Here is a 47,071-nt window from a genome sequence, read left to right on the forward strand (position 1 = left end):
CGGCTCTCGTCGGCCGAGCGGTACGCCGTCAGCCAGGAGACGGGCCTCTCCGTGGCGGACGTGCTCGCCGAGCCTGCCGGTTCGGACGGACTGGATCGTTCCTTCCAGCGATGAACTGCTGGTAGGCATGCACTTCTGCCTCCCCGCGTGGAATGCGCACGTGAGCGCCGGCTCTACGCGGAGTAGGTCCACGACGGTCGTCTCGTCACCTGGAAAGCCCATCACCGACCACGTCCGCTGTGCTTGAATGCTCGCGAGGCCGCCTTGGTGGGGATCATGAGGCCTCGTTGTTCGCAGGGGTGGAACGCAGGTGCTCACGTCGGCGGCGTTCTTCGGGGGCCGCCGATGGGTGGAGCGTGCCTGCGCACGGCGCGGGGGGAAACGCGTGAACAAGGGGAAAGCACGTCTGTTCTGGTCTGCCGCTTCGCTGCTCGCGCTGGTGGCGGCCGGGTTGTCACCGGTGCCGGCACCGGCCGCGAGGGCCGCCGAAGCCACACCCAGGGTGGCCGCGCCACCGTCACCGAGGTGCACCCAGGTGGCCGTGGCGGCGGAGGCGCCCGAATCGTCCGCCCAGGCGCCGGAGAGCAGGCCGATCCAGGCGGATCAGCCGTCCGCTGCCTACGCGGCACCGGACACGCCGCGGCGGATGATCCCGGGCGACGAACACCCGGTGCGGGTGACCGTCCGCAACACCACGCAGTCACCGCTGGTGGCGGGCAGGCACGTGCTGTCCTACCACTGGACCCTGCCCAACGGCGGCGACGCCACGGCGGGGAACCGGCTGGACACGGCGTTGCCGGCGAACGTGGCGCCGGGCGCGGAGGTCACCCTCGACGCACGCGTGAAGTCCCCGGAGCTGGCCGACATCGGCAACGACCGCGAGCAGTTCACGCTGCGGTGGGACGTCTACGACAACACCACCCGCAGGTGGCTGTCCGAGACGGCGGGCGTGCCCACGCTCGACCTCGACGTGCGCGTGGAGGAGCCGACTTCCGACCAGCTCGGGCTGGAGCACTTCTACTCCTACGCCAGCCTGCCCACCGGCGCGGGCGGAGACCTGTCGGTCAACCAGTTCTCCGGCAACGCCGTGTGGAACTACGACGTGCTGACCAACCCCAGCCGCGGCCTGGCGAGCTTCAGCCGGCTGTCCTACAACTCCTCGGACACCTCGAACTCCTACGCCGGCCCCGGGTGGTCGGTCACCGCGTCGACCCTGAACAGGCTGGGCACACCGCTGGAGTTCGGCGGCCTCCTGCCGGGGCTGCTCGGTTGGCCGACCACGGTGAGCCTGGTCGACGGCGACGGCACCGGGCACGTGTTCGAGCTGAACAAGCACGACAGCGCCGACAGCCGGAACTGGACCTACGACGCGCCGGCCGGCGTGCACCTGTACCTGCGGTACCTCCCGGGTGGCGGTGACGAGCGGCGCTGGGTGTTCACCACGCCGGAGCGCACGGAGTTCTTCTTCGACGCGCAGGGCTACCACACGGCGACGGTGGACAAGAGCGGCAACACCATGTCGTTCACCTACGAGCGGGCGTTGCTGGGCAACCGCAACACCGGTGTGCTCAAGCACGTCACCGACGCCACCGGGCGCCGCACGCTGACGCTGGACTACTACCAGCGCGGCGACGCGTTCTCGTACATCCTGGGCGGCAGGAAGCTGACCGGGACGAACCTGGACAACCTGTTCATCATCGACAAGCTCAAGTCCGTCACCGACGTGTCCGGTCGGGTGGTGGCGTTGACCTACACCGACAAGGGGCACCTGGGCGAGGTCGTGGACGGGCTGGGCAACCCCGACGCCAAGCCCTTCACGTTCTTCTACGACGAGGCCAACGCCAAGCTGCTGTCCGTGGTGGACCCGAACGGCGGCACCACCAGGGTGGACTACTTCACCGGCGCCGGTGAAGCGCTGCGCAAGTGGAACGTCCGGACCGTCACGGACCGGGGCCAGGCCACGACCGGCTTCGACTACGTCGACCCGGACGGCGACCGGGGCTCGAAGGTCGACTCCGCCCTGGTGGACGGCAACGGCCACACCACCCGCACCCTGCTCGACGGCTACGGGCGGGCCGAGCGCATCACCAACGCCAAGGACGAGACCACCCACCTGCACTGGGACGCCGACAACAACGTCATCCGCCTGGTCGAGCACAACGGCGCCACGCAGAGCTGGTCCTACGACCAGAACACCGGCTTCCCGCTGGAGATCCGCGACGCGGAGGCGAACCGGACGAACGGCCCGGCCACCCGCCTGGGCTACCGCACCGAACTCGGCGGGCACGTGGCCGACCTGACCGAGAAGGTCACCCCCGAAGGTCGCAAGTGGACGTTCACGTACGACGACAAGGGCAACCTGCTCGCCGTCACCGACCCGAAGGGCAACGCGACCCCGGACGGGGACGACTACACGTCGCGCTACTCCTACGACGGCTTCGGCCACCTGATCGAGCAGACCGACGCCAACGGCAACACCACCAAGTACGGTGACTACGACGCCAACGGCTACCCGCGGCTGATCACCGACCCCCTCAACTGCACCACGGCCTACCGCTACGACGACGTCGGCAACGTCACCTCCATCACCGACGCACGCGGCAAGACCGGCAGCTACACCTACGACATCTTCAAGCGCCCGCTCGACACGCGCGAGCCGAAGGACCAGGCGGCCGGGGCCTACATCGTCACGCCGGGACCGCGGTACGACCGCAACGACAACGTGGTGACCAGCACCGCGGCGAACGGCGCCGTCACCCGTGCCGTCTACGACGCGATGGACCGGCAGGTCGGCGTCTACGCGCCCAAGGACGACCCGAGTGGTCCGGAGAAGCTGACCACGTTCGCCTACGACGCGGTCGGCAACCTGCTCAAGCAGACCGAACCCAAGGGGATGCTGACGCCGCAGGACCCGGACGACTTCACCTACACGTTCACCTACGACGAGCTCGACCGGACCATCCGGGCCGTCGACGTCAACGGCAACGTGATCAGCGCGGAGTACGACGCCGTCGGCAACCTCGTCAAGGAGGTCGACGCGCGCAAGAACAAGTCGCCCGACCCCGACGACTTCACCACCAGGTACGTCTTCGACGCCAACCACCAGGTGCTGGAGACCGTCGACGCGGACGGCCACTCGGCGAAGACGCGGTACGACCGCGACGGCAACGTCGTGGCGAGCACCGACGAGCAGGGCAACGAGACGCTCATCGAGCTGGACGAGCGCGGCATGCAGCGGGAGGTCCGCTCGCCGCACAGCTCCGACGGCGGCACGATCCGGTACTTCACCACCCGGTACGAGTACGACCAGGTCGGCAACCTGACCCGCACGACCAACCCGCGCGGGGTGGACACCCCGGACCAGGCCGACGACTTCGTCGCCGAGACCGTCTACGACGAGCTCAACCGGGTGCGCGAGGAGATCCTGCCCTACGACCCGGACGACGCGGAGCACAAGACGCCGGTCGGCACGATCAAGACCTACGACGAGGTCGGCGACCTGGTGGAGGTCAGCGCACCGCCGTCGCACGGCGAGTCGGTCCGCAACATCACCAGGCAGACGTACTACGACAACGGGTGGTTGCGCGCGTCCACCGACCCGTGGGACATCAAGACGACCTACGACTACACCGCCACCGGGCAGCAGTCCAACCGCACGGTGACCAGTGCGGGCGGCGGGGCGCAGCGCGTGGAGACGTGGGAGTACTTCCCCGACGGGAAGCTCAAGAAGCGCTCCGACGAAGGCGTGCCGGTGGGTCGCAACGTCGTCGTCGTGGACAACTCCAACGCGGCGCGGACCCACGTGACGGGGAACTGGCGCACCGAGGAGTCCGGCAGGGGTTTCCAAGGCGCCGCGTACCGCGCCACCGACGCCGACGACGCCGCGTTCGCCTGGAAGGCCGCGGTGCCCGCCGACGGCACGTACGACGTGCTGGTGCGCCACCCCGGCGGGACCGCCACGGACGCCGCGTACACCGTCGAGCACAACGGCGGCACGAGCACCGCGCGGGTCGACCAGACCCAGCGGGCCGGCGAGTGGACCAGCATCGGCAAGTACGCCATGTCGGCGGGGCAGTCCCGCACCATCACGCTGTCCGGCCGGGCCAACGGCACCGTGGCCGCCGACGCCGTCCAGCTGGTCCGCGACAACAGCGCCGACGCCGACAACGAGAAGAAGGTCTTCGAGCACCGGTACGACCCGAACGACAACCTCGTGGAGATGACCGACTCCACGCCGAACTCGCCGATCGACGCGTACCGCATCGCGTACAACGCGGTGAACCTGGCGGAGAAGGTCGAGGAGCTCAAGGGTGGCGCGGTCGAGCACACCACCGACTACCGCTACGACGAGAACGACAACCTGACGTTCGCCAAGTTCGACGGGAAGTCGGCGCTCTACGAGTACAACGCCCGCGACCTGGTCACCAAGGTCACCAACAAGAAGGACGACGGCGACCAGGGCAAGGTCAACTCCTTCGCCTACACCCCGCGCGGGCACGTCGAGCGGCACGTCAAGAGCAACGGCAACACCGTCGACTACACCTACTACCTCGACGGGCTGCTGCGCCGGCAGCTGGAGAAGAAGAAGGACGGCGGGCAGGTCGTCGTCGAGCACAACCTGGAATACGACTCCAACTCCAACAAGGTCCGCGACGACGGCAGGAAGCAGAACGCCGACGACCACGGCGCGACCATCAACGCCGACGCGACGTACACCTACGACCCGCGCGACCGGGTGCGGAAGGTGACGAAGAAGGGCGGCGGCGCGGGCGAGCGCACCGAGGAGTACAAGCACGACGACAACGGCAACGTCTGGGACCAGCGGGTCGGCGGCGCGCACACCGCGTTCGACTACGACCGCAACCGGCTGGTGTCGTCCACCACGGACGGGCAGCGGGCGAACTACGACTACGACGCGTTCGGTCGCCTGCACCAGGTGACCCAGTCCGGCGAGCAGCTGGAGAAGTACACCTACGACGGGTTCGACCGCAAGGTGGAGCACGTCAAGGAGGAGGGCTCCGGCCCGAAGACCACCAGGTACACCTACGACCCGCTGGACCGGCAGCAGACCAAGGTCGAGGGCGACAAGACCACGGCGTTGCACTACCTCGGCCTGTCCGACCAGGTCCTGACCGAGGACGAGAACGGCAAGCTCCGCAAGTCCTACCAGTACTCCAACGACGGCGAGCTGCTCGCGCAGGTCAAGTACGCCGACGACGGGAGCGAGGAGGACTCGGTCTACGGGTTCAACCCGCACTCCGACGTCGAGCAGGTCACCGACTCGCAAGGCGACACGAAGTCCACCTACGGCTACACCGCCTACGGCAAGGACGACGAGCAGGAGTTCTCCGGCGAGGACAAGCCCGACCAGGCGAACCCGGACAAGCCGGAGGAGAACTCCTACCGGTTCAACACGGCCCGGCACGACAAGAGCACCGACACCTACGACATGGGGTTCCGGGACTACTCGCCCGGCCTGAACCGGTTCCTGACGCTCGACCTCTACAACGGTGCGCTCGCCGACCTCGGCATGACCACCGACCCGTGGACCAACAACCGCTACGCCTTCGGCGCCGGCAACCCGCTGTCGCAGGTGGAGATCGACGGCCACGGCTGGCTCGACGACGCCGCCGACTGGGTGAAGGACAACGCCAAGGAGGTCGGGCACGCGGCGCTCGACGTCGTCGGCGTGATCCCCGTGGTCGGCGAGGCCGCGGACCTGGCGAACGCCGCCTGGTACGCCTCCGACGGCGACTACGCCAACGCCGCGTTGTCCGCGGCGGCCGCGGTGCCGTTCGCCGGGTGGGGCGCCACCGCGGTGAAGGCGGGCAAGTACGCGGTCAAGGGCGCCGAGGCGGCGCAGGGCGGCGCGAAGGCGGCGACCGCCGGGCAGAGCACGGCGAAGACGGCCGGCCAGGCGGCCGATGCCGGGGCGAACGGCGCGAAGGCGGCGCCCGCGCCGAAACCGGCGCCGAAAGCCGGCGGCGCGAGCGGTGGCAAACCCTCCGGTGGCGGGGGCGGCAAGGCCGGCGGCACGGCGTCGACGGGGAAGAAGGCCTCCGGCGGCGGCTCGGGCGGTGGCAAGGCGGCCAACGGCGGCGGCACCAGCGCCACGAAGAGCGCCGGCGGCAGCGGTGGCAGGTCGAAGTCCTCGACGTGCAACAGCTTCGCGCCGGGCGCGACCGTGGCGATGGCGGACGGGACCCGCAAGCCGATCGAGGACGTGCGCCTCGGCGACGAGGTGCTGGCCACCGACCCGGAGACCGGTGGCGCGGTCGTCAAGCCGGTGATCGCGCTGATCACCGGTCGGGGAACGAAGAACCTGGTCGAGATCACCGTCGACACGGACGGGCCCGGCAGCACCGCCACCGGCGCGGTGATCGCGACCGACAAGCACCCCTTCTGGGTGGACGACCAGGGCCGCTGGATCGACGCGCAGGACCTGCGGCCCGGTGACCAGGTGCTCAGCGACCGCGGCGGCCGGCTGTCGGTGGTGTCGACCAGGACGTGGACCGAGCGGAAGAAGGTCCACAACCTCACGGTCGCCGGCATCCACACCTACTACATCCACGCGGGTGACGTCCCGGTCCTGGTCCACAACTGCGCTCTGGACAACGCCGCGCCGGACCAACTGCACAAGGTGGCGACCGACGGGGGTTCGCCCAGGAAGTTGTCCCGCGCGGGGGAGTCGATCCAGAAGCACAGCGCCCCCAACCGCTCGCAGGCGCAGCGGGACAAGTACGACTTCGGCGCGACCACCAACGTCGACCGCAACTTCCTGGGGCAGACGTACGTCGAGGAGATCCTGACCGATCCCAGGGCGACGAGGAGGCTCAACCACAACGCGGCGGCGCACTACGGCGGGTCTACGTTGGACATCAAGATGGGCAACGGTGTCGGGGCCAGGTGGAGCATGCGTGGTGGCGGCATCACTTTCGAGGGGTTCCTGTGACAGGTCGGGTCGAGATCAGCGGCGGCTTCCGCCCGGAGGACTTCGAGGTGGACGGCTCGCTGCGCGACGTGTGCGTGCTGGACGCCGGCCTGCCGGTCTGGGAGCGCCTGGTGCGCGCGGTCGCGGCCTCGTCCTGGGAGCACCAGTTCGAGGTCAACGGTGAGCCGCGCCCGGTGGAGCGGTTCTCGGTGTCCGAGTACTTCGCCCTGGCGGAAGTGGAGGACATGTCCGCGCGGCTGGCCGTCCGGGTGGGGGAGATGTGGTTCGACTGCTTCTTCGTCGACGTGGCGGAGATCGAGTTCAGCTTCGACCCGGAGGAGATCGCCGGCGGCGAGCACTTCGGCTCGTTGGAGCGGTTCATGGTCTGGCTGGCGGGCGCGTGCGACCGGAAGGTGGTCATGACGATGGAGACCACCCGGCACGAGGACATACCCGTGTTGCTGGAGACGCGGGAAGCGGACGGTTGACACGGCTCGGGGGGAGGTCCCGGGGCCGACTGCGGAGGGGGAGTCATGGGGCGAGGCGCAGTGGTGGGATTCGGGGTCGCCGTGCTGACGGCGGCGTCGGTGCTCTCGGCGCCGGCGGCGTCGGCGGCACCGGCGCTGCCGTTGTCGGGATTCGGTGACGTGGCGGTCGACAGCGCGCGTCAGCGGGTGTTCGTCTCCGGTGGGGCGTCGTCCAACGGCATCGCGGTGGCGGACTTCTCCGGCCGGGTCCGCACGGTGATCGAGAACCAGCCGGGGGCCGACGGCTTGGAGTTGAGCGCGGACGGCACGCGGCTGTTCGTGGCGCTGTCGGCGGGCGACGGCATCTCGGTGATCGACACGTCGACCCTGGCGGAGACCGCGCGGTACTCCACCGGGGCGGGGTCGTGCCCGACGCACCTGGCCCGCACCGGGGGCGTGGTGTGGTTCGGCTACGGCTGCGTGGACGGCAACTGGTCGGGCAAGATCGGCAAGCTGGACCCGGCGGCGGCCGAGCCGGTGCGGGGCGAGCAGCAAGGTGCCACGCGGTTCCAGCGGGCTCCGCTGCTGGCGTCGTCCGGCGCCGAGGCCGGGCCGCTGGTGGCCGGGCAGTTGTCGTTGAGCCAGTCGACCGTGCAGGTCTACACGCTCTCGGGCGGAGCGCTGACCGCGGGGACGTCCGGTGACGTGGTCGGCGCCGGGCTCGCGGACCTCGACGTGACCGGTGACGGGGCGACGCTGTTCAGCGCGGCCGGGTCCCGTGACCGGGTGGAGGCGTTCGCGACGGCGGACCTGGCTCGCCGGGGTGCGTACGCGACCCGGCCTCGACCCGCCGCGGTGTCGTTGTCGCCGGACAGCGCGTACGTGGCCGCGGGAGCGCTGACCAACGACGCCAACGACGTGCTGGTCTACCGCGTCGGCGGCGCGACTCCGGTGAACACCGTCTCGCTGGACAGCGGTGAGACGGTGCAGCCGCGCGGCCTGGCGTGGTCGGCGGACCAGCGGACGCTGTTCGTGGTCACCCGGTACAACAACGACCCGCAGCCGCGCCTGGAGGTCGAGCGCTACCCGGTCGGGTGATGAGCCCGCCCACCCGACGAGGCGGCCGGACCCCGCACCCGCGGGCTTCGGCCGCTCGGCGCGTGACGGCGGCCGTGACCGAGGCCGGTGCCACCGCGGCCGAGGTCCGGACCGCTACCCCTCGCCACGTACGCTGCGGTGCGTGAACAGAACTGCTCCCGCCCTGCTCGTCGTCGCCGCGGTCCTGCTCGTCGGCGCGTGCGGTGGCGGAACTCCGACCGCCACGTCCTCCTCGTCGGCGACCACCGCCACCACTGCGCCGTCGGTCGACGCCGCGGCCGAGGAGAAGGCGATCCGCAAGACCTTCGCCGACTACCGGGAGGCGGCCAAGGCGAAGGACGGCGTCGCCGCGGCCGCGCTGCTGTCGCAGGACATGCTGGGCTACTACACCAAGGCCCGCGACCTCGCGCTCACCGGTTCGGAGCAGCAGGTGCGCGAGCACGGTGCCACCTCGTCGATGCTGGTCTACGTGCTGCGCGCCGAGTTCGGCGCCGACGAGCTCCGGGGCATGTCGGCCGAACAACTGGTGTCCGCCGCCGTGGCGAAGGGCATGGTGAGCGAGAACAGCCTGGCCAACGTGGACCTGGGCACGGTGGTCGTGGACGGCGAAACGGCGCGGGCGGACATGACCTCGCGCGGCCAGTCCGCCGGCGTGGAACTGCCGTTCCACAAGGAGTCCGGCTCCTGGCGCTTCGACGCCCGACCGCTGATGGCCGCCGGTGACGAGGCGCTCAAGACCGTCGCCGGGCAGCGTGGCGTCACCGTGGACCAACTCGTCGACACGGCACTCGGCACCCTCTACGGCGCGGACCGGGTGCCGGAACTCAAGCAGCCGCTGCAGGGCTGACCTGGGTTGCCGGTGCGGTCGGGTCCCGCGCCCTTCGCGGACTCGTCGGTCGCCGTGACCAGGGCTCGTCGGTCGCGCCTTCCCCGACCCGCCGGAGCTGTTCCGGGAGCACTGCGCCGGGTTGCCGCCGCACCCGGCGACCGGCCTGCTGGATTCGGACCGGCGGGCACTGCTGCGGGTCAGCAGTAGCTACAAGACCGAGTACGAACTGCACCAGCAGCGCATCCGCGACGCGTACGACAGCGACAGCGGCGGCTTCTGACCCGGATCCACGGACAGGAACGCACGACGGTGTGGCATGGACGAACGGATGCCTTACCGCAGGGATGATTCGGCTTGCCTGTAGCGGCGCGGCGACACTCCGGTCGTCCCGGTGTCGGGCAAGGGGACCCGGCCGGATCCCGATCGCCGGTCGGAAGCTCCAGCGGTTCGCGGGACCGCGAAGGGCCTGGTCCGGCTGCCGCCGCCCGCCCTCCGGCGCGGGCGGCGTGCACCGCGGCCAGTGCCGCGTCGCAGTCACGGGTCAGGTCGTCGATCAGCCGTGTCACCGTCAGGCCGGAGGCGACCGGACCGAACACGCCCGGTTCGGCCCGCAGCACCGCGATGTCGGCCAGGCAGTACGCCAATACCCCGTGAGAGCAGCGGGTCAGCGAGTGTTGACGCGCTGGGCCAGGGCGTCGTTCATGGCGCGGAACTGGGGCAGTGTGTTGTCGTGCAACTGTCCCCGGAAGAACGGCACCAGGACACCCGAGAAGTGTTCGGTCTGGGTGAGTCTGACCCGGCCGGGCCGCACCGGTTCGATCAGGAAGGAGTGCTCGCCGTCGAACACGGCGCCCAGGCCGACCTTGCCCTGCCACCGCAGCTCACGGCCTGGCGTCACGGTCAGCACGGTGGGTGTGAACGTGGTTTCCCCGGTGGCGTCGCGCATGGTGTTGGTCAGGGTGGCACCGACCTCGACGGTGCCGCTGGAGGAGACGATGAAGGGGTTCCACTCGTCGTAGGCATCCAGGTCGGTCAGCACCGACCACACCTCGTCGGGCGTGGCGTCGATCTCGATCGAGGCGCGGAGGGTGTACGGAACGGCGTTGCTCCAGACGGCGTACCCGGCGAGGGTGGCCAGCACAAGGATCGCGACCACGAGCAGGCGCTTCCGCCTCGGCTTCTCCTCACGCCGCTGCGGTTGGGCCGGGTGCTCGGTGAGGGTCATCGTTGCTCCTTTGTGGACATGGCGCCGTCGAGGGCGGCGGTGACGAGACGTTCGAGGTAGATGTCGTCGACCGGCGCGCCGGTGATGAGCACGCGGTAGTAGAGGGCGCCGGCCAGCTGATCGAGCAGCAGCACCGGGTCGGTCCCTGCCCGCAGTTCGCCGCGCTGGGTGGCGCGCTCGACGAGTTCGACGGCGAGCTTGATCCGACGCGCGTACAGGCCGCGCATGGCCTGCCCGACGTCGGCGTGCCGGGCCGCGGCCGCCACGAGTTCCGCGACGATGCCGGCGGACGGGTCGGTGTCGTCGGCGGGGCGCCCGGCCTGGCGCACCCTGTGCAGGGCGGCGGCGATCTGCTTGAGGTAGGCGCTCAGATCGGCGCCCACGTCACCGGTGTCGGTGACCGGCACGTCACGGTCGAGCATGTCGGCGTACACGGCGATGGCGAGGTGGTCCTTGGTCGGCCAGCGCCGGTAGAGCGTGGTCTTGGCCACCCCGGCGCGCTGGGCCACCTCGTCGATGGCCAGTCCGGCGTAGCCGGCGGTGAACAGCGCGTCCCGGGCGGCTCGAAGGATGCGTCGGTCCGCGTCGCTGTCACGGGGCCGACCGCGGGAGATGTGCATCGTTTCCCCTGTTTTACGATACTGAGGTGTCGTAAATACCGTAGCCGGTAGTCGTGCATTTACGCAACCCAAGTTTCGAAACCCTGCCCCGACCCGACACCCGTGCCGGTTCGGTCGTGCTCCGCTGAACGCCGGCCTCGTCCATCCGCGTCGGCCCAGTTCTGGCGTCGTTCGCCGCGGATGCGTGCTCGTTCGCGGCGTTGGGCGGCGAGGAGGTCGGGGTGGCGGGCGCTGGCGTTGCGCCGGCGCAGGTGTTGCTGCAGTTCTCGGGCTGGCAGCGGAGCCCCGAACATCCGCTCATCGGCATGAGGGCACAGTCGGGCCACTCACGCGGCGTCATGGCAGGACGTTGGCGCTGCAGCGGGTCCACCACAACTTCATCGACCAGTACCGGCTGGCCGAGACGGTCCGGAGCGCGGGGCACCACGGTCGACACGTCGGCATCGGGGTGCCAGGACGGTAGTCCGAAGCTGCCGGCGCGACGAGCGACGGTGGATCCCGTGGGTGTTCGTCATCGACGCGGCAGGCGTCGACTGCCGCTTCGTGGTTCCGTGCTCCGCAGTCCACCACCGGACCAGGACACTTCTGCGATGAGCGGTCACCTCACCGTCACGCGTGCGAGCGAACCCGGCGGTCCCCGGGACGTTCGTGACATCTGCCTCGTGGGAGTCGGCCCACGCGGTTTGTCGGTGCTCGAACGGCTCTGCGCCAACGCACGCGAGATCCCGCACCGCACCGTGAGGGTGCGCTTGGTGGACCCCCGGTTGGGCGTCGGTGGCCAGGTGTGGCGGTCCGACCAGTCCAGGCACCTGCTGATGAACACCGTCGCGTCCCAGGTCACCGTGTTCGTCGACGACAGCGTCGACTGCGCGGGCCCCGTGGTGCCCGGTCCCAGCCTGCACGAGTGGGCGCGTTTCGTCGCTTTGCTCAACCCGTTCCCGGACCTTCCGGCCTGGGTGCGCCGGGAGGCGCTCGCCCTCGGTCCCGACGCGTACCCGACCCGTGCCCTGTACGGTCACTACCTGGACTGGACGTTGCGGCACCTGGTCGAGCACGCTCCCGCCAACCTCGTCATCGTGCGGCACCCCGAGCGGGCGGTCGACCTCGTCGACGAGGACGACGGCCTACAGGCGGTGGTCTTGTCGAACGGCGAACAGCTCACGGGGCTGCACTCCGTCGTGCTCGCCCTCGGCCACCTCGACATCACACCGACTCCCGCGCAGCAGCGGTTGCGGGACCTCGCCGTCCGCGACGGGCTGCACTACGTGCCCCCGCACAACCCGGCCGACGTCGATCTGAGCGCTGTCACCGGCGGTGAATCGGTCGTCCTGCGCGGTCTGGGCCTGAGCTTCTTCGACCACCTGGCGCTGCTGACCTCCGGCCGCGGCGGGGTGTTCCACCGCGACCGGGACGGGCGGTTGCGCTACGAGCCCTCCGGCGGGGAACCCCACCTGATCGCCGGCTCCCGGCGCGGGGTGCCCTACCACGCGCGAGGCGAGAACCAGAAGGGCGTCTCGGGCCGGCACGTCCCGCTGTTCCTGACCCCGCAACGCATCGCGGCCCTGCGCGCGTCCGGTCCCGTGGACTTCCGCGCCGACATCTGGCCCTGGATCGACCGGGAGGTGCGCGCCGTCTATTACGCCACCATCGTGGCCAACCGGTCGGGTGACCTCAAAGGGGCGCGCTTCCTGCGCGAGTTCCGCGAACTGGCCGAGTCGGCGCCCGTGACCGGCGCGGAGGACCTACTGCTGCGCCGGTTCGGGTTCGGACCGGCGCCGCGGTGGGACTGGGAGTCCATCGCCACGCCCTGCCGCACCCCGTTCTCCGGACCGGGCGCGTTCCGCGACTGGCTGTTGTCCTACCTCGACGCCGACGTCCGCGAGGCGCGCCTGGGCAACGTCGACGGCCCGCTCAAGGCCGCCCTGGACGTCCTGCGCGACCTGCGCAACGAGGTCCGGCTCCTGGTCGACCACGGTGGCCTCACCGGTGCCTCCTACCGCGACGACCTCGATGACTGGTACACGCCGCTCAACGCCTTCCTGTCCATCGGCCCACCCGTCGAGCGCGTCGAACAGGCCGCGGCGTTGATCGAGGTCGGTATCCTCACCGTCGTCGGGCCGGGGATGGTCGTGGAGCACCTCGACGACGGCCAGGGCTTCCTGGCCCGCAGCCCGCTCGTGCCGGGGGCCGAGTACCGGGCTCGCACGCTCGTCGAGGCACGGCTGCCCGAGGTCGACGCCCGCCGCACCGCCGATCCCCTGCTGAGCCGCCTGCTCGCCCGCGGCGCCTGCACCCTCAACCGCATACCGAACCGCACGACCGGGTGGTACGAGACCGGGGGCATCGCCGTGACCGCGCGCCCTTACGCGCTGCTGGACGCGCAACGGCGGCCGCACCCCCGGCGTTTCGCGTTCGGCGTGCCCACCGAGACCGTGCACTGGGCCACCGCCGCGGGCGTGCGACCCGGCGTCAACTCGGTCATCCTCGGCGACGCCGACGCGCTGGCCCGCGAGTGCCTGAACCTGACCGCCCACGCGGTCGACGAACCAGCCACCGCCTGAAGGGAACCGACATGTTCGCAGACAGCGGTCTGCTCTCACCCGGATGGGCGGGCACCGGGATCGACGACCTGCTCGACGACCGCGCCTGGTTGACCGCCATGATCCGGGTCGAGGAGGCGCTGGCCCGCGCGCAGGCCCGCATCGGGATGGTTCCGCCCGCCACGGTCTCGGCGCTCGCCGGGATCGACGCCGACGCGTTCGACTGGCCCGACCTCGTCGCACGGGTCCGCGAGACCGGCAACCCGACCGTCGGCTTCGTCGCGCAACTGAGCGGCATCGTGGCCGAGGTCGACCCGGAAGCCGCGGACTTCGTCCACCGCGGCAGCACGAGCCAGGACATCCTCGACACCGCCACCATGCTCATCTGCCACGAGGTGCTCGGCCGGGTGCTCGGCGACCTGCGGCGGACCGCCGACGCGTTGGCCGGCCTGGCCCGTGAGCACCGCGACACACCCATGGCCGGCCGCACCCTGACCCAGCACGCCGTCCCGATCACCTTCGGCCTCAAGGTGGCGGGCTGGCTCAACGCCGTGCTCGACGTCGTCGACCGCCTCGACCACCTGCGCTCGCACGGGCTGCCCGTGTCGCTGGGCGGTGCCGCCGGCACCCTGGCCGCCTACCAGGAGTTCACCGAGGCCGACAGCCTCGACCTCGTCGAGCACCTCGCCACCGACCTCGGACTCACCGCACCGCTGATCCCCTGGCACGGCGCCCGACTGCCGGTCGTCGACGTGGCCAACGCGCTCAGCCTGGTCACCGGCACACTCGGCAAGCTCGCCGCCGACGTCGAAGTCCTCACCCGCACCGAGATCGGCGAACTGGCCGAACCGGCGGCACCGGGCCGAGGCGCCTCCTCCGCCATGCCGCAGAAGCGCAACCCCGTCTACGCCACCGCCATCCTCACCGCCGCCCGCCAGGTGCCGGCGCTGGTTTCCGTGCTGCACCAGTGCATGGTCGTGCCCGACGAGCGCTCGGCAGGCGGCTGGCACGCCGAGTGGCAACCGCTGCGCGAGGCCCTGCGTCTCGCCGCCGGCGCGGCGCGCAACGCATCGGAGCTCGCCACCGGCCTCACGGTGTTCCCCGACAGGATGAGGGAGAACCTGGCCCTCACCGGTGGCGCCATCGTCTCGGAACGCCTCAGCGCGGTGCTGACCCCGCTGCTCGGCAGGGTCGCGGCGAAGAAGATCATGACGGAAGTCACCGCCACCACTGGCGACACCGCCGAAGTCCTGGTGCGACAGCTCCGCGACCTGGGGCACGACAGCGACCCGACGCGGTGGCGGGACCTGTGCGACCCAGCCGGTTACCTGGGCGCATCGCCTCGACTCGTCGACCGGGTCCTCGACCGCCACCTCGCCGGTCGGCGCCCGTCAAGCCCACAATGAACGACCTTGCCAGGCAGATTGTCCTCCTGCTCGCGGAGCGCGCGCTGCGCTGACGCTCGGGCCTGTGCGGGACTTCGGCTCCATGGTGATGGCACTCGCCGGCGTCCGGGTTTTCCCGAGAACTGCGGAGAACGGGCTGTAGTAATGGTTTCGACTGACCGTGGTCGCATTTTTCGGTGGTCGTTTCCTCACTTGTGGTGATCGGTAACGGGTGGGGCGGGTGTGCGATGTTCCCGAGCACAGGTCGGGGATCTTGGGAACAAAGGGGAGTGTCATGCGAAAGCGGCGTGCGGCGTTGGTCTGCGCTCTGATCGCGGTCATCGGGATGAACGGGCCACCGGCCTTCGCGGAACGGCCACCGCCTGCGGTGCCGGATCGGGAGCCCGTCGCGCGGGCTACGAAGGCGCTACCCGCGGCCGCGGACGACGGCGGTTCGACCATCGCGGTCGCGCCGGTCCGCATCCTCGACACCCGCACCGGGCTCGGGCGGGGTGGGGCGGTGGCGCCCGTCGGGGGTGGGCAGGCCATCGCCGTCGCGGTGGCCGGAACCGCGGGCGTGCCCGCGGATGCGACGGCCGTGGTGCTCAACGTGACCGCGACCGAGGCCACCGCGGGCACCTTCGTCACGGCGTGGCCCGCGGGCGAGCCGCGGCCGCTGGCCTCGAACCTCAACGTCGTCGCGGGCCAGACCACGCCGAACCTGGTGACCGTCGGCCTGGGGGCCGGGGGTGCGGTGAGCCTGTACAACAACACGGGCGCCACCCACCTCATCGCCGACGTGCAGGCGTACGTCGTGCCGCAGGGTGCGACGCCGACCGGCATGCTGGTCGACCTGGCACCCGCCCGGCTGCTGGACACCCGGGCCGGTGGCGGCGCCGTCGGCGGCGGTCAGTCCGTCGCGCTGGACGTCACCGGGGTCGGCGGGGTGCCGGAGACCGGGGTGTCGGCGGTCGTGCTGAACGTGACGGCGACCGAACCGACGGCGGCTTCCTACATCACCGCCTACCCCGCGGGCGGCACGCGGCCGCTGGCCTCCAACCTCAACACCGCGCCCGGCGACACCGTGCCCAACCGGGTGATCGTCGGGGTCGGCGAGGGCGGTGCCGTGCGGCTGTACAACAACGCCGGGTCGGTGCACCTGGTGGTGGACGTCGGCGGCTACCTGACCGACGGTTCGGTGCCCGACACCGGCTCCGGCCTGACCCGGGTCTCGCCCGCCCGCCTGCTGGACACCCGGCCGTCGGGCGCGCTGACCGCGGGCGGCACGCGGACCGTGCAGGTGGCCGGGCGGGCCGGCGTGCCCGGGACGGACTCGGAGGTGCCACCGACCGCGGTCGTGCTGAACCTGACCGCCACCGAGCCCACCGCGGCCTCCTACCTGACCGCCTTCCCCGGCGGCAGCCCTCGCCCGCTCGCGTCGGACCTCAACGTGCGGCCCGGCGAGACCCGGCCCAACCTGGTCGTGGTCAAGCTCGGCCCGACCGGCGCGGTGACCGTCTACAACAACGCGGGCAGCACCCACATCGTGGTCGACGTGTTCGCCTACTACACCGGCGCCGTGGTGCTCGACCCGGCGTTGGAGGTGCTGACCCCGCCGGTGGCGGGCGCCGTCACCGGGGTGGACGCCGACACGGTCACGTTCACCGGCACGGCCGCCGGGCTCGGGCTGTCCGTGGGGCAGGTCCTGGCGTCCGGTCCGACTCCCGGCGCGCCCTCGGGCTTCCTGCGCCGGGTCACCGCGCTGGCGGAGTCCGGCGGCGTGGTCACCGCCACCGCCGCGCCGGCGGCGCTGGACGAGGCGGTCCTGCGGGGCACCTACGACGGCGGCATCGACCTGGTGCCCGTCACCTCGGCGGCCGACGCCGCCGCGTCCGGGATCACCGGCTCGGTCACGGCGCCGTTCGACCTCCAGGTCGACGGCATCGACGGCAACCCCGACGACGGGGTATCGGCGTCGGCGAGCGTGTCCGGCAGTCTGACCCTGTCCGCCGGGCTCGACCTGCGGGCCAAGATCGGCCTGCTGTCCGGGGTCGAGGTGGACTTCGAAGCGGCGTTGGGCGCGTCGATGGTCACCGACGTGTCGGTCACCGGGGCGTACGAGCTGTTCTCGCGCGACTACCAGCTGTTCGAGCAGCAGTTCCGCGGTTTCCTGTTCACCATCGGGCCGGTGCCGGTCTACGTGGAGCCGGAGTTCGAGCTCGGCCTGAACGTCACCGGCTCCGCGGAGGCGTCGATCGGGGTGCACACGACCCGGTCGGAGACGATCTCCCTGGGTTTCCGGCTGCGCAACGCCGACCTCCAGCCGTTCACCACGTCCACCGGCACGCCGCTGACGCACACCGTCACCGGCCCGGACGCGTCGGTCAACCTGAGCGCCGAACTGCAGGCCACCCTGGAGGCCGAGTTCTACGGCGGTTTCGAGCTCGGCGTCGGCGTCGCACCCGGGATCACGGCGACGGTCGGCACGCAGGACTGCGGGTTCTCGCTGGACTTCTCCGTGGACGCCCTGGCCGAGTTCGAGATCGAGATGTTCGGCAAGGAGATCGGTGAGGGCGTGGAGTTCCGCACGCAGCTGTTCGAGAAGAACCTGCTGAAGAAGACCGTTCCGGGCTGCGAACCCGACGCCTGGACGATCACCGGGCGCCCGGCGGCGGACCTCGCGACGCTCCTCGCGGGCCCGGGGGTCGCGGTCCAGTCGGCCACGGCGTCGGGCGGCTCCCAGGTCGCGGAGTTCACGGCACCGTTCGGCTCCATCGGTCTGGAGAAGGGCGTGGTGCTGAGCACCGGCACCGCGTCGGGCGCGCCGGGCCCGAACTCCCAGTCCAACTACGGCACCTCGACCGGCGGTCCGGGTGACAGCGCCCTGTCCGCGATCGCGGGCGGGACGACGTACGACACCGCGGGGCTGGACGTCACGTTCGTGCCGACCACGTCGACGGTGGAGTTCTCGTTCGTGTTCGCGTCCGAGGAGTACCTGGAGTACGTCGACTCGCAGTACAACGACGTGTTCGGCGGTTTCGTCAACGGCGTCAACTGCGCGGTGGTCGACAAGGGCTTCGAGCGGGTGCCCGCGACGGTCAACGCCATCAACCACCTCCGCAACACCCTGCAATTCCGGGACAACACCGGCGGCGGCACCAACGCCCAGGCGGACGGGATGACCACCATCCTGCGCTGCCGCACGTCGGTGCACCCCGGCGTCCCGAACACCCTGCGGCTGGCCATCGCCGACACGGGCGACCGGATCTACGACAGCTGGGCGTTCATCCAGCGCGGCAGTTTCCGCGCGGTCTGACCGCCCCGGCACCTGCCTGCCGGTCCTCCACGGACCGGCAGGCAGGAGCGCACGGGCACAGGGCGTATGACGGCGGTCAGCAGGTGGCGCGGTAGTCGAATTGCCGCAGTTGTCGCTCCCACTCGATTTCGGTCAGTCCTTCGTGCACGAGGTTGCACGCGACCGCGACCGGGTCGGCCAACACCGACTTCGCGTCGGCGATCGACCAGGTGACGATCTCCCGCAGCCCGTCGGTGGCTGCCAGTTGGTCGTCGGTCGGCGAGAACTGGAGTGTGGGGACGCCGTTCGTCGTGCCGCGGGTGGTCCGCATCTGCTTGGGATGGGTCGGGTCGGATTCGGACGCGACGCCTTCCGATGAGTACCGGTCGATCCAGCTGTACCGCGTGCGACGTACAGCACCGATCCGTCCGGTGTGAACTCGATGCCGAGGGGGACGCGGACATCGTTGGAGAGCACACCGGTGAGCAGCGGTTGCCGTGGGTCGAGCACATCCCAGAGGCGGACCGCGTAGTCCGCCCCGATGGTGGCGAGGTGTCTGCCGTCACCGGAGAACGCGGCCGAGCTGACGACGTGCGTGTGGCCCGTCAGGGTGGCGAGAACCGCGGTCGGGTTGACGGCGGCGACCAGCATCGCGGCGGCGTTGTTCCGGAGACTGCCACCGACCAGGACCGCCGCGCCGTCGGGGGACAGCCGCCTCCCGCTCGACCGCGTGACGTTCCTTCAGCGCCTTGGCGTTGTTCTCGATGGCCTCGGCCAGCGGTGACCACGCCGACAGGAACGCCTCGTGACACACCGAGATCACCGGCACGTCGGCCTCGGCGTCCGCGACGAGCAGCCGATGCGCCACGAACCGGTCCAGCTCGGCGCCGACCTGATCGGTCAGCTCGGCGAGGGCCACCCGCCACCGTGTCGGCTTGCCCTCCTCGTCCACCGCCACCAGCTGCAACAGACTCGCCACGACCTCCTCGGCGGTCGCCCCGAGATCTCCTGGGCCTCGGCCAACGCCTGCTCAACCTTCTTCTGCACCGCACGACGCCCAGTACCCCAACTCGGCGTAGCGGCGGGCAGACAAGCCGACGCCGGGTTGGGCGTCCACGAACATCTCGGCCAGCGTGTAGGCCAGCAGCGGCAGCGCCCTCACCGTCACCGGTGTCCGCGACGAGCCGCTCGACCAACTCGTCCTCGACCCGCAGCCCCGCAAGCGGGGCCGGGCCGCGGATCACCGGATCAGCCGGCAGCTGCCGCAGGAACTCCGGCCGGGTCGCCCCGACGAGCCGCACGCGGCCGGGTGGCGCGGAGGCCCCGATCCGGGCGAACTGCGCGTTCGGTCTGCCGACCAGCTCCTCCACCTGATCGATCACCACCAGCAGCTGCCTGCGCGGTCCACCGGGCGCGGCGGCCGGCAAGTCGTCGGCCGTTTCCGCGAACCCGTCCTCCTCCGCCAGCCGCCGCACCATGGACGTGACGGTCCACCCCAGCCCCAGCCCCAGCTCGGCACCCGGCGCCGCAAGAACCCGCGCCAACGAGTGGACCGGATCCTCGCGCGGCACGAAGACCGGAAGCACCCACCACGCCGGGTCCGCCGCCATCATCGGCACCGACAGTCCTCACCGGCCGCGATCCCGCGCTCCGGGTCGCGATCGAGGAACACCTCGTGCCCCTCCACGACCAACCAGTCGCGCACCTCGCCGGCGATAGCACGGTTCTCCGCTGCGTAACTGACGAAACCCGGGCCATCCGACGTCCTCCCAGCGAGACCATCGACTCTTCACCATTGTTCGGTCTACCGCACTGAATACACCTTGCACGAGTGGAAGATCGAATCATCAGATGCATTGTCTATGAATTGACACGTGCAGGACACCGACTCGGAACTCGGTTGGGATTGGGAATAGGACGGCCTCGTTCCGGATATGCGCCTGGAGTCGATGGTTGCCGGACTTTCCCGCCCGCCTCATCGTCCATTCCGGTGATCCGGGGTCTTCCTGGTCTCCAGCCGTTGAACTGTTACCAGGCTTGGCTGTCCCATCAGGTAGACCGCGTACCACGCGGGTGACAGTGCCTGGCGCCCCTTGTCGGCCGTGGCGAAAGGGGTAGGGGTGAGTGAGGTCGTCTTCCGCGGACTCAACACGCTGCTCACGGTGTTGCAGGACCTGCTGGACCGTCCCAGGGCGTTGCGTGCGGACCGCAACAGTGAGCGGACGCACTGGTCCCACAGCTGGGAGCGGGCGTTGCCGCTCGTCTGCCTGATCGGCGAGCAGGCGACCCTGTGGGCCCAGGCGTTGGACGACCGTCTGAGCCGGGCCGCCCCGCCCAAGGTGCTGTACGCCGCGCTGGACGTCGACAAGGCCGTCCAGGACGTGCGTGAGGCCGACGCCAGGACAGCACCGGGCGACGGCGGGCCGCTCGATTCACGGCTGGTGCCACTGCTGGCCGCGCTGCAGCGTCGCCTGGCTTCCGACCGGTTCGGGCGCCGGCGGGTGCACCGGTTCCGGATCGCCGGCTTCACCGACTGGTTGACCCGGCAGCCGGTACGGGCGGGCCACACCCTGCACGAGCGGGCGGCGATCACCACCGTGATGCGGACCTGGCACCGGACGCGGCCCACGACCGGTGCCGACGTCACCGAGCCGGTTCGGGTGACCGCACCCGGCGGGGTCGCGTTCTCCCCGGCCGCGGTGGTTCGCAGACTGCGTTACCAGTGGTGGGTCCGGTTCGGACGGGAGCGGTCCTGGCTGATGCGCCAGCCGTTCCTGACTCCCGGCCACTCCGAGTCGTTCGTCGGGTTCGCCGAGTGGCTGACCGAGGCGAGCCACCGGGACGACGCCCGCGACGAACTGAAACTGTTGCTGGTCCATGCGTTCCTGCAGGACCTCCGCCGGGAGTACGGCACGGCGACATGGAGGTTCCGACGCGGGCGGCGCACCGCGCACGTCCTCGTGCTGCTCACAGGCGTGAGCGAAGAGAACGGCGGCTGGGAGCTGCTGCAACTGATCAACGACGTGCGCAACCGCTCGACCGAGCCCGATCCCTTGTTGGTGGTCGCCACGGCGGAGGCACCGCCCCCGTGGTTGACCGGGGAAGGTCACACCGAGCCGGTGTACCGGCTGCCCGCCGTGCTCCGGCAGTGGGTGCAACGGCTCCCCGAGCGGCGCCAGCTCCTGCACCGCGACGCCCGGTTCGTGGTGGTCCGCATGCCCGACGAGGACGACGGGCCCGCGGGCGACAACGACGAGATCGCTTGGACGGAGGTCGGCCATCCGCGCCCCCGGCCGGTGCCGCTGCCCGTCCGCAAGGCGACGACGCGGATCACCGGCGTAGCCCTGATCGGGAGCCTGCTCGCGGCGGGCGGACTCTGGGCCGTCCCACGGTGGATCGGGGACTGCATGCCGGGTGCGGGCATCGGGGTCCGGACCCGGCTGGTCGACGGTGCGGGCGGATCCGAGTGCATCGGCTACAGCGATCGGGCGGGTCACGTGTTCGGGGACAACGAGCGACTGCGGTCCGCACAGCGGGCGGTGTTCGAGATGAACGAGGTGGCGCAGCGCCTCCATGCCGAATCGGCCACCCGGCCGCTGGTCAGCGTCGTCTACTTCACCGAGTTCACCAAGCCGAAGGGACAGTTGGGAGCCGACGACTCCACCACCGAGCAACTGACCGGCCTGCTGCTGCGCCAAGCCGAGGCCAACCGGCGCAGCGACCACGCCGTCCCGCTGCTGCGCGTGATCATCGCGAACGCGGGCTTCGAGATGCGCCACGCCCGGACACTGGTCGACATGCTGGCCCCGTTGCTGGCCCAGGATCCGACGATCATGGGCACCGTCGGCATGGGCCGCACCGTCGACCCGGTGGAAAGCGCCATCGCGGCGTTGGGCGACCTCGGCGTGCCCGTCGTCGCCACCACGCTCACCGGTATCGGGCTGACCGAACGCTCGCCCCTCTACTTCCAGGTCGTGCCCAACAACCGGCAGCAGGCCGCGCTCGTCAAGCGCTACGCCGACCAGACGGACAAGAGGCTCACCGTCTACCAGCCCAGCCGGATCGTGGGCGACGGCTACCTGGAGTCGCTGGGGGCGGAGATGGCCGAGCTGGTCGGCCCCGACGCGTTCAGCCGTTGGAACGAGATCGGGACACTCACCCCCGAGTGCGGATCAGACGAGATCGCTTTCTACGCGGGCAGGCAGGTCGACTTCGACACGTTCCTCGAACGGGTGCTCGACGTGTGCGATGACGATCTGCCGGTCGTCATCGGGGACGACACCGTGGCCCGCTTCGTCGCCCAGCGCGAGAAGCGCACCAAAGCCAAGTACGGCGGCAAGTCGATCCTCTACGTCTCACTCGGTCCGGAGACCGTGCTGAGGAACCGCACCTGCCTGCCGAAGGGCGACCAACAGGTCGCGGCACTGTGCGCGGGTCTGCGCGACCTGTTGGACGGTGCCGACGTGTACGGGCGAGCGGGCCGCGAGTTCGGCGACATCCTCCGCGCGCAGCCGCTGGCGTGGATCGGCGAGCGCGTCGGCCTCAGCCACGACAGCGCGGGCCTGTTCCTCCAGGCCGTCGCCGCCACCGACACCGCCGGACCTGGCCCGCACCGGGCCGCGGTGGCCCAGGAACTGCGGGAGTCCGCCTGCGAGGACCCCACCACCACGACCCGGAATTGCTACGAAGGTGCCTCCGGCCGCGTCGACCTGTCCAAGTTCCGCGACGGCCGCAACCGACCGCTGGCCCTGCTACGGCTGCCGGATGTGCGGGACGTCGACCGACCGCCGGAGTGCGTCCTGCTCGTGAACGCCGACCAAGACCTGTGTCCACATGACGACTGAGCTCAGGTAACGCTTGGGTAACGGTGGCTTGTCGTGGCGTCGATCACGAAGCTAGCGTCAACGATGACTTAACGAACGCCCCACTTCCTCGAACGGTCCTCACGGGTCCGGAGGTGTGGTGCGGCGTTCCCGCTGCTGTTCGCAACCACGCAACGAGAGTGGGCACCTCAGCGTGTCCAGCGGCCTTACGTCAACGTTGACGTAGGAGGGGGCGTGACCGGGTGGTGGTGGGACGTGAGTGACCTGAGCCGACCGCACGGCGAGTACCGAAGCGAGCTCCCTTCCCGCTGATGTGAAGTGAGGCCACCATGCGCAGATCCACCTCCACGCGATCGCTCCGGCGACGGACCACCGCCCTGGCGGCAGTGGCGATCCTGATCGCGATCGCAGCGATCGCAGCGCCCTCGGCGCAGGCCGCGCCCTACCCGGAGTACCCCTACGACGCGACCGACTACAACCAGCCCTTCCGCGGCCAGTTCCACTTCAGCTCACAGGGCGGCTGGATGAACGACGTGAACGCGCCGCTGTACTACAACGGCGTCTACCACCTCTTCTACCAGCACAACCCGCACGGCCTGTACTGGGACACGATGCACTGGGGCCACGCGACCAGCCCGGACCTCGTGCACTGGACCCAGAAGCCGATCGCCCTTGAGCCGGGTACGCACAACGCCACGCTCTTCTCCGGCGGCGGCTGGGTCGACACCCGCAACGTCACCGGGCTCAAGACCGGCGCCGACGCCCCGATCCTGCTCTTCACCAACACCGACGGCGTGTCCATCGCCTACAGCACCGACGGCGCCCGGACGTTCCGGATGTACAACGGCGGCGCCAAGGTGATCACCACCCCGTACGAGTCCCGCGACCCCAAGGTGATCTGGGACGCTGCCCGCAATCGCTGGAGCATGGTCTTCTGGGGCAACGAAGGCGGCAACGTCGCCAAGTTCTACAGCTCGACGAACCTGCTCGACTGGACCTACCGCGGCGAGTTCCGCGCCGACTGGCTGTTCGAGTGCCCCGACCTCTACCAGCTGCCGGTCGACGGCGACACCGCGAACCCGAAGTGGGTCCTCCAGGACGCGAGCGGTGAATACGTCATCGGCACGCTGAACGGCGCCGGTGTCTTCGTGCCGGATGCCGGCTGGTCGCGACCGCAACGCCTCGACGTGGGCCGCACCGCCTTCGACGGGACCGCCTACGCCGGCCTCACCTTCACGAACATGCCCACCGACCGGGTGGTCCAGATGTTCTGGCAGCCCGGCAACAAGGGCTCCACCTGGACCGGCAACGCGTCGTTCCCCGCGCAGCTCGGGCTCAGGACGTTCCCGGGCGAGGGCATCCGGGTGACCCGCAACCCCGTCGGCGAGATCTCCTCCATCCGCCAGGCGGCACAGACCTGGAGCAACCTGACGATCTCCGCGGACCTCGCGACCAACCCGTTCAACGGCATCGCCGCCGACACCTACGAGATCGAGGCGACCTACGACCTGACGGGAGCGACGGCGACGGACTTCGGCTTCGAGCTGCACCGTCGCGCCGACGGCACACGTGACGCGGCGATCGGCTACGACCGCGTCCGGCAGACCCTCGCCGACGCCGCCATGCCACCGGTCGGCAACCGGGTGAAGCTGCGGATCCTCGTCGACCGCGGGCAGCTGGAGACCTTCGGCAACGACGGCAGGATCTCCGTCACCGACAACGTCGACTTCGACTCCTCCAGCCGCAGCCTCGGCATCCGGGCCTACGCCAACAACGGCACGGTGCGCGTCGAATCACTGACGTTCCGACGGCTGGGCAAGGCATGGGCCGGCGCGCCCGCCGGACCGGACCAGGGCGTCGGCATGATCCGGCACAACGACACCGACAAGTGCGTCGACCGCGACGGCGCCACCGCCGTCGTGCAGATCTGGGACTGCCGGAACACCACCAACCAGCGCTGGACGTTCACCGCGGCAGGGAAGATCAGGATCGGTGACGAGTGCCTCGACCAGCCGGGGGAGACCATCGGCAACGGCGCGAAGCTCAAGACGCACCCGTGCTGGGGCGGCGACAACCAGAGGTGGATCCGCATCGGCACGAACCAGTACCAGAACTCGTGGTCCAAGCGCTGCCTGGACCTCGAAGCCGGCAACACGACCAACGGCCGCCAGTTGCAGGTGTGGGACTGCGTGGCGGGCTCGAACCAGAGGTGGAGCATGCCGACCGGCTGACCGCGACGCCGGGGCGGCCACCGGCACCCCACGAATAGCTGAGGAGAGAGGTCAGACCGGCCAGGACGCCCGGCCTGGGGTCGTCGTGGTGGTGCCGGGGTCGGCGTCGTCCGACGAACGAGTCGGCGCCGGGCCGACTGACGTCGACCCGGCGCCGTTGCGGGGGTGCGCTCAGCCGGGGGTGCAGAGCAGGGTCGGCGCCGCTGCCCTGCCGGTGGCCTGGAACCCGAAGGTCACGCTGCCGCCCGCACCTATCGAGCCGTTCCACCCGGCGTCCGTGGCGACCACGCCGGTGGCGTTCTGCTTCAGGGTGGTGTTCCACGAGTTGGTGACCTGCTGGCCGCCGGGCCACGTCCAGCCGACCCGCCACCCGGTCATCGGCGTGCGGCGGCCGTTGGTGACGGTCACCGTCGCGACGTGACCGGTGCCCCAGTCGCCGTTGACGTGCAGGCTCGCCGAGCACCCGGCCTGCGGCAGGACCACCAGCGTGATGGAGTTGGCCGGGTACGTCGCGTCGACCTGGCCGTTGCTCACCGGGAGGTCGCCGCCGCGCACGATGGCGCCCAGGTTCGCCTCGCTGTAGGTGAACCGCTGCGCCGCACCCGCACCGTCGAACCCGGCCACCGACAGCGGCGAGGTCAGGTCGTCGCCGGTCTTGTTGACGACCATGAGCGTCAGCGCGTCGTCGGAAGAGCGCTGCGCCGCGAACACCGACAGCCGGTCCGGTCCGGCGGAGGTCGCGGACACGCTGACGTCACCGAACCGCCCGCCCGCGCCGTCGTAGTTGCGGTACATCCGGAACGCGTACGCACCCGGATCGGTCGGCTTGGGCTCGCCCCACATCGTGGCGAGGTCGAGGCCCTCACGTCCGAAGATGCCCAGGACCTCGGCCTGCGTCAGCGCACCGTTGATGTGGTCGAGCGCGCCCCAGTTGTACTCGGTGATGGCGGTCTTGGTGCCGGGGTAGTACTGGGCGATCCAGGACTTCATCGTGCGGATGAACTGCAACGGCGGCGCGTTGACCCCGCCGGGGCCGATCCAGGACTCCTCGACGTACGTCGGGTCCCACAGCGACCGGGTGGACCGCAGCCGCAACGCGTTGGTCGCGGGATCCTTGTCGCCGCTGATCTGCGGGTAGAAGTGCTGGTCGAAGTAGTCGAGGTAGCGCTTGCCCCCGTTGGCGTCGCTGTAGTCCTTCATGTTCTTCAGGTACCACTGGGAGAGGTTGAGCCCGCCGTGCGCCGCCGAGTCGGGACCCGGCCCGCAGCCGTCCAGCCCGGATGCGACCCACTCGCAGTACCCCCAGCCGGACGGGCCGAGGACCGCCGCGCCGGGGTCGGCGGCCTTGATCGCCGCGGCGGTCGCGGTGCCCTTGCCGCCCAGTTCGTCGTACGTGACCACCTCGGGGTGCACGTCACGATGCGTGTGGGCCCACAGCACCGGCTCGTTGTCGAGCTCGTAGATCGGCACGCCGCCCTGCGCCGCCGTGCCGAACTTCCCCACCAGGTGCGACACCATCTCCCCGACGAACTCCGGGCCAACCGGGATCGAGCTGTCGGTGGGCACGGCGGTGAGGTTCTGCTGGTTGAGCTGGCCGTTGCCGCAGTTGGGGTCCCACTCGTCGAACCTGTCCTGCTGCGGGAACCGGGTCGCCGGGAAACCGCAGTCGAACGGGTGTGACGACGGCGAGTCCTTGGCCACCCACCCGATCAGGGGCACGGTGACGACCGACTTGATGCCGCGGTCGAGGTTGGACTTGACCACCCCTTCGACGGAGCGCGCCTCGTCGGAGACGATGTTCTCGAAGAACCAGTCACTGCCGGTGTTGTAGGTGCGGTTCTTGAAGTTGTAGCGGCTGGTCGCGTTGCCGCCCCAACGCGCCACCGACTGGCCGATCTCGGCGTTGAACGCCGGATCGCCACCGTTCAGGCCGTAGATGTCGGGGCTGATCGCGTGCCGGGCGGCGGACACGTCCACCGACAGCGCCGGCCCGGCGGTCGCCGCCGCGGCGCCCGTGGCGGTCTGGACCGTGAACGTCGCTGCGACGAGAGACGACGCCAGACCAATGGACGTGACCGATCGTAACTTCCGCCATCGCCGAGTTCGCACCACAGATTCCTCCACCCGATCCGTACATCGACATTTGTCGGCAGAATGCCGGCGGAGGCGTGTGGCATGCGTCAAGGCACCCGCGGCCTTCGGCAGCGGGCAACCGCTGCTGCCGAAGTCGGAAATCCTACCGCATCGGCCAGTAAATGCCATTGCCGATTCACGGCATTCGGCCTATTTTCCTTTCACCCGTACGACGACGTGGTCAGGCGTCTCGGCGACGGAGTCGCCCACGGCGGCCAATACTCAATTATGGAGGGTGCAACGGTCCGTAAACCGTGCCCAGCAGGGCTCGATTCCTGCCGCCCGTGCAATGAGGTGATCCCACCGCCTGTGACCCCGGCGGCCGACGGCCGTCAGCCCACCACGAAGGTCCTGATGCTGAGGGCCGGCAGCTGCGAGTCGAAGGAGCCGTTCGACATCGTGATGGTCTTGTCCTGCGCGAGGGTCCGCGTCCCGGTGGTCACCCAGGTCGGGATCGTCGCGGAAGTGATGCCCCGGATGGTGAACGGCTGGTACACCGCCGATGGGTTCTTGTTGATGGCGACGATGACGATCTTGGACCCGCTCTTGAACGCCGTGATGAAGACGTTCGACTGCGGGTTCGCCGTCGCGGTGATCCGGGAGTAGCCGGGGCGGACCCACTTCGAGAAGTGGGCCATGTTGGCGCCGCGCTTGCTGATCTGCCCGTCCTCGCGCATCGGGCCGTAGGAGCGGCGGATGTACCACCACACGTAGGTCTGGAACCGGCCGTGGACCAGCGCGCGGTGGATGTGCTCGCCCACGTCGAGCGCATGCGGCCAGAGGTCGGCCGAGTCGGTGCTGTTCGGGTGGTAGACCTCGGTCATCCACAGCTCCTTGCCGCCGCCCTTCTCACGGAAGAGGGGGTAGGGGAGGTCCTCGGGCCTGGTGCCGTAGAGGTGGGCGCCGATGATGTCCACGTTCGCCAGCGCGGCGGCGTCGTTGAGGATGGGGTCCGAGGTGCTCTTGCGGTACTGGAACGACTCGGGCGCGATGACCCTGGTGTTGATCGAGCCGGCGTTCTCGCGCAGGAACCGCACCATCTCGCTGGGCGTCCAGGCCGTCCAGTCGTGCGCGTAGTCCGGCTCGTTCTGCACCGAGATCCCGTACAGGTTCACTCCGTTGTTCCTCATGAACGTGGAGAAGTCGTTCAGGTGCTGCGCATAGGCGCCGTAGGAGTCGTAGCGCAGCCGCTTGCCGCCGGAGAAGGTCTCGGTCATCGAAGCCGGCGGGTTCCACGGTGAGGCGAAGACCTTGGCACCGAGCTCACCGGCGCGCTGCGCCGTGGCGACCTCGCGGCTCCAGTTGGCGCGGTCCTCGGGAACGGGGATGCGCAGCACGGTGAAGCCCAGCTGTCCCGCGCCGTTGCCGAAGGCCGTCTCCCGCTGGGCGGCGGTGAGGTCGCCGATCCAGCCGGGGTGGTTCATGCCGCCGAATCCGAGGATCGTCTGCTGCACGATCGAAGGTTCGACGACCACGCTGGTCTGCGCCCAGGCGGGTGGGGCCACCGCCAGCACCGGCAGCGCGGCGCCTGCCGCCAGCAGTGACCGCCGCCGCAGCAGGTGCGAACCCGGGTCCTCGGATTGGTCTCGACGTTGAGCCATGGTTTCTCCACAAGGTTGATCTTTACGGCCAACGTGCGGTTGGTGTGCGTCTTCACCGCACCGGATGAGCATCGCAGCGCGTCAGGGGTTCACCCACGAGGTACCGAACGTGTGCGGCGGTATCAGGTTCGCCGGTTGCACATAGGTCGATGATCGGTATATACCGTTACCGTGACGGACGCGCTGAGAGAACCGACCTTCCTGATCCTCACGGCGTTGGCCGCCCGGCCTCGGCACGGCTACGGCATCCTGCGCGACGTCGAGGAGATCTCCGGCGGTCGTGTCCGGCTGCGGGCGGGCACCCTCTACACCGCGCTGGACCGGTTGTCGTCCGACGGGTGGGTGGCGATTGACCGGGAAGAGGTCGTGGACGGCAGGCTTCGTCGCTACTACCGCCTGACCGACCTGGGGGCGGCCAGGCTCGCGGCCGAGGTGGAACGGCTGCGGGCGAACACCCGTGTCGCGGAACAACGGCTCCGCGCACGGCCAATCGGAGGAACGGCGTGAGCGAACGCGAACAGCAGTACCGGCGGCTTCTTGCCCTCTACCCGCGGGACCACCGCCAACAGCACGGCGAGGAGATGCTCGACGTGCTGATGGCCGCGGGCGGCCGGCGACACCCGCGGTGGAAGGACACCGCGGATCTGCTGTGGGGCGCGTTCCGGTTGCACCTGCGCCGTGCGGTGGGGGCCGACGGCGGCATCGACCCACGCGGTGTGCTGGCGATCGTGAGTCTGCTCGGCCCGATCTCGATCCTGGCCGGCGCCACCTCGAGCTTGCACGAGGTGGCGTGGTGGGCGCAGGCAGGCGCGTTGCGGGAAATGCCCCTGTGGACACATGCACCGGACACGCCGGTGTGGTTCGTCTGGCTCGCGGTCGCCGTGCTCGCCGTGTTCGGAAGACGGTGGGCGGCCGCGATCGGCGCGTGGATCGGCACGATCGGCCTCGTGCTGGTCGCCACGGTGTCGCAGCGCAGCTGGTTGTGGGCCTACGCGGAGGCCGGGTGGGTGCTGTTGGGTGCGGTGACCGCCGTCGCGTTGACCTTGTCCCCGGGACCGGCGCGGGGGCGCGAGCTGGCGGGCAGGGCACCGGTCCTCGTGATGGCGGCGACGGTCGTGGTGGCTGTGGTGATCGGGGTCCTGGGTCACCGGGAGCCGCTCGCCGACGCGGCGCGATTGGCCGTGCTGGTCGTCGGTGCGGCGGTGGCCGCCGGGATCGGGGCACGCGTGGGCCGCCGGGCCGCGCTGGTGCTCCTGGTGCCGGTCATGACGGTGGGGATCGAGGCGGTGGTGGTGCCGATCGCGTTCCGGCCCAACGACACGGTCACGGCGTTGATCTTCTACGGCGTACCGCTGGTGGTTCTGCTGGTGTCGGGCGGGTTGCCGCGCGGCGTCCGGCGCAAGCCGGACCAGCCGGTCACGTAGTACGGCCCGCGCCGATGCCGCCATCGGTCGGCACGCTCACCCCGGCATCGCCGTGGGCTTCCACCGCGTCGAGGCTGGAGGTCTGGCGCAACTACCACCGGCCTCGGCGGTATCGGTGGACAGTTTCGTCACGGCATGGGGATGCTTCCCCAGAGGAACTTGGTGGATCAGCTGTCCGTCGCGCACGTCGCGGGACCGGACGGCGTGCTCGAAGGCGTCCCGCGCCAGGTCGGTGTCGCAGCGGCCTACGTCGACGCCAGCTCGGTCCTGTGGTCCCGGAGACCCGGTGAGGTGGCGGCCGCGCCGGCGAGTGCGGCCGCGCACGCGGCCTCCATCTGCGCGGCGACGGTAGGACCGCTCGGCGCCGGTTGCCGGCGGGCCTGCGGTCCGAGGTGGGACTCGCGGAGTTCGTCCATGAAGGCCGCCCACATCGGCGGACCGCCCGTGGCGAGCAACTCGGCACGGGCGGCGTGCACCTCGGCCACCGGGAGGTGTTGGGTTCCCCAGACGTTGAGCTGGACGAAGACGGGCAGCAGCTGGATCGCCTGCTCGGTCAGGTTGTAGGTGACCTTCTGCTTGTGCGAGGGGTCGTCGGACTTGGTGAGCAGCCCGTGCTCGACGAGCGCGGCGAGCCGGTCGGCGAGGACGTTCGAGGAGATCCGCTCGGGGCTGGCGAGCAGCTCGCGGAAGTGCCGGGCATCGGCGAAGATCACGTCGCGGAGGACCAGCAACGTCCAACGGTCGCCGAAGATCTCCAGCGACAGGCTGATCGGGCAGTTCGACCGCGTGTCCTTCCGCACCACACCCACCTCCGGGCAAGTTGCCTACTCCCACCATTGTGCCCTAAAGTGCAACTGGTTGCGAAAGGAGAGCAGTCGGGGCTCGGGCGCGGTGTGGCAGACCTCGTCGACGCGTTGTCGCGCGAGGGGGTGCTCGCTGCCCGCGAGGAGCCCTTGCGCGGGAGAAGGAACCGACCCGACACCGTGACGACGTCAACGCTCCCGATGGTCGAGAACACGACGGACTACTCCATTCACATCGCTGCGCGACCTCGCGGCAGGTCTTGGTGCAGACCTGTTCGTGGGTAAGGCCCTTCGCAACAACAAGAAACACGCAGACACCCACAAAGGGCGGTTCACATGAGTTCCCAGCAAGCGGTATCGAGTCGGAGTAGTACAACCCTCGTCTTGGTCACGCTGTTCTTCGGCGTGTTCGTCATGGGCTGTGCGGAACTGCTCGTGGTCGGTGTGCTGGACCTGATCGCGGCCGACCTCCGCGTCTCCGTCTCCGCGGCCGGCGCGCTGGTGACCGCTTTCGCACTGGGCATCGCGATCGGTGGCCCGGTGCTGACGATGCTGACCGTGAAGATGAACCGGCGAACCGTGCTGATCGGCGCGCTCATCGTGTTCATCGTGGCCAACCTGGTCCTGGTACTGGGCTCCGACTACGCGGTGTTCCTCGTGGTGCGCTTCGTCGCCGGCGCCGTCGAGGGTCTGTTCATCGGTGTCGCGTTCGTGGCGGGCATGTCGATCGTCCCGCCGGAGCGCGTGGGCAGGGCGATCGCCATCATCATCTCGGGTGTCACGGTGTCGGCCGCGATCGGCGTGCCGCTGGGCACGCTGGCCAGCCAGGGGTTCGGCTGGCGCGGTTCGTTCACCGGGATCATCGTGCTCTGCGTGGTCGCGCTGATCGCGACGTTGCTGGTCGTCCCCTCCGTGGCCGGGACCAGCCGCGGCGGCGGGGGCCAGGCCAAGTACGCCTTCGCCCCCCGGGTGCTCATGATGCTGACCGTGAACATCGCGGTGTTCGCGTCGCTGTACACGGCCCTGACCTACATCGTGCCGTTCCTGCAAAGGGTCACGGGCGTCACCGGAGCAGTGGTCAGCGCGTTCCTGTTCGCCTACGGCTTGGCCACCGCGGTGGGCTCCTTCGGCGGCGGTCGCTTCGCCGACAAGAACGCCACGGGCACCTTGATCGTCGGGACCATCGGCACCGCGATCGCCCTGCTGGCGCTCTACTTCGTCGGCTCCACCCCGGCCCTCGTGGCGGTCGTGATGCTGGCGTGGGGGGTGCTCGCCATGAGCATGACCCCGGCGCTCCAGCTCCGCGTGGTGACGCTGGCAGGCCCCGGCGGCGCGTTGGCGTCCTCGCTGCCCGCCTCCGCGGTCAACGTGGGCATCGCGGTGGGTTCGGCCGCCGGTGGCGTGGCGATCAGCGGCTTCGGTCCCTCGGCGCCGGTGCTGACCGCGGCGATCATCGCCGGGATCGCCATCGTGCTCGCCTGGGCCACCAGCTACCTCAAGCCGCCGGTGATCGCGGAGCCGGCGGAGCAGGCCGCCCGACCGTCCTGACGCGACACCGGCATTCCGGGCCCGGGTGGTGCGGGCGGGTGCTCACCCGCCCGCACCACCCGCCCCGATCGACCGTTCCGAGTGGACAGCTCCCGTGCACGACCTGGTCGGCGTCGGGAGCTGCCGCCGGCGTCGGGATGCCGAGGCCGGAAGGTCTTTACTCGGCCGGGGTCAGCACCGCGGGCAACGCCGCGTGGCCGTTGGAGATGAACGACCCCAACGGGCGCAGTTCCTCGGCCGGCACCGCGAGCCGCAGCCGCGGGAACCTGGTGAACAGGGCGGGCAGGCCGATCGCGGCCTCCAGGCGAGCCAGTGGGGCGCCCAGGCAGTGGTGCACGCCGTGGCCGAACGCCATGTGGTCGCGGCGCGTGGGCCGGGTCGGGTCGAACTCCGCCGCGTTCTCGCCGTGCACCTTCCGGTCCCGTCCACCCGCGCCGAACGCGATGACGATCGGGTCGCCCTTCGGGATGAACGCGTCACCGAGGTCGATGTCCTCCACGGCGTAGCGCAGCGGCAAGTTCGTGATCGGCGCTTCCAAGCGCAGCGACTCCTCGATCACGTCCTCCCACGCGACCGTGCCGGCCATCGCCGCGGCGCGCTGCTCGGGATGGGTCAGCAGCAGCGTGATGGTGTGGTCGAACAGGTTCACCGTCGTCTCGTGGCCCGCGGTGAACATCAGCATGATGGTGGCGACCAGCTCCTCCTCGTTCAAGTAGCCGAAGTCCTCGCCGTGCGCCTGGATCAGGCCGGTGGTCACGTCGTCGCCGGGCCGGGTGCGCTTGATCGCGACCAGCTCGTGCAGCAGCCGGTCCACCTCCAGCGCGTTGGCCATGACCTGCTCCGGTGTTGCCGAGGTGTCCATGACTTCGTGCACCGCGGTCAACAGCGGGCTGCGGATCTCGTCCGGAACGCCCAGCAGCCCGGAGATCATCTGCACCGGCAGCGGGTAGGCGAACCGCTCGCGCAGGTCGACCACCTCGCCCGCGGGCACCTTCTCCAGTCCTGCCAACAGCTCGGCGGTGCTCTCTTCGATGCGCGGGCGCATCGCCTGCGTGCGGCGGGCGGTGAACGCCTTGGCCACCAGCTTGCGCAGCCGGGTGTGCTCCGCGCCGTACGCGCTGATCATGTTGCGCTTGGCGACCCACATCCCCAGCGACCACGTCTTGGCCAGCTCGCTCTCGCCGCCACCCCACGCGGGCCAGTGTCGATACGTGTCACGCGACACCCGCGGATCGGTGAGCAACTGCTTGATGAGCGCGTGGTCGGTGACCCACCACGCGATCACCTCGCCGGGCAGCTCCACCCGCACCGCGCGCCCCAAGGCCCGCAGGCGCTCGGACTCGCCGTGGATGTCGCGCCCGGTCGTGTCGATAACCGGGTAGGTCGCTTGGCTCGTCATGCTGACTCGCTCCCGTCCTGCTCGCTGAGGATCTGACTGACGGCGCGGAAGTCCCGCGCCGACACCCGACGCGCCTTCCGGATCACCTCGTGCGGCCGGTAGTTCGCCGATTCGTCCGACCGGTTTCCGTTTACCGGAACCATCGCCACCCTTCGTGGGCCTGAGAGGGCTGAAATAACACAGGTTCTCCTCGCCCGGGACCTGGTTCCGCCGCGAAAATCCTAGCTATCCCTCGGGGTTCGGTCGAGTGACGAAGGCCTCGCAAGTACGGCTCCGCACCAGAAAGGCAAGACCGGAGAAAGCATCGATTCGGGCGTGCGCCGTGTCGGACGCCGCGTTCGTCTTCGCAGTTGGGGCAAACGAGTGACAGTGATCGGATGCGGCGTCCGACCTGTTGTTCGTCCCTTCCCGTGAGTTAGGCTTCTCGTCTGTGGGCATCGGGGATCACGTGGGACACGAACCAGCGTGAGGCACTTTCGATTACACCGCCGGAAATCCGGATGCACTCCCGGATCGCGCCGGCGGACAACCGGAGCCGACTTGACGCACCATCCGACCCATGGCAAGCCGGAGGGACACACCCTGCCCGCTCGCCGGCACCCCCTTAGCCGGCGAACTCTTTCCGGGACTGGAAGTTCGAAGGGCGGCTGAGCCGTCCTGACACAGATCTCCCCGTCACGGCGGCGATCAGGACCAGCGTGGCGGGTGGAGCAACCCTCAAACTGGGGAGATCGCACGATGGCAACTGCCACAGCACCCAGGGCGCCAGGTTGGCTGCCGCTGCTGGGTCACACGGTTCCACTGCTGTTACAGCGGACCAGGTTCACCTCGTCACTGCACCGGTACGGTGACATCGTCGAGGTCCACATCGGGTCGCAGCCCGGTTACGTGTTGACCGACAAGAAGCTGGTGCACGAGGTGTTGGTCAGCAACGCGCGCAACTACGAGCGGGGCCGGGTCTTCGACAAGCTCCGGCCTTTCATGGGCAACGGGCTCGTCACCTCGACCGGTCAGCGGCACCGCCGCCAACGGCGGCTGATGCAGCCGGCGTTCCACCGGCGCGAGATCACCAGGTACGTCACCAGCATGGCGCAGGCAGCCACCGAGATGGTGGACTCGTGGCGTGCCGGGGAATCACGGCCCATCGACGACGACATGCAGGTCGTCGCGGGCACCGTGGTCGCCAAGGCCCTGTTCTCCGACAGCCTGGACACACCGGGGCTGCACGAGTTCCTGCGCTGCAACAGGATCCTCGTCGCCGGGAGCACCGTCCGGGCCATGTCGCCCGCCTTGCTCGGCTCGCTGCCCCTGCCGGTCAACCGCCGTTTCACCCGGGCGGTCGAGCACGTCCGGCGGACCGTGCGCGAGGTCGTCACCGAGCGTCGTGCCCGGCTCGACGCGCACTCCGACCTCTTGGCGATGCTGCTGGCCGCTCGTGACGAGGACACGGGCCAGGGCATGACCGACGAGGAGATCCACGACGAGATGATCACGCTGTTCGTGGCGGGGGTCGAGACGGCTTCCCGCGTGCTGGCCTGGGCCTTCCACGAGATCGGCCGGCGACCGGACATCGAGTCGCAGCTGCTGTCCGAGGTCGACGAGGTGTTGCAGGGTCGGCCGGTGGAGGTCGAAGATCTCCCGCGGCTGACCTACACCCGTCGGGTGATCAACGAAGTCCTCCGCTTCTACGGGCCGTGGTTGTTGATGCGGCGTCCGATCACCGACGTGGAACTCGGCGGCGTCCCGTTGGCCGCGGGCACCGAGCTGATCGTCAGCCCGCATGCGCTGCACCACGATCCCCGCAGCTTCCCCGACCCGGCCCGGTTCGACCCGGACCGCTGGTTGCCCGAGCGCGTCGCCGAGATGCCGCGCGAGGCGTTCATCCCGTTCGCCGCGGGCGTGCACCAGTGCATCGGCAGCAACTTCGCGCTCACCGAGATCACCGTGGTGATCGCCACCGTGCTGGCCAGGGTGCGCCTGGCGCCGGTGCCCGGCAAACCGGTGAAGGAGCTGGTGACCAACGTGCCGGTACCCAGCCAGCTGCCGATGACGGTCGTCCCGCGCACCCCCGGCAGGAGTTGACGATGCGGTCGCGTGCGGCCTGATCGGGCTGAGCGTCCGACCGCGCACACCGACGAAACCGGCGGGGGCTGTGCCGTGATGGCACAGCCCCCGCCGGCTCGACGAGCCCGGAACGTCAGCCGAGGTCCAACTCGGGCCGGTAGAGGTCGAGCCACACGGCGAGGTCGAGCGTGCGCTCCAGGCCGAGCCGGTTGAGCCTGCTCATCGCGGTCGGGTCCTCTCCGACCGCGCCCTGCAACCAGGTCCGGTCCATCAGCTCGAACACGGCGTGGTCCCGCTCGACCAGCAGCTCCTTGGCCTGCTGCTGGAGCTCCCGCGCGTAGTGCGGGTCCTGGGTGGAGGGGTAGGGGCTCTTCGGCCGCCAGGCGACCGACTCCGGCAGCATGTCCTTGACGGCACCGCGCAGCAGGCTCTTCTCCCTGCCGTCGTAGTTCTTCATCGACCAGGGCGCGTTGTAGACGTACTCGACGAGCCGGTGGTCGCAGAACGGCACCCGCACCTCCAAGCCCACCGCCATGCTCATCCGGTCCTTGCGGTCCAGCAGGAACCGCAGGAACCGGGTGACGTGCAGGTGGATCATGATCCGCATCCGGTACTCGTCGTCGTCCTCGGAATCCAGCCGCTCGACCGCCGCGACGGCGCCGTCGTACCTGTCCCGTCGGTATTCCTCCAGCTTCAACGCGGACAGGACCTCCGGCCGCAGCCCGGTGCCGTCCTTGTCGAGCGGGCCGATGCTGACCGCGATCCACGGGAACGCGCGGGACTGCGGTGTCCGCATGTGCCGGTACCCCCCGAAGATCTCGTCCGCCGTGTCACCCGACAGGGCGACGGTCGAATGCTTGCGGATCTCCTTGAACAGCAGGTAGAGCGACAGGTCCATGTCGCCGAGGGTCATCGGCGAGTCCCTCGCGGTGATCACGGCCCTGCGGACGTCGGGATCGGCCAGGGTCTTCGGGTCGAGCACGATGTCGGTGTGCTCGGACCCGACGTGCGTCACGACGTCCTTGATGAACGGCGTGTCGGCGGTGACGTGGAATTCGTTCGGGGTGAAGTTCTCGGCCTGGCCCATGAAGTCGACCGCGAACGTCCGGACCCGTTCCGCGCCGAGGTGGTCCGCGGACAGCGCGGTCAGCGCGCCGGAGTCCAGGCCGCCGGACAGCAGCACGCAGCGCGGTACGTCGGCGACGAGCTGGTGGTGCACGCTGTCGTCGAGCAGTTCGCGGACGCGGCCGACGGTGGTGTCCACGTCGTCGGTGTGCGGACGCGTCTCCAGTCGCCAGTAGGTGCGCTCGCGCACGCCGTCGGCGTCGACGGTGACCACGGTGCCGGGTTCCACCTGGTCCATGCCCGACCAGAACGCCTCCCGCGGGCTGTAGGCGTACGACATCGCCTCCCGCAGCCCGTGCACGTCCACCACGGGCTTGACGATCGGGTTGGCCAGGATGGCCTTGGGCTCCGAGCCGAACAGCAAACCATCGGGCGTGCGGTAGTAGTAGAACGGCTTGATCCCCATCCGATCGCGGATCATCACCAGCTTCCGCTCCCGCGCATCCCAGATCGCGAACGCGTACATGCCGATCAGCCGCTCGGCCAGCGCGGCGCCCCAGTGCAGGTACCCACGCAACACGACCTCGGTGTCACTCGCCGTCGTGAACCGTTCCCCTCGCTGGATCAGCTCGTTCCGCAGCTCGACGAAGTTGTAGACCTCCCCGCTGAAGACCAACGACACCTCTCCGGCGGGCGTGTGCACCGACATCGGCTGCGTACCACCCGGGAGGTCGATCACGGCCAGCCGCCGGTGCCCGAGAACAGCGTGCCGGTGTACGTAGATACCCGAAGCGTCCGGGCCTCGGCACGCCATCGTCTGCGTCATCAAGTGCAGTGTCCCGTGCTCGTGGCTCAGATCGCGGTCGAACGAGACCCACCCGGTTATCCCACACATGTGACAACCTCCTGAGGAGTTCCAACAGATTCCGTGTTTCTTGCTCCGCGCCTACGGGCGCTTCCCGCGAACCCCCGGCTCGGGACGTTGCCGGTGGCAGCGCGACAAATCGTTGCCCAATCAGGACGGTAGTGGTTCGGGTCGGGCGCACACCTGCCCGACATTACGAAAGAATAGGTGACATGTCGTCCCCCCTGTGCCGGCGGGTCACGCGCCGCGCCCAAATCATCCGCCGGCCCATACGCGCGTTGCCGACCGAGGTGAATCCGCGGGGACGTAACCGGGCAGCGCATTTCGTGGCGACCAGCGGGTACCTGCTCTTCCGGGAATCGTCGGCGATCGGGCCCGCTCCCGCAGCGCCACGCAAGTCGGACGGTGGTGTTCGTCGGTGAGCAGCAGCCCGGGTCCACCGACGGCGTCATAAGAGTCAAAGGTATCCGTGTGTCACATGCGCCCCCTTGCTCGGCCGTGTCTCCGGGTCGACTCAAACCCCGGTATGCCGTGATAGTCGTCACCCGAACCCGTCCTGCGGGTGGTCCACGATTGCGGTATATGCGTGACAGCGGCGTCCGAACTCTCCGGCCCTGTCCGCCCGCACCTGTTGACGGCTTGCTCGCGACGCTGCCTCCTCTCCGCGACACAGGTGTTCGGAGTGATTTGTCCAGTATTGACCGGTCATGTTGGCGAGCTCTTCTTCGTGGTTGCCCTATGGGTGCGTCGGGTAGAGCCCGGATTTCGATGACACGCAGTCGTCTGCGGTAAATTCCAAATCAATAGGAAAACGGCACGAGAGCTCGGAGTTCATCGCCAACCGCGCTGGCCGGACCCGATTCCACTCGAGCGTCGAGTAGCCTGGACGGGTGACAAATCGTGGCTTCAGCAACACTTCGTAATCGCGGCCTGCGCAGGCTGGTGACGGTGGGTCGACGAATACGGCTAAACGGTGACATCCGTGAGTTCAGGTGAGTCGTCCTGGCTCGAATGGGTGATCGCGACTCGCGCCTCGCCACCCTGGCCGACGGCGGCCACGACGGAGCGGGCACTCCCGCAACGGACTCGACCACAGCGCCGCCGCGCTGCACGACGTGGCCTCGACCTACCGTGCCCAGGGCCGACTGTACAAAGTGGTCGGCCGGTTCGACTCCGCCGCCAACTACCTCACCCGCGCCGACACACTGCTCGGAAAACCGCCCCACACCAACAAATCGGCCAACGAGCCGCAGCGCACCGGCGGTTCAACCGCGCACTCGCCCTGCTCATCGGCACCGACGACCACGCCGCCCAACAGGTACGCGACCTCCGCACCGAACTCGAAACCGCAGACGGACAGACCATGACCACACGCCGCCGATCTGCACCGCCACGTGGGTCAGCTGCTCGGCGGTCAGCCGTGTCGTGGTGTGCGCCGAGGACGAGCATGCGAGAGCTGGAACAACCCGGCCCGCTCGGCGCAGCGCAACCGTCCACCGTCGCAGGCCGCGCGATCTCCCGCATGCGCGGCCAGCCGTCGAGGACCGCAGCACCCACAACCCGGAAGTAGCCACGACCGCCCCGATCCACTCCTGCGACGCCGTGGCCTGCTCGTCGAGTGACCAGTGGCGCGCCGTACGTGTCGGAGCGGGTGCGCAGTCGTCGCAGCCGGGGCGGACGTGATGGGCCATCGCCGCCCGGCTCCACTCGCTGGCCAGGGTCGCGGTCCGGATCCCCCAACCTGCGCTGCCCTGAATCACGGGAATCCCGCGCCGCGGTGTCGTACCTTCAGTGGTGGGATCCGGGTCACGGCCCTGCCGGACCCGTCGCACTGGGAGGTGTCGGGATGATCGCCGTCATCGCGGGCGCGTGCCTCGCCCTGTTCGTGGTGGTCGCCGCGTTCGTCCGCCTGCGTGGCCGGTGGGCGGTTCCGGGGACGGTGGGTCGGGTGCTGCGGTGGACCGGGGTCGCGGCGACGGTCGGGATCGCGGTCGCGTTGCTGCCCGTGACGTCGGCCGACGGCGGGAGCGTCACGGCCTACCTGCTCGGGGTGCCGCTGGTCGCCGCGGTGGCGGTGGTGGTCGCGGACCTCACCGGCCGCGCTGTCGGGTTCGTCACGACGGTCGCGGCACTGGTGTTGGCGGCCTGGGGACTGGTGCTCGGCCTCGGACCCGGCTTCTACTTCGTGCTGCCCGCGCTGGTGTTCGGGATCGCGGCGCTGACCTCGGTGCGGCCACGCGATCTGACGGCGTCGAGTGCCTGAACGCTCGGGCCGCGGACGCGCGGGGAGCGTTCGTGACCGGGCGGACGAGGAACGTGCTGCTCCAGTTCCTGGAACGAGACGGTGACCGGCGACGAGCACGAACCGCATTGGTTCGCGGCGGTCTCGATCGGCAGCGCCAAGCCGCTGGAGCCGATGAATGAGGCTGTGACCCGATGGGCCCGTTGTCCGGTAACGACTGGGCGGCAGCCGCGGTCGCCGACCGCTCCACATTGGACTCCGCACCGCGCTCGCCGAGTCCGCCCGGTGAGGTGCCGCGCAACGACAACCCGACGGCGGGCTCCAGCCCCAGCAGGGTGCGGGTGCTCCGGTTGCCGAAGGCCTAAGCAGCAGGCTCGCGCGGCGGTGCTCGTCGGTGACGCCTCGGCGATCATCCGTGCCCAGGTGCGGTTGGCCGGCCTTCGTGCACGGCCGCGGACGCGGGCTGCGGGCTCTACCTGACCGAGGACGAGTTGAACCTGGTCCGGCCGCCCGCTCCCGCGCCACGTTCTCGATCTGGACCGTCTGACCTCGGGAGGGCGATAGGCACCGGGGTGTGCTCCCGGTGCCTGCTGTCCCGGCTTCGGCCGACCGGCCTGTTCCAGATATTTCACCAGGTAGATGAACGCCTAAGGAGCGGCGGGGATGTCCTGGCGGTCGCGGGTGCACTCGGAGATCACCCAGATCCAGCCCCGCCCAGTCGAACGCGCCGCGCCGTGCCCGACAGGCATCTGGGGGGCTACGTGCCGACGATCGAGCTGGAGCGGTACCTGACCGTCGCTCGCGAGGTCGCCGATATCCGGCGAGGCCGTGCCGTCATACCCGGCAGAGTTGTGCGGTCATGGGCGTGGGTCGTGTGGTGAAGACTGTCATGCCGCCTGGGTGGTCGTGGGTTCCGCGTGCGAAGACGGCAGCGGCACCGGTTGGCGCGCAGTAGGTGTGGCCGCCTTGGGCGGGGCGTAAGGCCGTTTCGAGCGCGAGGGTGAGGGCTACCCGGGCTGAGGGGTCTGTTCGTAGTTGTTCGAGGGTCAGTTCGGGGAGTTCGTGGCCTGGTGTGGTGCGGAGGATGTCGAGCAGTGCGCGGGGGTCTGCTTGGCACGCTGCCTCGTGGATCGCGCGGACCTGTGCGAGCAGGGTCGTGGGCACTGGTTGGTCGCCCGCGTCCGTGCTCCTGACCTCGCCGCACGTCCGGCCGGCGGGCTGGTCCTGGGCGACGTCGTCGTCGATTGTGTCGTGGCCGTCGGAGCCTGTCCCTGCACGGTCTCGGGGGAATCGAGCAACGTTCGGACGGCCAGGGCGGCCAGGATGATCAGCACGGCGGCGACGATGCTCCACACGAGCCGGTTGCGGTTGTCGTTGGGCATGGTGGTCAGCAGCGGCTCGGGCCGAGGTCGATGCGAGCGGGGTCGAACTCGGCGACAACGCTCCAGCCGTTGGTCATCGTGTAGGCAGCTTGGTAGGACGCGATGTGTTCGCTGCTGCACGAGCGACCGGCCACTCGGAACGGTTGGCCGTTGTTGTCGATCACTGTCTCCCGGATCTCGGTCCCGGTCTGGTATGTGATGGTCAGTTCGTACTCGTAGCTGCGGGATCGGGCGACGGTGGTCAGCACGATTTCGTGGGTCTCGCCGGCGGCGAGGTTGATCGTGTGCCCTGGGAAGTACGGGCCGGTCGGTATCCGACGGCCTGCCTCGCCCGGCGGGGGTGAGGGCATCGGTTCGGAGTCCTGCAGCACAGGAAACCCGTCGTCCAGCAGCAGCAGCACTTGCGAGGACTCTTCACCTCCTTGGGGCGGCGCGTGGACGAGGCTGCCGGAGGGCGGCGGTGCGGTCCTCCGGATGACCGGCCTGATGTCGGTCACCCTCGTGCCTCCGACGGGGCCCACCAGGTGCAGCCGGACCTGGTGGCGGTGGAGGCTGATCGCCCCGTCCATCGTGCGGATCTCCCGTACCAGGTCACGGTCCGTCGCGGCCATGGGTTTGGCCAGTCGGTCCACGATGGCGTCGCCGGGGAAGTCGGGGGACTCGGAGACGTACCCCCACGGGCCCTGGTCGTTGTGGGACATGTCGACTCCCACCTGCAACTCCGGCGGCGCCCCGGCCGCAGGGTCGTCCGACGACTGCGGCCAGGCGATGATCAAGGCTGCGGCGATCACGGCCACGGCGAGCACCGCGGCGGGTAGCCACAACCGCGGCTGTGAAGGCGTGACCAGGCGGACGTCGCCGTGGATGTCCCGTGCCTGCACGACGTCGCGGGCCACACCGCTGTGCGTGTTCGCCGTCGTGGTACGGCCGTCAACCCCGTCGTCGGGTGAAGTATCGATCATCCGGACCCCCAAGCCGACGTGACAATAGTGCCGACGCGGGAAACGACGTCCGCACAAATCGGGATTCCGCGCTGCCCCGAGGATCGCGCACCCCGGTGCGGCGCCACTACTACCGGGTCGCCCGGCTGTACGTCGTCCACCTCGCCGTCGCACAGCTGCGCGCCGCCGGTTCTCCTGTTGCCGCCGCCGGTGTTTCGGCTTCCGTCCCGTTCGACGCGGTGCTCCATGACTGCCGTGCCATGTACCAGCCGATATGGCCGTCCGAGCCGCGAAGCGCGGTGTGGCCGTGCATGTCGGCGGGATCCGTCGCCGCCGGGGTCGACCTCGCTGCTGACGTGGATGGACAGCTCGCTGCGCCTTACCCGTCGCGGGCGACGGACTACCTGCTCGGTGGCGGCTACAACGTCGCGGCGGCCCGCGAGTTGGCGCGCCGGTGGTCGATGGTCGATCCCGCGGTGGAGCGCACGGCGCGGGCCGGTCGGTCTCGCGGCGGGCGGTGCGCCGCACCAGGTCATCGACGACAGGCTCAACGCGGGCACGGTGTATGTGCAGTCGGATCCGGTGGTGCTCGCATTGGACAGGATGTTCGTGCCCAACCCTCATGCGAGCAGTTGTGCGACGTGCTCGCGGGGTGTCGGGCATTGGTGCCGGCGGGGTTTCGACCTCGATACCGCCGCGACGGCCCTTGACCGCGGCCAGCGCCGCGGTCTCCGTGTCGGGGTAGCCGTCGGCGCGGACGGGAACGGGCAGGCCGGTCAGCGTGCGGGAACCACCGCAGACCGCGATGGCCCCGGCCGGCCCCCACTTGTCGTCAACCCGGCTGTCCCTGCTCTCGGTCAGCCTGTCCGCCAACGCCTCGGCCTCGCTGAGCGACAGCGGCCCGCCGTCGATGACGACGTACTGGCTTTTCTCGGCGATCGCGCCGGTGGAGCCGTCGTGGCCGTCGTCGTACTGCGCCTGCTCGACGGCCACTCGGAATGCGGCCGCAGCGTCGACGCCCTCGGCATAGGTATTGACGATCTCCGCTCTCATTGCAGGTTCTCCTCTGCCGCGCTCGAGCGGCAAGACCTGCAAGGCCTGTTCACGAAGGTCCAGTCTGGTCGGCCTCGCCGCGCCCCACGATCCGGCAGGACGCGCTCGGCGACGCAACGCGCGCGGTGACCCGCCGGACCGCGGGCAGGGCAGGACAGGGGTGGTTGTCCGACGTCGAGGGGTACCGCTGGCGCAGGGAAGTCGACGGCCTGCCCGAACTGGTCGAGTAGCCGTCCGTCGGCTTGATCTCCACCTACTGGTCGCGCTGCGCGGGCACGGCCTGGGTGCGTTCCAGGTGCTTGCGGGCCAGGACCGAGACCGCGATCAGGATCGGATCGGCCGCCCGCGTCGGTGACCTGCGTGTCGACCGGTACCTGCGGCACCAGGCCAAACGGGTCGGGTCCACACAACAGGTTCTCGTGGCCGGCTTCCTCCGACACGGGAGAAACGTTGTGTTGGCTGTGGACGACTACACAGTGACGGGACAATACGGGGGAGGGTGGCCTTCGGATGTCGAATGACGGCCCCGACTTGGCGGCGACCAGAGCGCCCGCGATGACGTGGTACCAGCATGGATCCGACGACTTCATCAGGTGGTCGCCGAGCGCGCGGGCAGTCGGCCCGGCGTTGCGCTGGCCCGCACCGGTAGTGTTGAACGACCGCCGTACCAGCCACGTCCCGTCCATCTCGGGCAGCACCTACGGCTCGTGCATGGTCTGGAAGGGCAGTGGCGCAGACCGACGGATCTGGTTCTCCTTGCTGGATCAGCCACTGCCGAACCCGCTTCCCGGTGAGGTCGGCCACACCTGGGGCCCGCAAGCCCAAGCGGCACTCTTCGAGGCTGCGGCCTTCCCGACCGCAGTCCGCTACCGTGGTCGCACGTTCATGTTCTACAAGGCCACGGCCGAGTACAACTACCACATTCGGTGGTCGGAACTGCGTGGCCGTGAGTGGGTGCACCCGATCACCGGCACCAGTGAACCCGCCGCGGCCACTTTGGACTGGGTGCGCACCGACGATGGTGTCGCCGTGGTCGAGAACGTGCACAACGGCGAACTCGTCATGGCCTGGCGTGACGCCGGCGGCGACAAGATCCGCTGGGCGGTCTTCGACGGCCATCTGTGGACGGAGCCACGCGTGGTCCCCGGAGCGCAGGCGAGTAAGACGCCCACCCTGGCTTGCGATGGCACTCTTGTGCACCTCGCGTGGCGCAACGCAAGCGATGACCACATCTCCTGGACACGGCAGTTGGGCAGTACATGGTGGCCTCCCCAGGTGTTGGACGACCGGCGCACAGCCGGTGGACCGGCACTGGGAGCAACAGAGGGCACCGGCGGGCTGGTGATGACCTGGGTCGGCGGCACCGGCGACGTCCGGATCTGGTGGTCGCAGTACGACAACGACCACTGGGGTCCGCAGCAGGCCTTCACGGACCGACAGATGAACATCGACCTGCGTGCCTCGCTCGCCTGAGCGTCGACCGCAGGTGCGCACACGCGCTGCGGGATTTGCCCGCACAGCCTCCGCGAGCCTCCGGGCCCGGACAACGGCGTCACCGGATCCGCCAACTAGGTCCGGACAAGCAGGCGAGCACCCGTCCGGGTCTGGTCGGCGGACAGCAGATCACAACAGCCTGCGCCGCCGAGTTCGAGCGGACAGGACGACCGTCCCCGGAGTGGACGGTCTGACAGCAGCCTCACGAGGTCGTCCTGGCGCTACCGGAAGCGTGGCATGGGCGCCAGCCGAGACCATCGACGTTTTGCGTCCAATCGGGTGAGATGGAAGCAATGTCCCCTGTGGCATGCCGTCCGTCAGGGATGTTCCGTGTCGGGGGACCCTGGGATACGTCCGGGGCATGGCCTGTGGGGGAACAACGATGCTGATCACACGACGAACACTTCGGAGCGGGGCGGTGGCTGCCGGGATCGCGCTCACCATGGCGATGGCGCCGGTCATGTCGGCTGCGGCGAGCACGAACGACGGCCTCGCGTTCGGCGTCGGAGCGACGTCCGCAGTGCCGGCACAGGGTATGGGAACCACCAACACACCACCCACCGTGATGACTCCGGTACCTGCCAACGGGAGGGTCAGCTGCTACGGCTACTACGGCACGTTCAGGGCAGGCACGGAGGTCATGGTGGTCCACTGGGCCACCGCCAAGTCTGAATGCTTCGGCATCGCGACCGACCGCACGATCTGGCACGCCTGGTCCGGCTCGGGCGGCTGGACACCGATGCCCGGCAACGGCCACGCCGACTACATCCTCCGCCACGGCGCCATCGAGGACTCGGAGCAACGCACGGTCGCCGTCCAAATACCGACGGCACCTCGTCCGTACTGGTGCCAGAACTACGTCACGAGCAGGCGTGTCTGGACGGGGTGGTACAGCTGTTAGGAGCGACCCCGGGGCGGCCGTAGGGCCTCACCGACGATGTAGGTTCCGCACAGCGGGCATAGCCGACGAGAACCAACAGGCGCCGGTCGTGCCACACCACACCAGTTCCGGCGCGGAGCCGCTCCCGTCACCCGGGCGGCTGCGAACCCGGGACGGTGATCGACGGCACGAACGCCGATTGCCGCGGTGCACAAGGCCGGACAACTGGACTGGCGGGCCCGGCCGCCGCCTACGACCAGGTGGGGGAGTAGATCAAGACCAACGGCCTGGGCTCGTGGGCGGAGACCGGCATCTCCGCCGGCACGCTGTCCAGGCTCGAAGCGGGCCTGCGCCGCCCCACGCTCGTACAGCTCCCGCCCGCCCGCGCGCCGACGGCGTCACCCTCGACGAGCTGGTCGGCGTGCCACCGACCGGCGACCCCCGCATCGACCTGCGCCCCGTCGCGGGCGACGACGGGTCGACCGTCCTGCCGCTGACCCGCTGACCCGCTGACCCGCTGGCCCGGCGGCATCCAGGCCTACAGGTTCGTCCTGCCGACGGTGACGACGACCGTGGACCCGACCTGCGCACCCACGAGGGCTACGACTGGGCCTACGTCCTCAACGGCAGGCAGGGCGTACGCGTGCACGTCCGCGCGGCACCGCGACCAGCCGGGTCCGGGTGAGGGTGTACGGCTGGATCGCGGTGTGCGATCCAGCCGTGCTGTCACCTG

General features: G+C 69.8%; 31 protein-coding genes and 1 pseudogene (1 of these 32 only partly in view). 18 read left to right on the top strand and 14 right to left on the bottom strand.

Annotated features, from left to right (window positions below; translation table 11 throughout):
• The 6 genes from ACYVLT_RS08295 to ACYVLT_RS08320 all read left to right on the top strand — a co-directional run.
• On the top strand, positions 1 to 114 hold the final stretch of the coding sequence (locus ACYVLT_RS08295) for a BTAD domain-containing putative transcriptional regulator (protein WP_461119531.1). Its footprint begins 2,814 nt before the window's first position; the window shows 114 of its 2,928 coding nt (coding positions 2,815–2,928); its start codon lies off the left edge, out of view; it ends in the stop codon at positions 112 to 114.
• Between the two features lie 271 nt (positions 115 to 385).
• Positions 386 to 6,952 carry a golvesin C-terminal-like domain-containing protein gene (locus tag ACYVLT_RS08300; RefSeq protein ID WP_461119532.1) on the top strand — a complete coding sequence of 2,189 codons (6,567 nt, stop codon included), beginning with the start codon at positions 386 to 388 and terminating at the stop codon, positions 6,950 to 6,952.
• Positions 6,949 to 7,419 (top strand): hypothetical protein, encoded by a 471-nt coding sequence (locus tag ACYVLT_RS08305; protein WP_461119533.1) that lies wholly within the window; start codon positions 6,949 to 6,951, stop codon positions 7,417 to 7,419. The genes ACYVLT_RS08300 and ACYVLT_RS08305 overlap by 4 nt, the downstream gene beginning before the upstream one ends.
• A 45-nt stretch (positions 7,420 to 7,464) precedes the next feature.
• On the top strand, positions 7,465 to 8,496 hold the full coding sequence (locus tag ACYVLT_RS08310) for a YncE family protein (protein WP_461119534.1): 1,032 nt from the start codon (positions 7,465 to 7,467) through the stop codon (positions 8,494 to 8,496).
• A gap of 142 nt (positions 8,497 to 8,638) precedes the next feature.
• A complete protein-coding gene (locus ACYVLT_RS08315; protein ID WP_461119535.1) occupies positions 8,639 to 9,343 on the top strand; it encodes a hypothetical protein in 705 nt (234 codons plus the stop codon).
• A 121-nt stretch (positions 9,344 to 9,464) separates the two neighbouring features.
• A complete protein-coding gene (locus ACYVLT_RS08320) occupies positions 9,465 to 9,605 on the top strand; it encodes a hypothetical protein (RefSeq protein ID WP_461119574.1) in 141 nt (46 codons plus the stop codon).
• A gap of 169 nt (positions 9,606 to 9,774) precedes the next feature.
• On the opposite strand, the pseudogene ACYVLT_RS08325 reads toward ACYVLT_RS08320, so the two are convergent.
• From ACYVLT_RS08325 to ACYVLT_RS08335, 3 genes and pseudogenes are all read right to left on the bottom strand, one after another.
• Positions 9,775 to 9,960, bottom strand: a pseudogene (locus tag ACYVLT_RS08325) (IS1380 family transposase); the annotation flags it as partial.
• A 29-nt stretch (positions 9,961 to 9,989) separates the two neighbouring features.
• Complete coding sequence (locus ACYVLT_RS08330) at positions 9,990 to 10,550, bottom strand: SRPBCC family protein (RefSeq protein WP_461119536.1); 561 nt, start codon at positions 10,548 to 10,550, stop codon at positions 9,990 to 9,992.
• Positions 10,547 to 11,170 carry a TetR/AcrR family transcriptional regulator gene (locus tag ACYVLT_RS08335; protein WP_461119537.1) on the bottom strand — a complete coding sequence of 208 codons (624 nt, stop codon included), beginning with the start codon at positions 11,168 to 11,170 and terminating at the stop codon, positions 10,547 to 10,549. Before ACYVLT_RS08335 ends, ACYVLT_RS08330 begins: the two co-directional genes overlap by 4 nt.
• Before the next feature lie 590 nt (positions 11,171 to 11,760).
• Between ACYVLT_RS08335 and ACYVLT_RS08340 the strand changes: the two genes are divergently transcribed.
• From ACYVLT_RS08340 to ACYVLT_RS08350, 3 genes are all read left to right on the top strand, one after another.
• Complete coding sequence (locus ACYVLT_RS08340) at positions 11,761 to 13,731, top strand: FAD/NAD(P)-binding protein (RefSeq protein ID WP_461119538.1); 1,971 nt, start codon at positions 11,761 to 11,763, stop codon at positions 13,729 to 13,731.
• An 11-nt stretch (positions 13,732 to 13,742) separates the two neighbouring features.
• Positions 13,743 to 15,116, top strand: a complete 1,374-nt coding sequence (pcaB, locus tag ACYVLT_RS08345; protein WP_461119539.1) for a 3-carboxy-cis,cis-muconate cycloisomerase — start codon at positions 13,743 to 13,745, stop codon at positions 15,114 to 15,116.
• A gap of 274 nt (positions 15,117 to 15,390) precedes the next feature.
• A complete protein-coding gene (locus ACYVLT_RS08350; protein ID WP_461119540.1) occupies positions 15,391 to 18,411 on the top strand; it encodes a choice-of-anchor L domain-containing protein in 3,021 nt (1,006 codons plus the stop codon).
• 132 nt (positions 18,412 to 18,543) lie between these two features.
• Here ACYVLT_RS08350 and ACYVLT_RS08355 read toward each other — a convergent pair whose 3' ends face one another.
• From ACYVLT_RS08355 to ACYVLT_RS08365, 3 genes are read right to left on the bottom strand one after another with little or no spacing between them, the layout of a single operon-like run.
• On the bottom strand, positions 18,544 to 19,041 hold the full coding sequence (locus ACYVLT_RS08355) for a WD40 repeat domain-containing protein (RefSeq protein WP_461119541.1): 498 nt from the start codon (positions 19,039 to 19,041) through the stop codon (positions 18,544 to 18,546).
• Positions 18,953 to 19,369 (bottom strand): nSTAND1 domain-containing NTPase, encoded by a 417-nt coding sequence (locus ACYVLT_RS08360; protein WP_461119542.1) that lies wholly within the window; start codon positions 19,367 to 19,369, stop codon positions 18,953 to 18,955. Before ACYVLT_RS08360 ends, ACYVLT_RS08355 begins: the two co-directional genes overlap by 89 nt.
• Positions 19,370 to 19,420: 51 nt before the next feature.
• Positions 19,421 to 19,552 carry a hypothetical protein gene (locus ACYVLT_RS08365; RefSeq protein WP_461119543.1) on the bottom strand — a complete coding sequence of 44 codons (132 nt, stop codon included), beginning with the start codon at positions 19,550 to 19,552 and terminating at the stop codon, positions 19,421 to 19,423.
• A gap of 958 nt (positions 19,553 to 20,510) precedes the next feature.
• On the opposite strand from ACYVLT_RS08365, the gene ACYVLT_RS08370 reads away from it, so the two are divergent.
• The gene (locus tag ACYVLT_RS08370) at positions 20,511 to 23,234 is read left to right on the top strand and encodes a type 1 periplasmic-binding domain-containing protein (RefSeq protein ID WP_461119544.1); all 2,724 of its coding nucleotides are present in this window, start codon (positions 20,511 to 20,513) and stop codon (positions 23,232 to 23,234) included.
• 365 nt (positions 23,235 to 23,599) lie between these two features.
• On the top strand, positions 23,600 to 25,444 hold the full coding sequence (locus tag ACYVLT_RS08375; RefSeq protein ID WP_461119545.1) for a ricin-type beta-trefoil lectin domain protein: 1,845 nt from the start codon (positions 23,600 to 23,602) through the stop codon (positions 25,442 to 25,444).
• Between the two features lie 171 nt (positions 25,445 to 25,615).
• Here the strand turns inward: ACYVLT_RS08375 and ACYVLT_RS08380 are convergent, their stop codons facing one another.
• The gene (locus ACYVLT_RS08380) at positions 25,616 to 27,553 is read right to left on the bottom strand and encodes a glycoside hydrolase family 44 protein (RefSeq protein ID WP_461119546.1); all 1,938 of its coding nucleotides are present in this window, start codon (positions 27,551 to 27,553) and stop codon (positions 25,616 to 25,618) included.
• A gap of 356 nt (positions 27,554 to 27,909) precedes the next feature.
• Positions 27,910 to 29,178: a glucuronoarabinoxylan endo-1,4-beta-xylanase XynC gene (gene xynC, locus ACYVLT_RS08385; RefSeq protein ID WP_461119547.1), complete on the bottom strand. Its 1,269-nt coding sequence runs from the start codon at positions 29,176 to 29,178 to the stop codon at positions 27,910 to 27,912.
• A 171-nt stretch (positions 29,179 to 29,349) separates the two neighbouring features.
• On the opposite strand from xynC, the gene ACYVLT_RS08390 reads away from it, so the two are divergent.
• Both ACYVLT_RS08390 and ACYVLT_RS08395 read left to right on the top strand, forming a co-directional pair.
• Positions 29,350 to 29,685 (top strand): PadR family transcriptional regulator, encoded by a 336-nt coding sequence (locus tag ACYVLT_RS08390; protein WP_461119548.1) that lies wholly within the window; start codon positions 29,350 to 29,352, stop codon positions 29,683 to 29,685.
• Positions 29,682 to 30,602 (top strand): hypothetical protein, encoded by a 921-nt coding sequence (locus ACYVLT_RS08395; RefSeq protein ID WP_461119549.1) that lies wholly within the window; start codon positions 29,682 to 29,684, stop codon positions 30,600 to 30,602. Before ACYVLT_RS08390 ends, ACYVLT_RS08395 begins: the two co-directional genes overlap by 4 nt.
• Before the next feature lie 245 nt (positions 30,603 to 30,847).
• Here the strand turns inward: ACYVLT_RS08395 and ACYVLT_RS08400 are convergent, their stop codons facing one another.
• Complete coding sequence (locus tag ACYVLT_RS08400; RefSeq protein WP_461119550.1) at positions 30,848 to 31,402, bottom strand: winged helix-turn-helix transcriptional regulator; 555 nt, start codon at positions 31,400 to 31,402, stop codon at positions 30,848 to 30,850.
• Positions 31,403 to 31,789: 387 nt separating this feature from the next.
• On the opposite strand from ACYVLT_RS08400, the gene ACYVLT_RS08405 reads away from it, so the two are divergent.
• Positions 31,790 to 32,953, top strand: a complete 1,164-nt coding sequence (locus tag ACYVLT_RS08405; RefSeq protein WP_461119551.1) for an MFS transporter — start codon at positions 31,790 to 31,792, stop codon at positions 32,951 to 32,953.
• Between the two features lie 157 nt (positions 32,954 to 33,110).
• Here the strand turns inward: ACYVLT_RS08405 and ACYVLT_RS08410 are convergent, their stop codons facing one another.
• A complete protein-coding gene (locus ACYVLT_RS08410) occupies positions 33,111 to 34,352 on the bottom strand; it encodes a cytochrome P450 family protein (protein ID WP_461119552.1) in 1,242 nt (413 codons plus the stop codon).
• Positions 34,353 to 35,090: 738 nt separating this feature from the next.
• Between ACYVLT_RS08410 and ACYVLT_RS08415 the strand changes: the two genes are divergently transcribed.
• Complete coding sequence (locus ACYVLT_RS08415) at positions 35,091 to 36,434, top strand: cytochrome P450 (RefSeq protein ID WP_461119553.1); 1,344 nt, start codon at positions 35,091 to 35,093, stop codon at positions 36,432 to 36,434.
• Between the two features lie 115 nt (positions 36,435 to 36,549).
• On the opposite strand, the gene asnB is transcribed toward ACYVLT_RS08415, so the two are convergent.
• On the bottom strand, positions 36,550 to 38,376 hold the full coding sequence (gene asnB, locus ACYVLT_RS08420) for an asparagine synthase (glutamine-hydrolyzing) (RefSeq protein ID WP_461119554.1): 1,827 nt from the start codon (positions 38,374 to 38,376) through the stop codon (positions 36,550 to 36,552).
• A 1,816-nt stretch (positions 38,377 to 40,192) separates the two neighbouring features.
• Here asnB and ACYVLT_RS08425 point away from each other — a divergent pair.
• Positions 40,193 to 40,609, top strand: a complete 417-nt coding sequence (locus tag ACYVLT_RS08425) for a hypothetical protein (RefSeq protein ID WP_461119555.1) — start codon at positions 40,193 to 40,195, stop codon at positions 40,607 to 40,609.
• 1,366 nt (positions 40,610 to 41,975) lie between these two features.
• Here ACYVLT_RS08425 and ACYVLT_RS08430 read toward each other — a convergent pair.
• Together ACYVLT_RS08430 and ACYVLT_RS08435 are read right to left on the bottom strand one after the other, a co-directional pair.
• The gene (locus tag ACYVLT_RS08430) at positions 41,976 to 42,944 is read right to left on the bottom strand and encodes a hypothetical protein (RefSeq protein WP_461119556.1); all 969 of its coding nucleotides are present in this window, start codon (positions 42,942 to 42,944) and stop codon (positions 41,976 to 41,978) included.
• Positions 42,945 to 44,217: 1,273 nt separating this feature from the next.
• The gene (locus ACYVLT_RS08435; RefSeq protein WP_461119557.1) at positions 44,218 to 44,370 is read right to left on the bottom strand and encodes a hypothetical protein; all 153 of its coding nucleotides are present in this window, start codon (positions 44,368 to 44,370) and stop codon (positions 44,218 to 44,220) included.
• A 104-nt stretch (positions 44,371 to 44,474) separates the two neighbouring features.
• Between ACYVLT_RS08435 and ACYVLT_RS08440 the strand changes: the two genes are divergently transcribed.
• Both ACYVLT_RS08440 and ACYVLT_RS08445 read left to right on the top strand, forming a co-directional pair.
• Positions 44,475 to 45,437: a hypothetical protein gene (locus tag ACYVLT_RS08440; RefSeq protein WP_461119558.1), complete on the top strand. Its 963-nt coding sequence runs from the start codon at positions 44,475 to 44,477 to the stop codon at positions 45,435 to 45,437.
• A 403-nt stretch (positions 45,438 to 45,840) separates the two neighbouring features.
• Positions 45,841 to 46,359 (top strand): hypothetical protein, encoded by a 519-nt coding sequence (locus ACYVLT_RS08445; protein WP_461119559.1) that lies wholly within the window; start codon positions 45,841 to 45,843, stop codon positions 46,357 to 46,359.
• Between the two features lie 229 nt (positions 46,360 to 46,588).
• Here ACYVLT_RS08445 and ACYVLT_RS08450 read toward each other — a convergent pair whose 3' ends face one another.
• On the bottom strand, positions 46,589 to 46,870 hold the full coding sequence (locus ACYVLT_RS08450; RefSeq protein ID WP_461119560.1) for a hypothetical protein: 282 nt from the start codon (positions 46,868 to 46,870) through the stop codon (positions 46,589 to 46,591).
• Positions 46,871 to 47,071: the final 201 nt, after the last annotated feature.

It is taken from the genome of Saccharothrix stipae, from assembly GCF_054781895.1.

Bases quoted from the DNA above. Each gene is read 5' to 3' on its own strand.
- ACYVLT_RS08310 (WP_461119534.1), top strand. From the start codon at position 7,465: ATGGGGCGAGGCGCAGTGGTGGGATTCGGGGTCGCCGTGCTGACGGCG.
- ACYVLT_RS08330 (WP_461119536.1), bottom strand. From the start codon at position 10,550: ATGACCCTCACCGAGCACCCGGCCCAACCGCAGCGGCGTGAGGAGAAG.
- ACYVLT_RS08335 (WP_461119537.1), bottom strand. From the start codon at position 11,170: ATGCACATCTCCCGCGGTCGGCCCCGTGACAGCGACGCGGACCGACGC.
- ACYVLT_RS08340 (WP_461119538.1), top strand. From the start codon at position 11,761: ATGAGCGGTCACCTCACCGTCACGCGTGCGAGCGAACCCGGCGGTCCC.
- pcaB (WP_461119539.1), top strand. From the start codon at position 13,743: ATGTTCGCAGACAGCGGTCTGCTCTCACCCGGATGGGCGGGCACCGGG.
- ACYVLT_RS08350 (WP_461119540.1), top strand. From the start codon at position 15,391: ATGCGAAAGCGGCGTGCGGCGTTGGTCTGCGCTCTGATCGCGGTCATC.
- ACYVLT_RS08355 (WP_461119541.1), bottom strand. From the start codon at position 19,041: ATGCTGGTCGCCGCCGTCAACCCGACCGCGGTTCTCGCCACCCTGACG.
- xynC (WP_461119547.1), bottom strand. From the start codon at position 29,178: ATGGCTCAACGTCGAGACCAATCCGAGGACCCGGGTTCGCACCTGCTG.
- ACYVLT_RS08410 (WP_461119552.1), bottom strand. From the start codon at position 34,352: ATGACGAGCCAAGCGACCTACCCGGTTATCGACACGACCGGGCGCGAC.
- ACYVLT_RS08415 (WP_461119553.1), top strand. From the start codon at position 35,091: ATGGCAACTGCCACAGCACCCAGGGCGCCAGGTTGGCTGCCGCTGCTG.
- asnB (WP_461119554.1), bottom strand. From the start codon at position 38,376: ATGTGTGGGATAACCGGGTGGGTCTCGTTCGACCGCGATCTGAGCCAC.
- ACYVLT_RS08425 (WP_461119555.1), top strand. From the start codon at position 40,193: ATGATCGCCGTCATCGCGGGCGCGTGCCTCGCCCTGTTCGTGGTGGTC.
- ACYVLT_RS08440 (WP_461119558.1), top strand. From the start codon at position 44,475: ATGTCGAATGACGGCCCCGACTTGGCGGCGACCAGAGCGCCCGCGATG.
- ACYVLT_RS08445 (WP_461119559.1), top strand. From the start codon at position 45,841: ATGCTGATCACACGACGAACACTTCGGAGCGGGGCGGTGGCTGCCGGG.
- ACYVLT_RS08450 (WP_461119560.1), bottom strand. From the start codon at position 46,870: ATGCCGCCGGGCCAGCGGGTCAGCGGGTCAGCGGGTCAGCGGCAGGAC.